Genomic DNA, 57,528 nt, shown 5'->3' with positions numbered 1-57,528 from the left:
AGGGCTCTCGCGGCCGGGACAGCGGCGCGCCGCGACACTGCCCGCCCGGCACCCCCGGCGTCGGCCCCGTTCCCCACGACCGGGCCATGGACGATTCCCCGGTGACACCCCGCCGAGCCGTGACGCGAACCGCGCACGGCGAGCACGGCCCGAGGCTCCCCGTCCGGGCACGGAACGGAAACGGCCGCGGGGCGGCCTCACCGTGTGGTGAGGCCGCCCCGCGGCATCGGATCTACGCGCTGTGTGCGCTCAGTGCTTCTCGGGTCCGACGTGGTACTCGAACACCAGGCCGGCCGCAGCAGCGAGGATCAGGATCACGGCGAGGACGATCAGCCACGGCTGGAAGAAGGCCAGCGCGATGGCGGCGAACGCAGCCGCCCCGGCCAGCAGGATCGGCCAGTAGCTACCCGCGCTGAAGAAGCCCAGGTCGCCTGCGCCGTCGCTGATCTCGGCCTCCTCGTAGTCCTCCGGGCGGGTGTCGAGGCGACGGGCCACGAACCGGAAGTAGGTGCCGACGATGAGCGTCAGGCCGGCGGAGAGCACGATCGCCGTCAGGCCGGCCCACTCGATGCCCGTGCGGGACAGGCCGGTGAACACTCCGTACACGATGGCGACGAGCACGAAGAACACCGTCACGACTTCGAAGAGCTTGGCTTCGATCTTCATATCAGCTTGTCCTTGGTCGGAGGTTTACCGGTCAGTTGCCCGCGGTGACGACACCACTGGCCGCGCGGTCGGTGCGGTCGGTCTTGAAGGGGGTGGTGGACGTCGCGACCGGGGACTCGCCGATGCGCTCGAGCGCCTGCGCGTTGGTCAGGCCCTCGCCACCGTCCTCGACGGGCTTGCGGAGCTCGATGTACTCCGCGAACCGCTCCGGGCTCACCGCGCGGACCTCGAAGTTCATCATGGCGTGGTAGGTGCCGCACATCTCGGCACAGCGGCCGACGAACGCGCCTTCCTCCTGGATCTCGGAGATCTGGAAGACCGGATCGGAGCTGTTGTTCAGCGGGTTCGGGTTGACGTCACGCTTGAACAGGAACTCCGGCACCCAGAAGGAGTGGATCACGTCGGACGAGGCGAGCACGAACTCGATCCGGCGATCGGTCGGCAGGACGAGGACCGGGATCTCGTTGCTGGTGCCGACCGTCTCGATCTTGTTGTAGTGCAGGTACGACAGGTCCTCGGCCTCCTGGCCGTGGATCGGGGCCGGGATCTCGTGCTCGCCGCCGGCATGCTCCTCGGTGTCGCCCTCGACCGCGGCCTGCGCGATCTCGTCCGTCCCCTCGTAGCGCGCCGTGCCCTCACCGAGGTCGACGGTGCGGTAGCCGAACTTCCAGTTCCACTGGAACGCCGTGACGTCGACGACGACGTTCGGGTTGTCCTCCTTCTCGAGGACGTAGTTCTGCACCACCACGGTGAAGTAGAACAGCACCGCGATGATGACGAACGGGACCGCCGTGTACAGCAGCTCGAGCGGCACGTTGTAGGCCGTCTGCCGCGGGAATTCCGGCGAGTCCTTCTTCTTGCGGTGGAAGATGACCACCCAGAAGGTCAGGCCCCACACCAGTACACCCATGACGAGGGCGGCGACGACCGACCACGTCCACAGCTCACGCATACGCTCGGCCTGCGGGGTAATCCCCTCCGGCCAGCCGAAACGCAGGACTTCCTCGCTGCTACATCCCGTCAGCAGCACGGCTGCAATACCGAGAGATGCTGCCAGCCCGAACCGCCGAAGGATCCGACCTTGCGCCACGTTCACGCCTTCCTGATCGCCGCAATTCCACTAGGGCACACCCGGAGGGCAGACCCAATTACTACGCAGCGTAGACCAAACCCGGCCGCGATCCATCCCCGGGGCGCACACAACGTGTCGCGTCGTCGCGTGCCCGCTGCTCACGGCCCGGGTCGACGCCGGCCACCGGCTGCCGCGACCCCCGGCCTGCGGCATACTGCCATGCAGACCGTCGGTCCCTGCTGCGGCAACATCCCGGGGGCCGAATCCATCCCAACCGGAATGAGGTATCGGACGCCGTGTGCGGACTGCTCGGGTTACTGACCACTGACGGCACCAGCGACGACGCCGTCGCCAGGGTCGACTCCGCGATGCACTGCCTGCGTCATCGCGGACCGGACGAGCACGGCACCTGGCACGACGGCGACCTGGTCTACGGGTTCAACCGGCTGTCGATCATCGACATCGCGCACTCGCACCAGCCGCTGCGGTGGGGCCCGCCGGAGTCCCCGGAGCGCTACGCCCTGACCTTCAACGGTGAGATCTACAACTACGTGGAGCTGCGGGCCGAGCTGGCGGAGAAGTACGGGGCGCAGTTCGCCACCGAGGGGGACAGCGAGACCATCGTCGCCGCGTACCACTACTGGGGCACCGAGGCGGTGCGACGGCTGCGGGGCATGTTCGCGTTCGCGATCTGGGACACCGAGACGCGCGAGCTGTTCCTCGCCCGCGACCCGTTCGGCATCAAGCCGCTGTTCCTCGCCACGGGCACCGGCGGCACCGCGTTCGGCAGCGAGAAGAAGAGCCTGCTCGAGCTGGCCGATCTGATCGGGATCGGCACCGAACTCGACCCCCGCGCCGTCGAGCACTACACGGTGCTGCAGTACGTTCCCGAGCCGGAGACCCTGCACAAGGAGATCCGGCGGCTCGAGTCCGGCTGCTACGCCCGGGTGCGCCCGGGGGGCCGGCCGGAGATCACGCGCTACTTCGAGCCGACGTTCCCGGTCCGGCCCTTTGCCGCAGGCCGCGAGCGCGACCGGTACCGGGAAATCGCCGAGGCGCTCGAGGATTCCGTCGCCAAGCACATGCGTGCCGACGTGACGGTCGGGTCGTTCCTGTCCGGCGGCATCGACTCCACGGCCGTCGCGGCGCTCGCGATGCGGCACAATCCGAACCTGATCACGTTCACCACCGGGTTCGAGCGCGAGGGCTACTCGGAGGTCGACGTGGCGGCCGAGTCCGCCGCCGCGATCGGCGCCCGCCACGTCGTCAAGGTCGTCTCCCCCGCCGAGTTCGCCGCGGCGATCCCCGAGATCGTGTGGTATCTGGACGACCCCGTCGCCGATCCCGCGCTGGTGCCCCTGTGGTTCGTCGCCAAGGAGGCCCGCAAGCACGTGAAGGTGGTGCTCTCCGGGGAAGGTGCCGACGAGCTGTTCGGCGGCTACACCATCTACCGCGAGCCGCTATCGCTGAAGCCGTTCGAGTACCTGCCGAAGCCGTTGCGGCGCGCGGCCGGGAAGCTGTCCGAGCGCATCCCCGAGGGCACCCGCGGCAAGAGCCTGCTGCATCGCGGGTCGATGACCCTCGAGGAGCGGTACTACGGGAACGCCCGCAGCTTCAACGACGCGCAGCTGCGGGCGGTGCTGCGCGACTTCCGTCCGGAATGGACGCATCAGGACGTCACCGCACCGATCTACGCCCGCTCCGCCGGCTGGGATCCCGTCGCGCGGATGCAGCACCTCGACCTGTTCACGTGGCTGCGCGGCGACATCCTCGTCAAGGCCGACAAGATGACGATGGCGAACTCGCTGGAGCTGCGGGTGCCGTTCCTGGATCCCGAGGTCTTCCGCGTCGCCTCGCAGGTGCCGCTGGATCAGAAGATCACGAAGAACACCACCAAGTACGCGCTGCGCCAGGCCCTCGAGGATATCGTCCCGCCGCACGTGCTGCACCGCGCGAAGCTCGGCTTCCCCGTGCCGCTGCGGCACTGGCTGCGCGGCCCGGAGCTGTTCGAGTGGGCCCGCGCCGTGATCGCCGAGTCGGGCACCGAGCACCTGCTGGACAAGGCGGCCGTCGGCCGGATGCTCGACGAGCACCGCGAGGGCCGCGTCGATCACAGCCGCCGGCTGTGGACGGTGCTGGTGTTCATGATCTGGCACGGCATCTTCGTCGAGCAGCGCATCGTGCCGGACATCCAGGAGCCGGCCTACCCCGTCGAGGTGTAGGGCCGCTACGCGGCCGGTGTGTCCTTCGGGCGGTGGGAACCGCCCGAAGGACACACCGGCCGATCACGGCAGGATCGCGGCGATCTCGTCCGCGGCCGTCTGCCCGTACGCGACCGCCAGCCGCTTGACCGCGTCGGGACGGTCGAAGGTCCATTCCTGGGTGCCGGTCGTCTCGAGCACGAGCACCGCGACGAGCGAGCCGAGCTGGGCGGCACGCTCGAGACTGAGGCCCGCGCGGTGTCCCAGCAGGAAGCCCGCCCGGAATGCGTCGCCGACGCCGGTGGGATCCACCTTGGCCCGCTCGGGCACGACGCCGACGTGAATCCGGTGGCCGTCCCGTTCGACGATCTCGACGCCGTGGCCGCCGAGCGTGGTGACGCGCAGACCGACCATTGCGCGGATCTGCTCCTCGGTCAGGCCGGTCTTCTGCTGCAGGAGCCCCCACTCGTACTCGTTGGTGAACAGGTAGGCGGCACCGTCGATCAGCCGGGCCGCCTCGTCGCCGCTCAGACGGGCGAGCTGCTGGGACGGGTCGGCCGCGAACGGCATGCCGAGCTGTCGGCACTCGTCGGTGTGCCGGGCCATCGCCTCCGGGTCGTTCGCGCCGATCAGGACCAGATCGACCCCGTGCGCCCCGGTCACGTCGGCGAGGGAGATGTCCCGGGCCTCGGACATCGCGCCGGGATAGAACGAGGCGATCTGTGCCATCGCCTCGTCGGTCGTGCACACGAAGCGCGCGGTGTGCGCGGTCTGCGACACGTGCACGGGGTCGCAGTTGACGCCGTTGCCCTCGAGCCACGCACGGTACTCGGCGAAGTCGGCGCCGACCGCCCCGACGAGCACCGGCGACCCGCCGAGCACACCCATCGCGTAGGCGATGTTGCCGCCCACGCCGCCGCGACGGACCACCAGGTCGTCGACCAGGAAGCTGAGCGAGATGTGGCTGAGCTGGTCTGCGACGAGCTGCTCGGCGAAGCGTCCGGGGAAACGCATGAGGTGGTCGGTGGCGATGGAACCGGTCACGGCGATGGTCACGTGGCTGGGCCTTTCAGCGAAGGACTGGGACCGATCTCACGCTACCCGCACCCACCCGCACAGCACTGCGGCCCCGACGCGAGTGCGCGTCGGGGCCGCAGTGCGGACCGCGTCCTTCGGACACGGGCGGACTTACGTCAGTTGAACGAATCGCCGCAGGCGCAGGAGCCGGTGGCGTTCGGGTTGTCGATCGTGAAGCCCTGCTTCTCGATCGTGTCGACGAAGTCGATCGACGCGCCTTCGACGTAGGGGGCGCTCATGCGGTCGACGGCGAGAATGACGCCGCCGAAGTCGCGGGTGAGGTCACCGTCGAGCGTCCGGTCGTCGAAGAACAGCTGGTAGCGAAGGCCCGCACACCCACCCGGCTGCACGGCGATGCGCAGCGAGAGGTCGTCGCGGCCCTCCTGGTCGAGCAGCGCCTTCGCCTTGGCGGAGGCGGCCTCGGTCATGGTGACGCCGTGAGTGGCGGTCTCTTCCTGCACAGTCATGGGCGCTCCCTAGTCTTTCGTGTTCCAACCCGGTTGCCTCAACGGTACCGCGCGCGCATCTATTCCTCATGCGCGCCTCGGACCGCACGCGGGCCTGACCGGGGGCGATTTTCCGGCCGGGACGGTTTTCCCATAGCCTGGAGGGGTGAAGTTGCTACGCCGCGGCGGTTCCGACGAATCCGACAACGGGGACCTCGGCGCGTCCGAGTCCGTCGCCGACCCGCAGTCCGAGGGCGGCAAGGGAACGACCGGCAAGGGCCGTCCGACCCCGAAGCGCCGAGAGGCCGAGGCCCGCCGGCGTGGTCCCGTCGCTCCGGCTCCGTTGACCGCCAAGGAAGCCCGGGCGCGCCGCAAGGCCGCCAAGCAGTCCCTCTCCAAGGAGGAGCGCAAGGCGCAGTCCGCGGAGCGCCGCGCCGCCGCCGGCGAGCGCCGCACCCGCATGCTCGCGGGCGAGGAGAAGTACCTGCTGCCGCGCGACAAGGGGCCCGTGCGGGCCTACGTGCGCGACCTGGTGGACAGCCGCCGCAACCTCGTGGGCCTGTTCATGCCCATGGCGCTGGTCCTGATCATGACGATGTTCCTCGGGCCGGTGGTCCAGCAGTACGTGACGCTCGCGATGTTCGCGATGATCGTGCTCATGGTGATCGAGGGGATCTACCTCGGCCGCCTCGTGAACAAGAAGGCCCGGGCCCGCTTCCCCGACACCACGGAGGGCGGCTTCGGCCTGGGGTGGTACGCGTTCGTGCGAGCCTCGCAGATCCGCAAGCTCCGGGCGCCGCTGCCACGGGTTTCCCCCGGCGACGCCGTCTGACCGCGCGGGCCTGCGCACCGGTCAGTGGTGCGGTGCTCGGCGCGCATCGATCGTGCTGCGCACCCAGCCGGCCGACGGGTCGCCGCACAGGGGCGACGACGGATCGTGCGGCCGGAAGTGGTTGTGGCGCCACCAGGCCCGCGTCACCCACCGCGGGGCGGGGCGGGAACGGGCCCGCGCGAGTTCGAGGCCGGCGACGAGCGCGGCCAACACGAGGACGATCACGACGACCTGGCTCATGACGGACAGTCTGTCGCCGGTGCAACGCCCGAGACAGTGGCAGCAAAGCCATCTACCGTCGATTTTCTGCCACGGCGCGGGTTGATAGCGTCCAGCGGTGGCTTCGACCTCCGCCACTTCGTGAAAGGTGCCCCGTGAGCAGCGAATCGGTCCACTCCGCCGACGTCGTCTTCCCGCCCGTCGTCGCCCCCGACCGGGAGGTCCGCCGGCGCGCCGACGCCCGGCAGCGCGATCTCACCAAGCCTGCCGGTTCCCTCGGCCGGCTGGAGGAGCTGGGGTGCTGGGTCGCGTCCTGCCAGGGGCAGGTACCGCCCCACCCGTTCACCCGTCCCCGGGTGGTGGTGTTCGCCGGCGATCACGGTGTGGCCCGCGGCGGTGTCTCGGCGTATCCCCCCGAGGTGACCGCTCAGATGGTCGCCAATTTCCTCGCCGGCGGCGCCGCGGTCAACGTTCTCGCCGCCACCGCCGGCGCCGGGGTCCGGGTGGTGGACATGGCCGTCGACGGGGACACGGATCCGGCGGTTTCCGCACACAAGGTGCGCCGGTCGAGCGGCTCCATCGACCGGGAGGACGCGCTCACCGAGGAAGAGACCCTCCAGGCGATCACCGCCGGGCGAGCCGTCGCCGACGAGGAGGTCGATGCGGGAGCCGACCTGCTCGTCGCGGGTGACATGGGGATCGGCAACACCACCCCCGCGACGGCGCTGATCGCCACGCTCACCGGCACCGAGCCCGTCGCGGCCGTGGGACGCGGCACCGGCATCGACGACGCCGCCTGGATGCGCAAGGTCGCCGCGATCCGCAACGCGATGCGCCGCGCACGGCCCCACGCCCGCAACCCGGTGGCGCTGCTGCGCACCGCGGGAGGCGCCGACCTCGCCGCGATGGCCGGGTACCTCGCGCAGGCGTCGGTACGCCGGACCCCGGTCGTGCTCGACGGGGTCGTCGTCACCGCCGCGGCGCTCGTCGCCGAGGAACTCGCCCCGGGAGCCCGGGACTGGTGGATCGCCGGGCACCGCTCCACCGAACCGGCCCACACGCTGGCCCTGCGGCACCTGAATCTGGATCCCCTCGTCGACCTGGGGATGCGTCTCGGCGAGGGCTCGGGGGCGGTCGCCGCGCTGCCGATCCTGCACGGCGCGGTGGCGGTCCTCACGAACATGGCGACGTTCGCCGAGGCCGGCGTGAGCACCCGCGACGAGGACGCCACGCCGGGCGCCGATCCGCGCGACGACTGATGCGTGGCATCGCCCTGCAGCGACTGATGCGTGGCATCGCCCTGCGGCGACCGATGCGTGGCATCGCCCTCGCCCTCTCCTGGCTCACCGTGCTGCCGGTTCAGGGACCGGGGCGCATCGATCGCGGCGCCGGGGGCGCGGCTATCGCCGCGGCGCCGGTCGCCGGCCTCGTGCTCGGTCTCGGGACCGCAGGCGTGCTGTGGGCGGCGGTCGCCGCCGGCTGCACTCCCCTGCTCGCGGGCCTGATCGGGGTGGGGTTCCTGGGCCTCGCGACGCGCGGCATGCACCTCGACGGCCTGTGCGACACGGCCGACGGGCTCGGCTGCTACGGACCGCCGGAGCGGGCTCGTGAGGTGATGAAGTCGGGCGGCGCCGGACCATTCGGGGTGGCCACCCTGGTGGTCGTGCTCGGTGCGCAGGCCGCCTCGTTCGGGGCGCTCGCCGACGCGCGATCCTGGCCCGCCGTGATCCTCGCCGTCACCGCCGGCCGGGTCGCGGTCGTCCTCGCCTGCCGACGCGGCGTGGCCGCAGCCCCGGGCAGCGGGTTCGGTGCCCTGGTGGCGGGGACACAGCCGCTCGGGGTGGGCGCGCTGTGGGCCGGCGTCGCGCTCGTCGCGGCGGCCTGGTGCGTGCCCGGCTCCTGGTGGGCCGGCCCGGTGACGGTGGCCGTGGCGCTCGGTGCTGCACTGCTACTGGTGCGGCACTGCGTCCGCCGGTTCGGCGGCCTCAACGGCGACGCGCTCGGGGCCGGCCTCGAGACGACGGTGACGATCGTGGCCGCGGCGCTGAGCGCGGCCGTCGCGTAGGCCCGGCCGAGCCGGGCTCAGCGCAGGGCCCGGCCGAGCCGGGCTCAGCGCAGGGCCCGGCCGAGCCGGGCTCAGTGCAGGGCCCGGCCGAGCCGGGCTCAGCGCAGGGTGGTGAGCCAGCCGTGGGTGTCGGCGAACGTCCCCCGCTGGATGCCGGTGAGGGTGTCACGCAGGGCCATGGTGACCTTGCCGGGCTCGCCGTCGGCCACGGTGAACTCGCCGTCCCGGCTCTTGACGGTGCCGACCGGGGTGATGACCGCCGCGGTGCCGCACGCGAAGACCTCGGTGATCTCGCCGGTGGCGACCTTCGACTCCCATTCCTCCACCGAGATCTTGCGCTCCTCCACCTCGAGGCCGGCGTCCCTGGCCAGGGTGAGCAGGGAGTCGCGGGTGATGCCGGGCAGCAGTGAGCCGGACAGCTCCGGCGTCACCAGCCTCGCGTCGGCGCCCGATCCGAAGATGAAGCACAGGTTCATGCCGCCCATCTCCTCGATGTAGCGGCGCTCGACGGCGTCGAGCCACACGACCTGGTCGCAGCCCTGCTCGGTGGCCTGCGCCTGCGCCAGCAGCGACGCGGCATAGTTCCCGGAGAACTTGGCGTCGCCCGTGCCGCCCGGCGCGGCCCGCACGTACTCCTGCGAGATCCACACGCTCACCGGCTTGACGCCGCGGGGGAAGTACGCGCCGGCCGGGGAAGCGATCAGCATGTACCGGTACTGGTTCGCGGGCCGCACGCCGAGACCGGCTTCGGTGGAGAACATGAACGGCCGCAGATACAGCGACTCCTCGCCACCGGCGGCGGGCACCCATTCGTGGTCGGCCTCGACCAGCTCCGCGATCGAACGGACGAACAACTCGTCCGGCAGCTCGGCCATGGCCAGGCGCCGTGAGGACCGGCGCATCCGTTCGGCGTTGGAGTACACGCGGAAGGCCGCGATGCTGCCGTCGGGCTGCCGGTAGACCTTCAGACCCTCGAAGATCGCCTGCCCGTAGTGCAGCACCATCGCGGCCGGGTCGAGCTGCATCGGGCCGTACGGCTGGACGGTGGCGTCGTGCCAGCCGCGGCCCTCGGTGTAGTCGATCGTGACCATGTGATCGGTGAAGTACCGGCCGAACCCCGGATCCGCCAATATCTCTCCACGCCGCTCCGCGGAGGCGGGCGAGGGGTGCGGAACGTGGGTGAATTCGAGGACACCGGTCATGACCGTTGATCCTATCGAACCGCCCGCGCCGCCCTACTTGGTGTGGTCGGGGACGAACGGTGGGACGACCAACCGGGCGCGCAGGGCGCGTCCCCGGACGTCGACCGCGACCTCGTCACCGGCGGCCAGGCCCGCCGCCGTATCGAGGAGCGCCAGCGCGATACCGACCTTGAGCGTCGGGGAGAACGTGCCGGACGTGGTCTCCCCCACCGCGTTTCCGTCGCGCAGCACCTTCAGGTCCGGCCGCAGCACGCCACGGTCGAGCGCCTGCAGCCCCCACAGCCGTCGCGCGGGACCGGACTCCTTCTCCGCGACGAGCGCCGCACGTCCCCGGAACGCCGGCTTGCTCCAGCCCACCGCCCAGCCGCAGCGGGCCTGCAGGGGCGAGATCGCCTCCGACAGCTCGTGCCCGTGCAGCGGGTAGCCCATCTCGGTGCGCAGAGTGTCGCGGGCCCCGAGCCCGGCAACCTGACCGCCGGCGGCACGCACGGCGTCGGCCAGCGCCCGGAACAGCGCCTCGGCGTCGGCCCAGCGCGGCACCAGTTCGAAGCCGCGCTCACCGGTGTAGCCGGTGCGGCACACGCGGACCGGCACGCCGTTCCACTGCGCGTCCACGAAGCTCATGTAGCCGAGGTCGGTGGGCAGCCCCAGCCCCTGCAGGACAGCTTCGGAGGTCGGTCCCTGCACGGCGAATACGCCGTGGTCGCGGTGCTGGTTCGTCACCGTCACGCCCTCGGGCGCGTTCGCGGCGAGGACGGCGACGACCGCGGCGGTGTTCGCGGCGTTCGGCACGAGGAACAGCTCCTCGTCGGAGACGTAGTAGACGATCAGGTCGTCGGTGACACCCCCGGACTCGGTACAGCAGAGGGTGTACTGGGCCTTGCCCGGGCCGATCTTGCGCAGGTCGTTGGTGAGCGTCGAATTGACGTAGTCGGCCGCGCCCGGACCGGCGACGAGGGCCTTGCCCAGATGGCTGACGTCGAACAGGCCCACGTTCTCGCGCACGGCGGTGTGCTCGGCGACGGTGCCGGCGTACGAGACCGGCATCTGCCAGCCACCGAAGGCCGCGAAGGTCGCACCGAGTTCGGTGTGGACGGCGTGGATCGGGCCCTGCAGCAGTGACTGGTCGCTCATGCGCCCCACGCTATCCCACCCCCCGGGATCATTAGCATCGGTGCCACGACCCCCTTCCCCCTAGGAGACGCCCGTGAGTGCCCTTTCGCCCACCCTGCCCGAACTCGTTCTCGCCGGAAGCGTTTCCAAGCGCGCGGACGTCCTCGTCATCGGCCTGACCGCAGGCGACGACGGTCCCGAGGCCCTGCTCGGCAACGGACTGGTCGACGAGGACGTCCTCGGCGGGCTGCTCGACGCCCTGCAGTCCGTCGGCGCCAAGGGCAAGGCCGAGGAGGTCACGCGGATCCCCGCGCCCGCCGCCCTGCCGGTCACCAGCGTGCTCGCCGTCGGGCTCGGCGCCGCCGGCAAGATCGACGCCGAACAGGTGCGCCGCTCCGCCGGCGCCGCGGCGCGCGCCCTCGCCGGCGCCTCCGTGGTCGCGACGACCCTGTCCGCCGTGGATCTCGGCGCCGCCGCGGAGGGCTTCGCGCTCGGCGCGTACACGTTCACCGAGTTCCGCACCGCGAAGTCGAACTCCGGCGACGTGCAGCCCCCCGCCCGGATCGAGCTGCTCGTCGCGTCGCCGCGCGCCCGCGAGGTCAAGGCCGCGCTGGCCCGGGCGACGGCCGTCGCCGAGGCGGTCGCCACCGCCCGCGAGTTCGTCAACACCCCGCCGAGCCACCTGTTCCCGGCCGAGTTCGCCGACCGCGCGCAGGCGCTCGGCGCCGCCGCCGGGCTGCGGGTCGAGGTGCTGGACGAGAAGGCGCTCGAGCAGCAGGGCTACGGCGGCATCGTCGGGGTCGGCAAGGGGTCGTCGCGCCCGCCGCGGCTCGTGCGGCTGAGCTACTCCGCCAAGAAGCGCAAGGCCCCGAAGGTGGCGCTCGTGGGCAAGGGCATCACGTTCGACACCGGCGGCATCTCCATCAAGCCGGCCGCCGGGATGGAGAACATGACGTCCGACATGGGCGGGGCCGCGGCGGTGGTCGCGACGGTCGTGCTCGCCGCGAAGCTCGGGGTGGCGGCAGACGTGACCGCGACGGTGCCGATGGCCGAGAACATGCCGTCCGCGACGGCACAGCGTCCCGGCGACGTGCTCACCCAGTACGGCGGCACCACCGTCGAGGTGATCAACACCGACGCCGAGGGTCGTCTCATCCTTGCCGACGCCATCGTCCGTGCCTGCGAGGACGAGCCCGACTACCTGATCGACACCGCGACGCTCACGGGCGCGCAGATGGTCGCCCTGGGGACGCGGACGCCGGGCGTCATGGGCACCGACGAGTTCCGGGACCGTGTCGCACGGCTCTCGCAGGAGGTGGGCGAGAACGGGTGGGCGATGCCGCTGCCGGCCGAGCTGCGCGCGGACCTGAACTCCCGGGTGGCCGATCTGGCCAACGTCACGCCGCACCGGTGGGGCGGGATGCTCGCCGCCGGCCTGTATCTGAAGGAGTTCGTGGCCGAGGGCGTGCAGTGGGCCCACATCGACGTGGCCGGGCCGGCTTTCAACACCGGAAGCCCGTTCGGCTATGTCGGCAAGGGCGGCACCGGTGTGCCGGTGCGCACGCTGTTCGCCGTCATCGAGGACATCGCGGCCAACGGCTGATCCGTCCGGCGCGTCCCTGCCGGGCGGCAGGGACGCGCGGGCGCGCGTGACCCAACCCTCGTCGAACGCCGCGATTGGATCAGTGCAAGGATGGTCGAGGTCATACCCGGCATCGGGTGTGGTCTCAATCGAACACCGCAAGACACCGCACGAGACCGTGGCCTCGAGCACAATGGTCTGCGACCACACAATGGTCCGCGACCATCGGTCGGCACAACTCAACACACCCGAACACAACCGTCGAGGAGTCAACAGACATGGCCTTCTCCGTCCAGATGCCAGCGCTTGGTGAGAGCGTCACCGAGGGAACTGTCACGCGATGGCTCAAGCAGGAAGGAGACACGGTCGAAGTCGACGAGCCGCTGCTCGAAGTTTCCACGGACAAGGTCGACACCGAGATCCCCTCGCCCGCGGCCGGTGTGCTGGTGAAGATCGTCGCCCAAGAGGACGAGACGGTCGAGATCGGCGGCGAGCTGGCGGTGATCGGTGACTCCGCCGACGACGCGGGATCGTCCACCACCCCTTCTGCCGCCCCGACCGAGGAGGCGGCACCCGAGGAGCAGCCCACCCCCGAGCCCGAGCCGGAACCCGAGCCCGCTCCGGCTCCGTCCGGTTCCGACGCCGGCGCCGCCGAGGGCACCCCGGTCACCATGCCGGCGCTCGGCGAGTCCGTGACCGAGGGCACCGTCACCCGGTGGCTGAAGTCCGTCGGTGACGAGGTCGCGGTCGACGAACCCCTGCTCGAGGTGTCCACCGACAAGGTCGACACGGAGATCCCGTCCCCGGTTGCCGGTGTGCTCCTCGAGGTCAACGCCCAGGAGGACGACACCGTCGAGGTCGGTGGGCAGCTCGCGGTGATCGGATCGGGAACCCCGGCCGCGGCACCGTCGAAGCCCGAGCCGAAGCCGGAACCGAAGCCCGAGCCGAAGGCGGAACCGAAGCCCGAGCCGGCGAAGCAGGCGGCCCCCGAGCCGGTGAAGCAGGCCGCTCCGGCCCCCGCTCCGGTCCCCGCGGCCGAGGAGACCTCGGGTGGAGCCACGCCGTACGTGACGCCCCTCGTCCGCAAGCTCGCCGCCGAGCACGGCGTCGACCTGTCGACGGTGTCCGGTACCGGTGTCGGCGGCCGCATCCGCAAGCAGGACGTGCTCGCCGCTGCCGAGGCCGCGAAGGCCCCCGCCGCCCAGGCGCCGGCGCCCGCCGCCAAGGCCCCGGCCGCCGCTCCGGCCGCGACCGCCGGTGTCCGTCCCGAGCTGGCCCACCTGCGTGGCACCACGCAGAAGGTCAACCGGATCCGCCAGATCACCGCGATCAAGACCCGCGAGTCCCTGCAGACCACCGCGCAGCTCACCCAGACCTTCGAGGTCGACGTCACCAAGATCGCGCACCTGCGGGCGCAGGCCAAGGCGACCTTCGCCGAGCGCGAGGGCGTCAACCTGACCTTCCTGCCTTTCTTCGCGAAGGCCGTCGTCGAGGCCCTCAAGGCGCACCCGAACATCAACGCCTCCTACGACGAGGACAAGAAGGAGATCACCTACCACGCGGCCGAGCACCTCGGCATCGCCGTGGACACGGAGCAGGGTCTGCTCTCCCCGGTGATCCACAACGCCGGTGACCTGTCGCTGGCCGGCCTGGCCCGCGCGATCGCGGACATCGCCAAGCGTGCCCGCAGCGGTGGCCTCAAACCCGACGAGCTGGCCGGGGGCACCTTCACGATCACGAACATCGGCAGCCAGGGCGCCCTGTTCGACACGCCGATCCTGGTGCCGCCGCAGGCGGCGATGCTCGGCACCGGTGCGATCGTCAAGCGACCGGTGGTCGTCACCGACGAGGTGGGCAACGAGTCGATCGGTGTCCGTTCGATGTGCTACCTGCCGCTGACCTACGATCACCGGCTGGTCGACGGCGCGGACGCAGGCCGGTTCCTCACCACGATCAAGCACCGCCTCGAGGAGGCGGCGTTCGAAGCCGACCTGGGTCTGTGACCCACGGGGTGTAGCCCGGCACTCACCGGACCCGCAGCGGGGGCATCGTCACACCGACGAGGCCCCCGCTTCCGCGTTCCGATCCCCGCAGATGCGGGAGAATCTCCGGCATGCGCATCCTCGTGGCCGGCTCGTCGGGGCTGATCGGAACTGCCTCGGTCGCGTGGCTGCGGGCGCACGGCCACGAGGTGCGCCGCCTGGTGCGGCGTCCGCCGGGGGCGCCGGACGAATGGTCCTGGGACCCGCGGACGGGGCGGGTCGATCCCGCGGCGCTCGACCGCGTCGACGCCGTGGTGAACCTGTGCGGGTCGAGCGTGGGTGCGCGGCGCTGGTCGGGCGCGGTGAAGCAGGAACTGCGCGACAGCCGGATCGTCCCCACCGACGTCCTCGCCGCCGCCGTCGCGGCCGCCGGGGTGCCGACGCTGGTCAACGCGGGCGCCGTCGGCTTCTACGGGGACACCGGCGAGACGGTGGTGGACGAACGCAGCCCTGCCGGGCAGGGGTTCGTGGCCGACCTGTGCCGCGACTGGGAGGCTGCCACGGCGCCGGCGCGTGAGGCCGGGGTCCGCACGATCGTTCTCCGCACCGGGATCGTGCTCGCGCCGCACGGGGGCATCCTGCGCCGGCTCGAGCCGCTGTTCCGGCTCGGGCTCGGTTCCCGGCTCGGCGACGGCCGGCAGTACATGTCGTGGGTGGCGCTCGAGGATGCGGTGGCGGCGGTGGGCTTCGTCCTCGGTCGCGGCGACATCGCCGGACCGGTCGATGTCACCGGGCCGGCCCCCGTGACGAATGCCCGGTTCACCGAGGCGCTGGCGCACTCGGTGCACCGGCCCGCGCCGTGGACGACCCCCGGTTTCGTGGTCGCCGCGGTCGCCGGGGAAATGGCGCGCGCACTGGTGCTCACCGGGCAGCGTGCCCTGCCGGCGGTGCTCGAGTCGACGGGCTTCGAGTTCCGGTACCCAACGATCGGTGCCGCCCTGGGAAACGCGCTCGCGTCCTGAAGTCACCTCTTCGCGAGGGCTCGCCGACGGCGTAGGGTCGTGGACTATGAGCAGCGCATCCTCCTCCGCCCGTTTCGATTCCGAACCCGTCGCGGTGGCGCACCTGGGGCTGATCGGTTACCTCGAGGCGTGGGAGCGGCAACGGGAGATCGCCGCCGACCGGGCCGAGGGCCGCGGTGTCGACACCCTGCTGTTGCTCGAGCATCCGCCCGTGTACACCGCCGGTAAGCGCACCGCCCCCGAGGATCGCCCCACCGACGGCACCCCGGTGATCGACGTCGACCGCGGGGGCAAGATCACCTGGCACGGTCCCGGCCAGCTGGTGGGCTACCCGATCATCCGGCTCGGCGAACCCATCGACGTCGTCGGCTACGTGCGGCGTCTCGAGCAGGCCCTGATCGAGGTCTGCACCGACCTCGGGCTCACGTGCGGCCGCGTGGACGGTCGCTCGGGCGTGTGGCTGCCGGCCGAGCTGCGCGACGGGCACTGGCTGCCCGAGCGCAAGATCGCCGCCATCGGGGTGCGGGTGCAGCGCGGGGTGACGATGCACGGGTTCTCCCTCAACTGCGACGCCACCCTCGACGCGTTCGACTCGATCGTCCCGTGCGGCATCCGCGACGCGGGTGTCACCTCGCTCACGGGTGAGCTCGGACGGGACGTGACCGTCGCCGAGGTGATGCCGGCGGTGACGGCGGCGGTGATCGACGCTCTCGACGGCCGCCTGCCGGTGACGGACCACGACATCGAGCGGGTGACGTTCGAACAGGCCGTCGGTGCCGAGCCGCCGCAGACCCCGCGGCCGGAGTTCACCACGGTGCGGTACGGCTGATCGCCGCCCGCCACGGCCGCGCCCCCAGGGTGGGTCCGGCCGGTACCGGCGGGCGTAGGATCGAGCCCGTGACTGTGGCCCCAGAAGGACGCAAACTGCTGCGGATCGAGACCCGAAACGCGCAGACGCCGATCGAACGCAAGCCGAACTGGATCAAGACCCGGGCGAAGATGGGCCCGGAGTACACCGAGCTGAAGGGACTGGTGCGGCGCGAGGGCCTGCACACGGTCTGCGAGGAAGCCGGTTGTCCCAACATCTACGAATGCTGGGAGGACCGGGAGGCGACGTTCCTCATCGGCGGCGAGCAGTGCACCCGTCGATGCGATTTCTGCCAGATCGACACCGGTAAGCCCGCCGAGCTCGACCGCGACGAGCCGCGCCGCGTCGCCGAGTCGGTGCAGGCGATGGGTCTGCGGTACTCGACGATCACCGGTGTCGCCCGCGACGATCTGCCCGACGGCGGCGCGTGGCTGTACGCCGAGACCGTGCGGCAGATCCACGAGCTCAACCCGGGCACCGGCGTCGAGAACCTCATCCCCGACTTCAACGGCAAGCCCGAACTGCTCACCGAGATCTTCGAGTCGCGTCCCGAGGTCCTCGCGCACAACGTCGAGACCGTCCCCCGGATCTTCAAGCGCATCCGCCCGGCGTTCCGCTACCAGCGGTCGCTGGACGTGATCACCGCGGCCCGCGAGTTCGGCCTGGTGACCAAGTCCAACCTGATCCTCGGCATGGGTGAGACACCGGAGGAGGTCACCGAGGCGCTGCACGACCTGCACGCCGCCGGCTGCGACATCGTCACCATCACCCAGTACCTGCGTCCGTCGCCGCGGCACCATCCCGTCGAGCGGTGGGTCAAGCCCGAGGAGTTCGTCGCGCACTCGGAGACCGCCGAGGAGATCGGCTTCGCGGGCGTGATGGCCGGGCCGCTGGTCCGGTCCTCGTACCGCGCGGGCCGCCTGTACGCGCAGGCCATGGCACACCACGGCCGCGAATTGCCCGCCGCCCAGGCGCACCTGGCCGAGGGGGGCACAGCGGCCCAGGAAGCCAGCTCCGTGCTCGCTCGCCTCACGCCGTAGCCGTACCGGACCCGCGGTGGTGAAGGGGCCACCGCGGGGAAAGTATCCTGGGTGCATGGCGAAAGGCAGCAAACCCGACAAGGAAGCGAAGGCCGCGGCGAAGGCCGCGCGCAAGCAGGCGTCGAAGGAGCGGCGAACCCAGCTCTGGCAGGCGTTCCAGCTGCAGCGCAAGGAAGACAAGCTGCTGCTGCCGTGGATGATCGGCGCGATCGTCGTCTCCACCCTGGTGTTCTTCCTGATCGGGCTGATCTTCGGTATCGAGTGGTTCCTCCTGCCGGTCGGCCTGCTCGTGGGGGTGCTGCTCGCGTTCGTCATCTTCGGTCGCCGGGTGCAGAAGACGGTCTACGGCAAGGCCGAGGGCCAGGCCGGCGCGGCGGCGTGGGCGCTGGACAACCTGCAGGGCTCCTGGCGCGTCACGCACGCGGTGGCCGGCACCGCGCAGCTCGACGCCGTGCACCGCGTCATCGGCCGCCCGGGCGTGATCCTGGTGGCCGAGGGATCGCCGCAGCGCGTGAAAGCGCTTCTCGCACAGGAGAAGAAGCGGGTGGCGCGCCTCGTCGGCGACACCCCGATCTACGACGTCGTGGTCGGCAACGACGAGGGCCAGGTCCCGCTGTCGCAGCTGCAGAAGCACCTGTCCAAGCTGCCCCGCAACATCGACACCAAGCGGATGGACGCGATCGAGGGCCGGCTGGCCGCCCTGAGCACCAAGAAGACCGGCGCCGCGCTCCCGAAGGGTCCGATGCCGGCCGGCGCGAAGATGCGCAGCGTCCAGCGCACCATGCGCCGCCGCTGAGCCCCGCTCCGACGACGGGAGCCTGCACCCGGATCGACCCGGTGCAGGCTCCCGTTCCGCGTTTCGGGGAGGGTGCGTCAGCGGGACCGTACGAGGGCCGTGCCGGTCGCCCGGTCCTGCAGGCCGCGGCCGTCGACGTCGGTGACGATCGCCGGCGCGATGAACACGAGCAGCAGCTGCCGCGCCAGGGCGCGAACCGGCCCCACTCGTACGGGCGCGTCGACCCGGGCGACCTGGAGGCCGACCAGATACTGCCCCGGGGTGAACGAGAACAACGTCACCGTGAGCACCCCCACCACGAACCACACCAGCAGGGTGTAGGTGGACAGCTGAGGGTTCTCGAAGGGACGTTCGCCGACGATCGCGGTGGCGATACCGACGGAGGTGAACCAGTCGATCGCCAGAGCGCTCGCCCGCCGGCCGGGGCCCGCGAGCGCGCCCGGCCCCTCCTGGGGCAGGCCGAGCAACTGCCCGCGGTAGTCCTGGGCCTTTTCCTGCCCCTTGGGGATCGCCGCAGCGGGTCCGGAGAGCCAGCTGCCGGTCATACGTGCCATGCTGTCCAGGATAGGGTGCAACGAGCGGACCGGCCCGACCCCACGTGCACGCCGGTGACTTCTACCACAAAAGTAGTCCTCACGACACCGGAAGACGAGCTGTAACATCGGTGAAACATGGGATTGATGGTCGGGCAACACCAGCTCAATACGGTCTGTATCCGACGCAGACGCCCCATCCCCATGGCGCGCATTGACTGAAGGAGTACAAGCGTGGCGTTCACCTCGGCCGAAGAGGTCATCAAGTACATCGAGGACGAAAACGTCGAGTACGTCGATATCCGATTCAGCGACCTCCCCGGCGTTCAGCAGCACTTCTCGATTCCCGCGAGCGCGTTCACCAAGGACGTGTTCGAGGACGGCTTGGCGTTCGACGGCTCGTCCGTTCGCGGCTTCCAGTCCATCCACGAGTCGGACATGATGCTGCTGCCCGACGTCACCACCGCGCGCATCGATCCCTTCCGGGCCGCCAAGACGCTGAACATCAACTTCTTCGTCCACGACCCGTTCACTCGCGAGTCCTACAGCCGGGACCCGCGCAATGTCGCCCGCAAGGCCGAGGAATACCTCGTCAGCACCGGCATCGCCGACACCGCATTCTTCGGTGCCGAGGCCGAGTTCTACATCTTCGACTCGATCCGCTACGACTCGCAGATGAACGGCGCGTTCTACGAGATCGACTCGGTCTCCGGTTCGTGGAACACCGGCGTCGAGCTCAACGCCGACGGCAGCCCCAACCTCGGCTACAAGGTCCGCCCGAAGGGCGGCTACTTCCCCGTCGCACCGTACGACCACTACGTGGACCTGCGCGACGAGATCTCCACCAACCTGCAGAACGCCGGCTTCGAGCTCGAGCGCGGCCACCACGAGGTCGGCACCGCCGGTCAGGCCGAGATCAACTACAAGTTCAACACGCTGCTCGGTGCGGCCGACGATCTGCAGCTGTTCAAGTACATCGTCAAGAACACCGCCTGGAAGCACGGCAAGTCCGTGACCTTCATGCCGAAGCCGCTGTTCGGTGACAACGGTTCGGGCATGCACGTGCACCAGTCGCTGTGGAAGGAAGGCAAGCCGCTCTTCCACGACGAGTCCGGCTACGCGGGCCTGTCCGACCTGGCGCGCTGGTACATCGGCGGCATCCTGCACCACGCGCCGTCGCTGCTCGCGTTCACCAACCCGACGATCAACTCGTACCACCGTCTGGTGCCGGGCTACGAGGCTCCGATCAACCTGGTCTACAGCCAGCGCAACCGCTCCGCCGCCGTGCGCATCCCGATCACCGGCAACAACCCGAAGGCCAAGCGCCTCGAGTTCCGCGCCCCGGACTCCTCGGGCAACCCGTACCTCTCGTTCGCCGCGCAGATGCTCGCGGGTCTCGACGGCATCAAGAACAAGATCGAGCCGATGGCCCCGGTCGACAAGGACCTCTACGAGCTCCCGCCGGAGGAGGCCAAGAACATCCCGCAGGCTCCCACCAGCCTCGAATCGGTCATCGACAACCTCGAGCGCGACCACGAGTACCTGACCGAGGGCGGCGTGTTCACCAGCGACCTGATCGAGACCTGGATCTCGATCAAGCGGGAGCAGGAGATCGCTCCGGTCAACCTGCGGCCGCACCCCTACGAGTTCCAGCTGTACTACGACTGCTGAGCCGGTTCCGCACGTAGTTCGTCACGAGTCCACCCGCCTTGCGATTCCGCAAGGCGGGTGGACTCGTGTGTGCGGCCTCGTCGGCCGGAGGGCGCAACTCCCCCACCGCCGGCCGCCCTCGGTGTGCGCCGAATCTGCTATCCGGCGTGCGTCGCGTCCCGCTCGTGCGCGGGCGATGTGTCGCCCGGTTCACCCCCTCCGCGGTGTGCGGTGAACGTGGCGGCGACGCACAGCAGTGCGACGACGAAACACGCCAGCGTGTACCACAGGTTTCCCACCGGATCTCCGGTGCTCGTCACGCCGTCGACGGCACGGAGGAAGTCGGGCAACGCGGCCGCCCAGAGGAACGCCATGACGCACAGGTACACCACGCTGTAGGCCTGGACGAAGCGGTTCGTGTAGGGAGGAACGTCCGGCTCGCCCCGCCACAGCCGCACCCATCGGCGCACGAGCACCACGCTCGCGACGAGTGTGACGACGACCAGTTCCACCGCGTACAGCACTCCCCGGACCGTCGTGCTTCCCATGCCCAGGACCGTCGCCGGGAGCGGGAGGACGAACGTGCCCAACGACGCCAGCAGGCCGATCACGACCGTGCGCCACACCAGCTCGAGACCGGAGAAGTGCCGGCCGCGGTCGACGTGGCGACCGACGAAGAACTGCACGCACAACGCGAGTGACATCGGCCAGAGCGCGGCGAACACCACCACACTCGGGAGCGGGACCGCATCGAACATGGGCTGGTTGACCGGATTCGTCACCGACCAGTGCCACCATCGCAACTGCGGTCCGAGGTGGTCGAAGATCTCGTAGAACGCGTGGTGAACGAAGCCCACGCAGACCGCACCGACGAGAACCCCGTAGCGCCGGAAAACGCCCAGCATTCTGACGATCTCGAAGGCCAGCGTGGCCATCAGCGGGTAGATCGCGACGATGTACAGCGGGAGCCGGCCCCACAGGAACTCCACCGTGAACACGTTGTGGGCGAACATCGTGTCCACGTACTCCTCGATGCCGAAGGCGGCGGGGAAGTACAGCGGTGGCTCGATGAGGAACAGGTAGGCGGTGGCGCCGAACCAGAGCACCAGGTTGGTGGGATCGCCGTGACGACGCAGGCGCACGACGGCGAGCACGAGCGCGAGCACGGCACCGAACACGACGGTGACCTCGAGAACCGGAAGGGTCCAGTTCTCCAGGGCCGACGGGTTGCGGACCTCGACGAGGCCACCGGCCTCCTCGCACGAGAAGCCCAGGGACGTGGCGAGTTCGGCGAAGGTGGGTGCGCACAGGTCGGTCATCGCTCCGGCCCCCTACGATGCGACCGCGTCGGCGGTGTACCAGCGCGTGACGTCGTAGCCGTCCTCATAGCGCCGGAACCACACGTCCGCGAGTGCCGGCAGCTTCTCGTGGGCCGGGTTGTGCTTCGGCAACTGGCTCCGGACGACTCCCGCCAGGGCGACGAGTTGCTCACCGAGCGGCAGATCGTCGAACGCGCGCGGCAGGGGGCCGTGGTCCTCCGCGTGCAGCAGCGGCAACCACGTGCGCAGGCGCTGCTTGCGCCGGTAGGACGCGAACATCGACAGAGCGTCGATCCTCCGGTCCGCCAAGGGAACATGCTCGTTGAAGCCCTCGCAGGCCAGCCGGATGACCTTCAGCACATGACGGAAGACCGAGGGGGCCACGCGCATCCGGTAGATGTCGGAGCCGACGACGGAGTCGAAGACGACGAGCGCCGAACTCCGGTGTTCGACCTCCTCGACGAAGTGCCAGATGAACAGCGACGCCACCCGGTCGTCTCCGGGCCGGAACAGGGCCGCCTCGTTGTCGAGCATCAGCTTGAACACCGGAGTGAAGGTCGCTTCGAGATCCGCGGTGTAGGCGAGCCGGTAGTTCAGCGAGGTCTCCGCGGTGAGCCGGTCGAACTCTCCGATGACGTCGTCGAGAGTCTCCCGGAGCCCCGGGTACCGCTTGATCAGGGCCTTGACGTGTTGGCGGTGCGCGGTCGAGTGCTGCCCCTCCTGACGCATGAACGCGTCCGCCTCCGCGGCGACCTCGGGGTCGGTGATCAGCGGCTTGGTCTGGAGAATCATCTTCACGATCATCTTCTCGAAGCCGATCGCCAGGAACGAGACCGCGTTGGCCATGCTCGAGAAGGCCGGATTCGCGTCGTTCCACAGGAAGGGCACGTCGTAGTCCTCGAACGCGAAGTTCATCTTTCGGATCTGCAGATCGGTCACGCGCTACCCCTCGTCGTCCGGAAATGGGCTGGGCCGGGGCCCCGCAGAGGCCCCGCGCCGCGGTGCCGTGATCATACATAGATCGACCCTAACGTATGATGAGAACGTGTTATCGAGACCGTGGACGGCCCCGCGGGCGGCGGGCCACCCCGTGCTACCGTCGGTCGTTCGAGCGGACGGCCGACAGGCCCCACCATGCGGAGGGCCCGTCGTTCCGGATGCGGTGCGATCCGAGGAAGCGGAGCAGTGGCACGGAGACGCGGGTGGGGCGGCAGCCCCCCGGAGAACGACGACGAAGCGTCCCGCCGGATCGTCTCCGCTGCAGTCGATCTGATCGGGCGTACGGGTTCCGTCATCAGCATCGCCGATGTCGCGGAGTCGCTGGGCGTCATCCGCCAGACGGTGTACCGCTACTTCCCCAGCGCGGATGCACTGATGCGGGCCGCGGCGATCGCATCGGTCGACGGATTCCTCGCTCGACTGACCCGGCACATCCGCGGCATCGAGGATCCCGTCGACGCGATGACCGAAGGCGTGGTCTACACCCTGGCCGAGGTACGCCGGACGCCACATCTGGGCATCCTGCTCACGGGCACGTACTCGAACGTCCATCCCGACGGCCTCACCTCCGAAGAGGCACGCGAGTTCGGGATGACGATGATCAAGCGTTTCGACGTCGACTGGGAGCGCTACGGGTACGACGACGCGGCACTCCACGAACTCGTCGAATACGTGCTGCGCACGATGCAGTCGTTCCTCGTCTCCCCCGGCAACCCCCCACGGAGCGACGACGAGCTGCGGCGCTATCTCCGACGCTGGATGGGCGCCGCGATCCTCGCCCAGCGCCCGACCGCGGCACGCGCCTCCTCCGGCGGCGTCCGAGACGACAGCGCGTGACGGGAACCGGCCCGGACCGGCGATCCCGGGTGCGCCCGCCGGTGCCGATCGCCCGCCGTCGCACGGCCGCGGCCCCGGAGCGGTCGCTCCGGGGCCGCGGACGATCGCCGCGCTATACCGGCTCGGGCTCGCGGACGACCTGCGGCGTCTCCGCCCGCTCGGCCGCCTCGGCCCGCAGCCGCTGCCCGAGCACCGACTTGCGCCGACCGTAGACGAAGTAGATCACCACGCCCAGGGCCATCCAGGCCACGAACCGCATCCACGTCTCGACGGACAGGTTGAGCATCAGCCAGCCGCACGCGAGGACCGCGAGGATCGGCACCAGCGGCACGAGCGGCACCCGGAACCCGCGCGGCAGGTCGGGGCGGGTCCGGCGGAGCACCATCACGCCGATGCACACCAGCACGAAGGCGAACAGCGTGCCGATGTTGACCATCTCCTCGAGCACACCCATCGGGAACACCGCGGCGAGGACGGCGACGATGCCGCCGACCAGCAGGGTGATGCGTACCGGGGTGCCCTTGCGGCCCGTCGTGGCCAGCTGCCGCGGCATCAGCCCGTCCCGGGACATCGCGAACAGCACGCGGGTCTGGCCGAGCATCATCACCATCACGACCGTGGTGAGGCCGGCGAGGCCGCCGACGTTGATCGCCATCTGCGCCCACGTGATGCCGTGCGCCTCGAACGCGGTGGCCAGCGTGGCGCTGCCGTCGCCGACGAGCGCGCTGCCCGTCCGCAGGTCGGTGTACTTCACCATGCCGGTCAGCACCAGCGTGACGCCCACGTAGAGGACCGTGACGATGGCGAGCGAGGCGAAGATGCCGCGCGGCAGCGCCTTCTGCGGGTTCTTCGTCTCCTCCGCGGTGGTGGCGACCACGTCGAATCCGATGAATGCGAAGAACACCAGGCTCGCGGCGGCGAGCAGGCCGTACCACCCGTAGCTGCTGCCGTCGGCTCCGGTGAGCGCCGAGAACAGCGACTGGTGCACGCCGCTCGCGGTGCTCTGCGCCCCCTCGGCCGGCGGGATGTAGGGCGAGTAGTTGCTCTTGTCGATGTAGAAGACGCCGACCACGATGACCAGCAGGACGACCGCAACCTTGATGGCGGTGACGACGGCCGACACCCGCGAGGACACCTTGGTGCCGACGACGAGCACGACCGTGATCGCGCCGACGATGAGCAGCGCCCCCCAGTCGACCGCAAGCGGCCCGAGATGCATCGTGGTGTGCCCGCTGCCGCCGAGCATGCCGCCGAGGTACAGCGACCAGCCCTTGGCGACGACGGCGGAGGCGAGCGCGAACTCGAGGATCAGGTCCCAGCCGATGATCCAGGCGACGAACTCACCGAAGGTGGCGTACGAGAAGGTGTAGGCGCTGCCGGCGACGGGGACGGTCGACGCGAATTCGGCGTAGCACAGGGCAGCGAGACCACACGTGATCGCGGCGAGCACGAATGCCAGCGAGATCGACGGGCCGGCGACGTTGCCCGCGGTGCGTGCGGTGAGGGTGAAGATGCCGGCGCCGATCACCACGGCGACGCCGAACACGGTCAGGTCTTTGGCGGTCAGCTCTCTTCGCAGCCGCGAACAGGGTTCGTCGGTGTCCGCGATCGACTGTTCGACGGATTTGGTGCGCCAGATGCCGACTCCGGGCATGATGTGCTCCTCAGGATGGGATTGTGGGCCCACCGGACCTCGTGGGCGACCGGGGGCGTGACACTCGCAGGCGACGCATTGTGGTGCCGCAGAGCGGGATTGCGTGAGCAATTCAGTGCAGCAATCATGGCACTGTCACAATTCGTGTCAATATCTTCCGCACCAGCTATTCACAATGCTCAAATGTGATGCGCATCACAACGGAAAGGGTGTCACCGTGCTCAGTTTCGATCGGCTCGACGCGGCTCTTCTCGCCGAGCTCACCCACAACCCGCGGGCCGGCATCGTCGATCTGGCAGCGAAGCTCGGCGTCGCGCGCAACACCGTCCAGTCGCGGATCCGGAAGCTCGAGGAGTCCGGCGCCGTGACGGGATACCGGCCGGTGGTGGATCTGCCGAAGCTCGGCCTGCCGCTGCAGGCGTTCATCGGCGCAGAACTGGTGCAGGCCCGGATGGGTCACGTCATCGCGGAGCTCGAGCGGTTCCCCGAGGTGCTCGAGGTGCACGCGACGACGGGCCGGGAGGACCTGCTGATCCGGATGGCGGCGCAGTCGCAGGAGGATCTGCTCCTGCAGCTCGAACGAATCCATGCGATCGAGGGCGTCGCGCACACCACGACCACGCTGGCGCTGACGACGCCGGTGCCGTACCGGACGCAGCCCCTGCTCGAACACCTCACCCGCGACTCCGGGCACGGGCGCTCCGCGCCGGTGAGCGACCGGCACTGAGGGACCGGCGTTGAGGGACCGGCGTTGAGGGACATCGGTCTCCGGGTACGCGAGAAGGGGGAGGCACCGCGGTGCCTCCCCCTCGCCGTACCGCCCGTCAGGCGGCGTCGATACGCCGCTCGGCGACCCGGTTCGCGGCCGCGCCGGGCCCGATGTCCAGGGTCCGCGACATCTCGAAGATCTCGGCCGTGCGGTCGAAGATCGCGTCCACCCGGGACCGGACGACGGTCGGGTCGGATCCGTCGACCTCCCCCGCGACCTGGATCAGGCCGCCGGCGTTGGCGACGTAGTCCGGCACCCACGTGATGCCGCGGTCGCGCAGGATGTCCTCGACCTCCGGGCGGGCCAGCTGGTTGTTCGCCGCACCGCACACCAGACGCGCACCGAGCACCCCGGCGGTCGACGGGGTCAGCGTTCCCCCCAGGGCACACGGTGCGTACACATCCAGCGGCGCCGCGACGACGCCGTCGGCGACCCGTGCCGCCGGGAACTCGGCGGCCACCCGGGCGAGAGCCACCGGGTTCACATCCGAGACCACCACGTCGGCGCCGTCCGCGGTGAGCAGCCCCACCAGTTCGTAGCCCACCTTCCCGAGCCCCTCGACACCCACGGTGCGGCCGGCGAGAGTCGTTGTTCCCCAGACATGCTCGGCTCCGGCGCGCATCGCCTGGAACACGCCGAGCGCGGTGAGCGGCGAGCTGTCCCCGGATCCGCCGGCCGCGGGAGTGCGTCCCACCGCGTGCGAGGTCTGGCGGCCGATCACGTCCAGGTCGCCGGCGTGGGTACCGACGTCGGCGGCGGTGATGTAGCGGCCACCGAGGGACTCGACGAACCGTCCGTACGCGGCGAGCAGCGCCTCGCTCTTGTCCGTGGCGGGGTCACCGAGGATGACGGCCTTGCCGCCGCCGAGGTTCACGCCCGCGACCGCGGCCTTGTAGGTCATGCCCCACGACAGCCGCAGCACGTCCTCGAGCGCCCGGGCCTCGTCGGCGTACGGGTAGAAGCGGGTGCCGCCGAGCGCGGGCCCGAGCGCGGTGGAGTGGATCGCGACGATCGCGCGCAAGCCGGTCGCAGCGTCCTGACAGAAGACGACCTGCTCGTGTGGGCGGTCGGACAGGCACCGGGATCGGCCGAAGACACCGGCGGGGGCGTCGGAGGTGGCCGAACGGGCGAGGGTCGAGGTGGTCACGTGATGGGTTCCTTTCCGGAAGAATGTATTCGGGATGTCGAGAATCGGTGGCGGCTCAGAAGTCGATCTCGACGCCGAGCTCGGCGAGCCGCGCGCGGTACTGCTCGACGGAGCGCAGCTTGACGTCCTCATAGCCGCGGACCGTGTCCGGCAGAGCCGCGACCTGCACCGCGCGGTCGTAGGTGGCGGCATCGAGGTCGGCGGCGAGGCGATCGACCGTGGCCGTGTAGTGCGCGAGCAGGGCGCGCTCGACCTTCCGGACGTGCGCGTAACCGAACGGATCGAGGCGGGTGCCGCGCAGGCGCCTGCCCTTGGCCAGGATCCGCAGCGCCGCGTGCGACTTCGGTCCGAACCCGATCTTCTTGGTGCGGCCGAGCGCCCGCAGGACCGGCGGGTGCAGCCGGTAGGTCAGCTGCTCACCGCCGGGCACCTGAGCGCGTACCTCGTCGAGGAACGTGGGGTCGACGAGCAGTCGCGCGACCTCGTACTCGTCCTTGTAGGCGGTGAACTTGAACAGCCCGCGCGCGACGGCCTCGCTGAGGTCGGTGCGGTCGGTGACACGGCGTTCGGCCGCCCACACGGACTGCACCCGGTCGATGTAGCGGGCGGCGAGGCGTTCGCCCTGGAAGTCGATGAGCGCGGCGGCACGCACCCGCACGAGCCGCAGCACCTCGCCGTCGAGGGTGGTGTCCGCGAACAGGGCGTCCGGGGCGACGGTGACCTTCGGCTGCGGGCGGGCCGGTTCGGTTGCGGCCGCGAACGCGCCGGGGTCGGCGATCGCCACGCGGCCCCACCGGAACGCCGCGATGTTCGCCGCCACCGCGACACCGTTGATCTCGATCGCCTCCTCGACGGACTCGGCGGGGATCTGCAGGCCGCCGAGTTGATGGGCGGCGCCGACGATCAGGAAGTTCGCGGCGGCGGTGTCGCCGAACAGTGCCTGTGCGGCGGCGAGAGCGTCGAACGAGGCCGACCGGCGGGTCGCCGCGTCCAGCCGGGACAGCAGCTCCTGTTCGTCGGGGTGGCGGATCGACCTGTCGTACACCATGTCCCCGGTGGGGGTGCGGCTCGTCGAGGCCACCGCGACGGTCGTGGCAGGATCGGCGTAGGCGAGGTTCTTCGCATCCGCCGCGGTGAGCAGGTCCAGCGCCAGCAGGCACGACGCCCCGCCGGTGGTCACCCGGTTGCCGGGTTCGAGACCGTCGGCGGCGAACCGTAGGTGCGAGACCACCGGGCCGGCCTTCTGGCTCATACCGATCTGGTCCAGGGATTCGACGTCGAAGCCGGCGCGCAGCGCGGCGGTCGCGAGCACCTGGTTGACGGTGACGATGCCGGTGCCACCGATGCCGGCGAGGAAGATGTTGCGGGTGCCCACCGCGGAGCCGGGATCGGGGTCGGGCACGGCCGGGGGCACCGGGACGGTGCGGCGCTGCGGCGTGCGTCCGGGCGCGACCTCGACCGTCACGAACGACGGGCACTCCCCGTCGAGGCAGGAGTAGTCGGTGTTGCACGACGTCTGGTCGATGCGAGTCTTGGACCCGAACTCGGTGTCGACCGGCTGCACCGACAGGCAGTTGCTCTTGACGCCGCAGTCGCCGCAGCCCTCGCACACCGCCTCGTTGATCACCACGCGCGTGGTGCGGGCGGGCAGGGTGCCGCGCTTGCGCTGCCGCCGCGCATCGGCCGCGCAGTGCTGGTCGTAGATGAGCACGGTGACGCCCGGGACCTCGCGCAGCAGCCGCTGCGCCTCGTCGAGCCGGTCGCGGTGCCAGACCGTCACGCCGCGGGCGAGGGAGCGCTTGCGGTGCCGCTTCGGTTCGTCGGAGCAGACGATGATCCGCCGCACCCCCTCGGTGGTGAGCTTGTGGGTGAGCGCGGGAATCGTCAACGCGCCCTCGGCGTCCTGCGCCCCGGTCATCGCGACGACGTCGTTGTAGAGCAGCTTGAAGGTGATGTTCACCCCGGCCGCGACGCACGCCTGCACGGCGAGCTGGCCGGAATGGAAATACGTTCCGTCGCCGAGGTTCTGGAACATGTGCGGGATGTCGGTGAACGGTGCCTGGCCGATCCACTGCGCGCCCTCGCCGCCCATCTGGGTCAGCCCGGTGACGGCGCTGTCGGCGCGGCCGGACATCGTGACGAGCGCGTGGCAGCCGATGCCGCCGCCGCCGATCGAGCCCTCCGGCAGGGCGGTGGAGCGGTTGTGCGGGCAGCCGCTGCAGAAGTACGGGGTGCGCTTGGCCGACAGCACCTCCAGGGGCAGCGACGGGAGCGGCGCGGGTCCGAGGTCCACGTGGCCGCGCAGTACCCGGCGCAGCGGCCCGCGGATCCGGCCGGCGGTCAGTTCGCCGTCGACGGGCATCAGCGGGCGGCCGTCGGCGTCCTTCTTGCCGACGATGCGCGGCGGGGCGTCGGTGCCGTAGAGGATCTCGCGGATCTGGGTTTCGACGAACGCGGTCTTGTCCTCGACGACGACGAGTTGGTCGAGGCCGGAAGCGAATTCGCGGACCAGGTCGGGGCCGATCGGGTACGGCATGCCGATGCGCAGCAGCCGGATCCCGGCGCGATGCAGGTCGGCGTCGGTCACCCCGAGGTCGAGCAGCGCCTGCCGCAGCGCGTCGAACGTGGTGCCGGTGGCGGCCAGCCCGATCCGGGCGTGCGGGGGGTCGACCTCCACGACGTCCAGCCCGTTGGCCTTCCCGTAGGCGTGGACCATCGCCCAGCGCGGCCCGTACAGGTCGGCCTCGGCGATCACGCTGTCGCTCGGCGCAGCCATCGGACGCTGACGGTAGACGAACGGCTTTCCCTCCCAATCGATCTCGGGAACCGTGATGCGCAGGTCCGCGACCGAGCCGTCGACGGACCACGCGCCGTCGGCGACGTCCGCGACGATCTTGAGCGCGACGAGGCAGCCCGAGGCGCGCGACAGCGCGACCCCGTGCAGGCCCATCGAGACGATCTCGGCGGCGTTGCGGGGGAAGAGCACCGGGATGCCGAGGGCCGCGAGGGACCGTTCGCTCACCGCGGGCACGGTCGACGACTTCGATGCCGGGTCGTCGCCGACCATCAGCAGCACGCCGCCGTTCGGGTCGACGCCGTACATGTTGGCGTGCCGCAGCGCGTCGGTGGCCCGGTCCAGACCGGGGCCCTTGCCGTACCAGACACCGACGACAGCATCGTGGGTGGGCGTGCCCGCCCCGAGCCGGCCCTGACTCCCCCACACGGACGTCGCGGCGAGTTCCTCGTTGAAGCCGGGCACGAAGGTGATGTCGTGCTCGGCGAGAACCTTCGGCATGCCGTGCAGCAGCTTGTCGAGGCCGCCGAGGGGGCTGCCGGGGTACCCGGAGACGAACGTGGCCACGCGACGTCCGTCGCGGATGTCGCGCACGTGCTGCTCGACGAGCTGCCGGGCGATCGCCTGGACGCCGGTGAGCAGCACCGTGCCCGAGCCGGAGCGGTACCGGTCGTCCAGGTCGTAGGGAAGACGCTCGATTTCGCGGACCGCGGTCTCGGTCATCGCACACCACCGTTCCTTTGCTGCGACATGTGTTGTGCAGCGTCGCTCAAGTCACATCAACTGGTGCAGCAATGATCGACATAGCTGATTGATTTCGTCAACACACAAGTTTTCAGCGAATCATAATGCTCAAATGTGACCCGCGACACACTCGACAAATGGTCACCGTGATCAGCGGGCGGGTGTCGCACCACCGGCGACGCGGACCCGGCCGGCTCGATGCGCCGTAGCGGACCGGCCCGTCCGCCCTCGCTCCGGGGTCCGACACCGGCTTCGTGCGCGGTTCCGTTCGATGGGCAGATCGGGGCCGTGGACACCGATGCCGGGGGCACCGATGCCGGGGGCACCGATGCCGAGGGCACGGCCACCGAAGCCGTTCCGCCGAGGCTGCCAGTTCTGCCGGATTTGTCAGGAGCCGGGAGTACCCTGAAGTGGCGCCGGCCGGTTCCGGGCCGGAGCGCCTGGGGAACTGCCGATGAAAGCTTGCGTACCCCGCCATGCCGGGGCACTGTCGTCCACGGCCGGACCGTCGTCCGTGCCGCGGGGCCGCGCGCCGCCGCCCGGTCCCGTCCTCCCGACCGCGCCGATAGACCACATCTGACGGACCCCGCTCACCGGCATGCCCGGGCGGAACGGGTGTCCCCCACCGGATTCACTCCATCGCGACATCGTTCCCGAAAGGACGTTGTCATGCGCACCACCCTCCCGGCCGCCCTGTGCGCGGCCGCCGCCACCCTCCTTCTCGGATCCGGCATCGCCGCAGCGCAACCCGCGCCCGATGTCGTCGGCCTCAGCGAACAACAGGCGATCGCCCTCCTGGACGCGGAAGGCATCCCGTACCGGATCACCAACCGCGCCGGCAATCTGTCCGGCGAGTGCCGCGTCACCGAACAACGGGATCGCGGCTATCGCACCGAAGTCGACTACGTGTACGACCACGACGACGACGAGTTCGATCGTGTCGAACGGCAGGTGTGGTTGGGCGTCGGCCTCGTCGTAGTCTGCCGCTGACCTCTCGCTTCGCGAACCACCGTGCGCCCCTCGCGACCCGGGGGGATGCACGGCGGTGCCGCATGCGCCCAACCGATCCGGCGGAATCGCCTCGCCGAACGCGTTCTCCCGCACCCTCACCGGGCACGCATCGAGCGCCTTGCCCGAATTATCCAGTCCCGCAGGGGAATCACCCCCTGGTGGCACCCGACGTCCGGGGGCGATCGGCCCTCACGCCTGCGCCGGGATGTCCAACGGCTCGACGCGGGCACGGAGCCGGAGGACGTCCGCGTTCACCGAGTACAGGGCGTCGAGGAACGCGACGGCGAAGGAGCCCGGGCCCGTGGCGTTCCCGTCGGCGATCTCCGCGGCCACCGCGACGTGGGCGTGCGCGGCGGCGAGTCCGATCAGCGCCGTGGGGGCGACGGCGAGGTATGCCGCAGCGAGGGCACCGAGCGCGCAGCCGGTGGAGGTCACGCGCGGGAGCAGGGCACTGCCGCCACCGATGCGCAGGCCGGTCGTCGCACCGGCGGCGTCGCGGCCGACGAGGTGGTCCACGGGACCGGAGGCGGACACCGCGTCGGCGTGGGCCAGCAGCGCCAGCGCGGCCCGCACCGCGGCGGCGGGGTCGTCGGAGCTGTCGACGCCGCGGGTGTCGCCACCCAGACCGGCCAGCGCGATGACCTCGGAGGCGTTGCCGCGGATCGCCGTCGGACGGAACGGGAGCAGATCCGCGGCCAGGCCGGTGCGCCACGGGAGGCCCCCCACGCCGACGGGATCGAGCACCCACGGGGTGCCCGCGTCACGGGCGGCCTCGGCGGCCAGGGTGAACGCCGCCGCCGTCCCGTCGTCGGGGGTGCCGAGGTTGATCAGCACGCCCCCGGCGATGCGGGCGAATCCGGCGGCCTCGTGGACGTTGTCGATGTGGGCGTTGCTCGCGCCGGCGGCGAGCAGGACGTTGGTCAGGAAGTTGGCGGAGACGACGTTGGTGAGCGACTGCACCAGCGGCACCCGGGCGCGGAGAGCGTCGAGGGCGGCGGCGAGATCGTCGACGGTCGGGGGAATCGGGGCAGTGGTCACGATGAAGTCCTGAGCTGGTTCCACGGGAGGTCGGGGCCTCACGTCCCGAACACCCGCTCCACGACCCCCCGGGCACGTCGAGTGACCCGCAGATAGTGGTCGAGGAACTCGGAGGCGTCACCACCCGACCAGCCGGCGACCTGGGCGACCGCCGACAGCAGCTTGCCCGGGCCCGGCAGCTGGTCGGTTCGCTTGCCGCGCACCAGCACGAGCGCGTTGCGGGCGCGGGTGGCGGTGAGCCACGCGTCGCGCAGCAGTGCGACGTCCGCGCTGCTGAGCAGTTCTGCGGCGCCGATCGCATCGAGCGTCTCGAGCGTCGAGGTGTTGTGCAGCGACTCGATGTGGTGCGCGTGCTGCAGCTGCAGCAGCTGCACGGTCCACTCGATGTCGGCCAGGCCACCGCGGCCCAGCTTGGTGTGGGTGGCGGGGTCGGCACCGCGCGGCAACCGCTCCGAGTCGACCCGGGCCTTGATCCGCCGGATCTCGCGCACCGCGTCGTCCGACACGCCGCCGGCCGGGTACCGGGTGGCGTCGATCATGTGCAGAAACTGCAGTCCGAGCTCCGCGTCGCCGGCGACGGCGTCGGCCCGCAGCAGCGCCTGCACCTCCCAGGTCTGCGCCCACTGGGCGTAGTACGCCTGATAGGACGCGAGGGTGCGCACCATGGGTCCGCTGCGCCCCTCGGGGCGCAGGCCGGTGTCGACCTCGAGCGGCGGATCCGTGCTCGGCGCGCCGAGCAGGGTGCGCACCCGCTCGGCGACCTGGTTCGCCCACTTCACCGCGGCGGTTTCGTCCGCCCCGGGGTTCGGCTCGCAGACGAACAGCACGTCGGCGTCGGACCCGTAGCCCAGTTCGCCACCGCCCAGACGCCCCATGCCGATCACCGCGAGCCGCGCCGGCGCCGGCCCGTCCTCCTGCTCGGACGCCTTGATCACCGCGGCCAGGGCAGCCTCGAGCACCGCCGCCCACACCGCGGACAGTGCGCGGCACACCTGCGGTACGTCCAGCATCCCGAGGATGTCGGCGCTCGCGACGCGGGCGAGTTCGGCCCGGCGCAGCGACCGGGCCGCGTTGATCGCCTTGTCGGGGGCGTCGTAGCGGGCCGAGGAGGTGACGATGGCCTTGGCGACCTCGTCGGGCCGCGGTTCGAGGAGCCGGGGCCCGCCGGCGCCGTCGGCGTAGAGCCGGATGACGTCCGGGGCCCGCAACAACAGGTTGGACACGTAGGCGGAGGACCCGAGCACGGTCATGAGCCGGTCCGCGACGGACGGCTCGTCGCGCAGCGTCCGCAGGAACCACACCCGGTCGACGAGCGCCTCGGACAGGCGGCGGTAGGCGAGCAGCCCGGCGTCGGGGTCGCTCGTCTCCCCCAGCGCCTCGAGCAGTTGCGGCAGCAGCAGCGCCTGGATGCGGGCCTTGCGGGAGGCACCGCCGGACAGTGCCGTCAGGTGGCCGAGCGCGTTCTCCGGTGCGCTGTAGCCGAGCGCGGCGAGCTGCCGGACCGCGGCGTCGGGCGACAGCCGCAGCGCCTCCTTGTCCACCCGGGCCACCGACTCGAGCAGAGGCCGGTAGAACAGCTTCGCGTGCAGCTTGCGCACCCGCGCCGAGTTGCGCTTGATCTCCGACTCGAGCACCCCGAGCGCGTCGTGCCGTCCGTCGGGGCGCATGTGCGCGGCGCGGGCGAGCCAGCGCATCGCCTCCCGGTCCTCCGGGGGCGGCAGCGTGTGGGTGCGTTTGAGCCGCTGCAGCTGCAGGCGGTGCTCGAGCAGCCGCAGGAACTCGTAGGAGGCCCGCAGGTTCGCGGCGTCGTCGCGCCCGACATAGCCCCCGTCGGCGAGGGCGGACAGCGCCTGCACGGTGTTCGGTACGCGCAGCGCCTCGTCGGCGCGGCCGTGCACCAGCTGCAGCAACTGCACCGCGAACTCCACGTCGCGCAGGCTGCCCCGGCCCAGCTTGAGTTCCCGCTCGCGCAGCTCGGCGGGCACGAGTTCCTCGACGCGCCGGCGCATCGCCTGCACCTCGGGCACGAACGCCTCCCGCTCGGAGGCCGTCCACACCATGGGGCTGAGCGCCTCGACGTAGCGGCGACCGAGGTCGAGGTCGCCGGTCATGGGCCGGGCCTTGAGCAGTGCCTGGAACTCCCACGTCTTGGCCCAGCGCTGGTAGTACGCGACGTGCGAGTCCAGGGTGCGGACCAGTGCGCCGCGCTTGCCCTCGGGACGCAGCGCGGCATCGACCTCGAAGAACGCCGAGGTGCCGATCCGCATCATCTCCCCGGCGATGCGGCCGGCGCGGGCGTCGGCCGGCTCGGCGACGAACACGACGTCGACGTCGCTGACGTAGTTGAGCTCGCGGGCCCCGCACTTGCCCATCGCGATGACGGCCAGGTCGACGGGGCAGGGACCGTCCGGGACGACGCTGGCGACGGCCACCGCCAGGGCCGCCGTCAGGGCCGCGTCGGCGAGGTCCGCGAGCCGCTGCCCCACCTCGAGGTACGGCAGGACCGGTTCGTTCTCGACGACGGCCGCGAGATCGGCGGCCGCGAGCAGCGCCAGCTGGTCGCGATAGCCGGTGCGCAGCGCAGCCACGGCCGCCGGACCGGTGATCGTCGCCCGGTAGATCAGACGGTTGTCTCCCGTCCCGGCCTCGGGTTCGGCCTCGACGTAGCCGAGCATCCGATCGGTGAGGGTCCGCCGGTCGGGCAGCTGCAGCGCCCCGGCGAGGCCCCGCCACCGATCCGGGTGGGCCACGATGTGGTCGCCCAGGGCGGACGACCCGCCGAACAGGCCGAACAACCGGCCGCGCAGCCCCTTGTCGGTGCGCAGCGCCGCGTCGAGTTCGGCCCAGCCGTCGCCGAGCGCGTCGTGCAGCCGGGCAAGGGTGCGCAGGGCGAGGTCCGCGTCGGGTGCGCGGGAGAGGGCCCACAGCAGTTCGGTGCTGTCAGTGTCGGTCCAGCCGAGCTGCCGGAGCTCGTCGGGTGCGGTCGGGGCGAGGAGGCCGAGCCGACCGGCGCTCGGTATCGCCGAACGCGCCGTCGGCGGTCTCACCATGCCGCCACCGTCGCTCCGGCGCGGGACACTACCGCCCGAGTGGGCACGGACCTCACCTCTTCGTCGTCGTCGACCGTCCGGTCCGCGGCGACGCCCTCGTGCGGCCGCGGCCGGCAGGGGTTACAAGCCCAGGTACTGATCCAGTTCGTACGGGGTGACCTGGCTGCGGTAGTTCTCCCACTCCGTCCACTTGTTGCGGAGGAAGAAGTTGAACACGTGCTCGCCGAGCGCCTCGGCCACCAGTTCCGACTTCTCCATCTCGCGCAGGGCGATGTCGAGGTCGGTCGGCAGCTCCCGGTACCCCATGGCGCGCCGCTCCGCGGAGGTCAGCGCCCACACGTCGTCCTCGGCCTCGGGGGCGAGCTCGTAGCCCTTCTCGATGCCGCGCAGGCCGGCGGCGAGGAGCACCGCGAACGTCAGGTACGGGTTGCAGGCCGAGTCGGGCGTGCGGATCTCCACCCGGCGCGAGGACGCCTTGCTCGGCGTGTACATCGGCACCCGCACCAGAGCGGAGCGGTTGGACGGGCCCCAGCAGGCCGCGGTGGGCGCCTCGCCGCCGTGCACGATGCGCTTGTAGGAGTTGACCCACTGGTTGGTCACGGCACTGATCTCGTTGGCGTGCTCGAGCACCCCGGCGATGAAGGCCTTGCCGGTGGCCGAGAGCTGCAGCGGATCGTCGGGATCGTGGAAGGCGTTGTTCTCCCCCTCGAACAGGCTCATGTGGGTGTGCATGGCCGACCCCGCGTGCTCGCGGAACGGCTTGGGCATGAACGTCGCGCGCACGCCCTCCGACATCGCGATCTCCTTGACCACGTAGCGGAAGGTCATCACGTTGTCGGCCATGGACAGCGCGTCGGCGTAGCGCAGGTCGATCTCCTGCTGACCAGGCGCGGTCTCGTGGTGGCTGAACTCGACGGAGATGCCCATCGACTCGAGCGCGTCGATGGCGTGGCGGCGGAAGTTCGGGGCCGAGCGGTGCACCGACTGGTCGAAGTAGCCGCCGTCGTCGGCCGGCACGGGCGGCGCGCCCGGTTCACCGTTCTCGACGAGGAAGAACTCGATCTCGGGGTGCACATAGCAGCTGAAGCCGAGGTCGGATGCCTTGTTGAGCTGGCGGCGCAGCACGTGCCGCGGATCGGCCCAGCTGGGGGTGCCGTCGGGCATCGTGATGTCGCAGAACATGCGGGCCGAGTACTGCTGACCCTTGCTGTCGGCCCACGGCAGCACCTGGAAGGTCGAGGCGTCCGGCCGGGCGACCATGTCGGCCTCGGAGATGCGGGAGAATCCCTCGATGGCCGAGCCGTCGAACCCGATGCCCTCCTCGAAGGCTCCTTCGAGTTCGGCCGGGGCGATCGCCACGGACTTGAGCGTTCCGACCACGTCGGTGAACCACAAGCGCACGAACCGAATGTCGCGCTCTTCGAGGGTGCGGAGCACGAACTCCTTCTGGCGATCCATACGGCCGAGACTAGGCACAGTGCGTTAAATCCGTGTTACATCCGCGGGTTGTGGCCCCGGCGTGTCGCTCACATCGTCGCGCCGTCAGCACCGCGGGTCCGCCGCCGGCGCCTGCCCGGTCACGAAATACCTGATCACCGGGTCGTCGACGCAGGCCTCGCCGTCGAGCACGACGGTGTGCTGGGTACCCGTGAAGGTGACGAGTGCGCCGCCGAGTTGCCGCGCGAGGTCCACCCCCGCCTGGTACGGCGTTGCGGGATCCTCGGTGGTGGAGACGACGAGCACGGTCGGCAGGCCCGGCACGTCCGGGGTGTGCGGCTCACCGGTGTGCGGCACCGGCCAGAAGGCGCACAGATCCCGCGGCGCGGCGCCGCTCGCGCGGCCGTCGTCGAGGAACGGCGCGGCCTGCCGGTACAGCCGGTCGGCCTCGGCCGCGACGGCCGCGTCCGTCACCGGCGGGTCGTCCACGCACCGGATCGCGTTGAAGGCGTCGGTGGAGTTGGTGTAGGTGCCGTCGTCGCCGCGTCCCTCGTACAGGTCGGCGAGCAGCAGCAACGTGTCGCCCCGGCCCTCGGTCAGCGCCGCGAGCCCCGCCCGCAGCGAGCCCCACAGCCGCGGCGAGTACAGACCCTGCTGCACCCCCGTGATCGCGTCCCGGTGGCTCAGGCCGCGCGGATCCGTGGTCTCCGCGGGCGCCGCGATCAGCGGGTCCACCAGGGCCCGGAACCGGCCCACCGCCGCGGCCGGGTCGGTGCCGAGGGCACAGTCGTCGTGGCGGGCGCAGTCCGCCGCAAACGCGTCGAACGCCGTCTGGAATCCGGCCGCCTGCAGCAGGACCTCGTCGAGGGGGTCCTGCTCGGGGTCGAGCGCACCGTCGAGCACCATCGTCCGCACCCGGTCGGGGAAGGTCTCCGCATAGAGCGTGCCGATCCGGGTGCCGTACGAGAACCCGAGGTAGTTCAGTTTCTCGTCGCCGAGGACGGAGCGGAGCACGTCGATGTCGCGCACGACCTCGCGGGTGCCCACGTGGGCGAGCAGGCCGGTCCCGGCGCGCTGCGCGCAGGCGTCGGCATAGTCGCGGTGCCGCTGTTCCGTCCGCGCGATGCCCTCGGGGCTCATGTCGCCGTCGTCGGACGCGCGGTCGGCGTCCGCCTCGGCGTCGGTGCGGCAGCGCACTGCGGGCTCGGAGGCCCCGACGCCGCGGGGATCGAATCCGATCATGTCGAAGCGGTCGGTCAACTCGGTGCCGTCGGCAACGGTGGCGAGCCCGATCCCGGCCGCACCCGGCCCGCCGGGATTGACGAGCAGCGAGCCGATCCGCTGCCCGGACGCGGGCGAGCGGGAGATCGCCACCGTGATCGTCTCCCCGTTCGGGTCGTCGTAGTCCAGCGGCACCGTGATCCGCGCGCACTGCACGCCGCGGGGCAGTTGCTCGGCGTCGGGGCCGTAGTCCCGGCAGGACCCCCACTGCACCTGCTGCGCGTAGAACTGCTCGAGGCCGGCCGGGGCGCCGATCGGCGACGTCCGCGGCGGCGCGGTCTCGGTCGTGGTGCTGCAGCCGGCGGCGAGCAGCACCGCGGCGGTCAGCGCGACGGCGCGCGCCGGGACGCGGAGAGAAGGGGACGACACCCAGCGATGGTGCCACGGGGCAGCATCCGCGCCGACGCGGCCGGTTCGGGTCCGGTCCGCCGCCGCATCCGGCGGATGTGACCAATCGCACCGCCGGCGCCGCTACTGCCCGAATGGAGCCGGTGGCAGACTGAGACCGTCATCACCCAACCCGGGGACCCGCACGGGCCTCGAGGCAGAAAGGGACCTCTGATGTCCGAATCCACCGCTGCCCTCTACGGCGGCTCCGCCCCGTCCGCCGCCCCTCGGCGCAAGACGCGGGTCCATCACCTGCAGGCCATGAAGGCCGAGGGTCGTCGCTGGGCCGAACTGACGGCGTACGACTACTCGAGCGCCCGCATCTTCGAGGAAGCCGGCATCCCGGTGCTGCTCGTGGGCGACTCCGCCGCCAACGTCGTCTACGGCTACGACACCACCGTGCCGGTCACGGTCGACGAAATGCTCCCCCTGGTGCGCGGCGTGGTGCGCGGCGCGCCGCACGCCCTGGTGATCGCCGACCTGCCGTTCGGCACCTACGAGGCGTCGCCCGAGCAGGCTCTCGCCACCGCCATCCGCTTCATGAAGGAGGGCGGCGCCCACGCCGTCAAGCTCGAGGGCGGCGAGCGGGTCGCCGCGCAGATCGCCGCGATCGCCGCCGCCGGCATCCCCGTCCAGGCCCACGTCGGGTTCACCCCGCAGTCGGTCAACAGCCTCGGCGGATTCCGCGTGCAGGGCCGCGGCGACGGCGCCGAACAGCTCATCGCCGACGCCATCGCCGTGCAGGAGGCCGGCGCCTTCTCCGTGGTCATGGAGATGGTGCCCGCCGACATCGCCGGCCAGGTCACCCGCAAGCTGACCATCCCCACGGTCGGGATCGGTGCCGGCAACGAGTGTGACGCCCAGGTCCTCGTGTGGCAGGACATGGCCGGCTACACCAGCGGCAAGACCGCGAAGTTCGTCAAGAAGTTCGGCAGCGTGGGCGACGAGCTGCGCCGCGCCGCGGCCGAATATGCTGCAGAGGTGGCGGCCGGGACGTTCCCCGGTCCCGAGCATTCCTTCTGATCCGGCAGGACGAGGGGAACCTGCGGCCGGTCCGGCCGGAGGTTCCGCTCACCCGTAGGCCCGGGCCTTACCGACCCGCGAGGTGCACCCCACATGATTCGTCCCCGTCGCACACTGCTCGCCGTTGCCGTCGCCGGTGCGACGATCGCCGCCCTGGGCGGGTGCGCGTCCGGCGGTCAGCCCGCCCCCACCGGCTCGACCACCGCGTCGACGCAGCCGACGACCGGCACCGGCGCGGCGGCCGAGCCGAGCGCGCTGCCCGGTGGGGTCACCGAGGCCCAGGCCGCCGAGCTGTGCTCGCAGATGGAGGCCCAGCTGCAGAGCTGGCGGACCTACACCCCGTCCATGAGCAAGCCCGGCTTGAACCTGCTGGTCGGCGAGTGGGCGGCCCGCAACGGGATCGACATGCTGGCGCTCGCCCAGGACCGTGACCGTGTCGACACGATCGCCTCGGCCCAGTGTCCGGAGGTGCGCAGCCAGGCGCTCGAGGCCCTGCAGATCCCGACCCTCGCCTCCGCGCTGGTCGGCTTCTGATGCCGTTGCGGCGGCCGTACCCGCCGATCGAGCCGTACGAGCAGGGCCTGCTCGACGTCGGCGACGGCCAGCGCATCTACTGGGAGGTCAGCGGGAATCCCGCCGGCAAGCCGGTGGTGTTCCTGCACGGCGGTCCGGGCGGCGGCACCATGCCCGCCCACCGGCAGTTCTTCGATCCGGAGGCGTACCGGATCGTGCTGTTCGATCAGCGCGGCTGCGGTCGGTCGGTGCCGCACGTCGCCGAGGGCGCGGATCTGTCCGCCAACACCACCGAGTATCTGCTCACCGACATCGAGACCCTGCGGCGACGTCTGGGGATCGGCCGCTGGCAGGTGTTCGGCGGCTCGTGGGGGTCGACGCTGGCCCTGGCCTATGCGCAGCGCCACCCGCACCGGGTCACCGAGCTGGTGCTGCGCGGCATCTTCCTGCTGCGCAGCAGCGAGATCGACTGGTATTACAACGGTGGCGCCGGACAACTGTTCCCCGAGCTGTGGGAGCGTTTCCTGGAGCCGCTGGCCGGGGCGCCGGACGGTGAGCATCCCGTCGACACGTACCACCGGCTGCTGCATTCGCCCGACCCCGACGTCGCGCTGCGGGCCGCCGTGGCGTGGTCGACGTGGGAGGGGGCGACCAGCGCCCTGCTGCCCACCCCGGAACGGGTCGTGGAGACGTCGGAACCGCGTTTCGCTCTGGCGTTCGCGCGCATCGAGAACCACTACTTCCGCAACCGTGGCTTCCTCGAGGAGGGGCAGCTGCTGCGCGACGCCGGACGGCTGCGCACCATCCCCGGCGTGATCGTGCAGGGTCGCTACGACGTGGTCTGCCCCGCGACGAGCGCGTGGGAACTGCACAAGGCGTGGTCCGGCTCGGAACTCGTCGTCGTCGACGACGCCGGGCACGCCGCGAACGAGCCCGGCATCACCCATCACCTGCTCGAGGCGACCGACCGCTTCCGCTGATCCTCACCCGAGGCGGCCGAACCCGACGACCGCCGAGTCGGACGTGACGTCGACGGTGTGGACGCGGATGCGGCCGAGTTCGTTGCCGCCGACCGTCGTCGCGGTGTCGCCGTCGACCGCGACGACGATGTTGGTGTGCTGGCCGACCCACAGCTCGTTCTCGTACAGCACCACGTCGCCCACCGCCGGCCGGTACCCGTCGCCGGCCGGTTCGAATCGTCCGACCGACTCGTAGTACTCCTGCAGGGTGTACACGCCGGGGATCCGCCAGTGCCCGGAATGCGGATTGGCCAGCGGCCGATCCGCTTCCCGCATGATCCAGCTGACGAAGTTCGCGCACCAGGGCTCCTCGGCGCCCTCGGAGTAGAACGTCCCGGGCCGCTGCGTCCGGTGTTCGTCCTCGAGCAACTCCACGATCCGCGCCTGCGGGAGCGTCAACGCCGACGTGTCCACGTCCGGGAAGTCGGCGGTGTCCCAGGGCAGATACCGGCTCGGTGCCACGCGGAACACCAGCACCGCCAGGACCACAAGCACCGTCGTGAGGACGGCGAGGCCGACGAGCAGGCCCCGCGGCCGGCGCGGCGGTCGGGACGCGTTCACGGCCGCCGCTCCCGCCCGGCAGCGACGTCACGCCGGGTACGCAAACCGCACCTTCCGGGCCCGCGGGTCGGCGTGCGTCAGCCGGATCCGGATCCGGCTGCCCTCCTTCGGCTCGCCGGCGCACGGGGCGATCACGGTGGCGTCGGGCACGAACACCTCGGCGTCCCGGCGGCCGTTCGCCGCACGCAGGACCGTCGCCTCGAACGACTCCCCCACGTGCGGGGCGAGGACCGTCGCCTCGGTGAGTTCGATGCACGCACGGGTCACCTTCCCGGCGAGCGCGTCGGAGCCGGACATCGTCTCGGGAAGCTCCGGGAGCACGGCGCGCACCGGGTCCGGCACGTCGGTGCCCGCGCAGAGCGCCAGGCACACCTCCGTCACGAACCGGTCGGCCAGCCGCCGCAGCGGCGCGGTGACGTGTGCGTACGGCGCACCGATCGCCCCGTGTCCCGGCTGCTCCGGAATCGCACCGTCGAACGCCACGTACGACGCGCCGCGCAGCAGCGCCGGGGCCTCGCTCATCAGCACCAGGGTGCCGGGCAGGTTCACGTCGAGGCCGGCCAGGAAGGTACCCACCGGCACCTGGTCCGGCCACGGCACTCCCAGGGCGGAGGCGGTGCGCCGCAGTTGCGCCACGGCCTCGGGAGCGGCCGGCGGCAGGGTCCGCAGCAGCCCGATCCGCGCGTCGAGCATCAGTCGCGCCGCACACATCCCGGTCAGCAGCGACACGTGGGAGTTCCAGTCGTCGACCTCGGTGCGCGGCTGGGTGGTCAGCCGCCAGCCGTTCCCGTCGGCGACCACGTCCTGCTCGGGCAGGCGCAGTTCGATCGCGCCGCGTGCGCGGGCCGCGGCCTCGCGGAGCCGGCCGAACTCGGATAGTGCCGCGATCGACGGGTGCACGACCCCGGCGTCGACGCCGGCCTGCACTCCGGCGTAATCGAACCGGGCGACGGACCGGACCAGTGCGCGCCGCACGCTCACGTCCACGGGCTCGGCGGCGTCGTCGAGAACGATGCGCCACAGCGCCGCCGGACGCACGCGGCCGGGGAGGAGGCTGGCCGAATCCTCGGACAACGGCCGGGGGTGCAGCGGGACCGACCCGTCGGGCAGATAGTAGGTCTGTCCGCGGCGCCGGCTCTCGCGGTCGAGCGCGCCGTCGGGTGCGACGACGGCCGCGACGTCGGCGATCGCGTAGTGCAGGACGAAGCCGTCGACGGTGCGCTCGAGGTGCAGCGCCTGGTCGAGATCCATCGAGCCCGGCGGATCGATGGTCACCAGGGGCAGATCCGTGCGGTCCACCCGCGCGGCGGACCAGCGGTCGACCGCGGCCTCGGCCTCGGCGACGGCGGCCAGGGGATAACTGTCGTCGAGCGCGAACTCGGCGCGGACGGCACCGAAGTCGATCGCGGGCGCGACGACGATGCGGGTGTTCGTCACCGTGCTGGGGAACCGCTCAGCGGTTCCACTCCTCGTCGGCCTCGTCCGCGGCCTTGTTGCGCTCGGCCGCGATCTCGAGTGCCCGTTCGGCGGTGGCGCGGTCCGGATACGGCCCCATGCGGTTCAGCGCACTGGGGTCCTTTCCCTGGCTGACCTTTCCGGTGTGGACGTCGTAGTACCAGCCCTCGTCGCTCATGACTCCCAGTCTGCCCCAACCGACGCCGAGTTTCGGGGTAACCCGCACGCGCGGCGCGGCTGGTACCGTCGGCCCCTGGTCCCCGCTCGACGACTCGAAAGGCACCGCATGTCGTACCTGCTCTACGACTTCCTGCTCCCCTACCTGGGGCACGAGGCCGCCTCCTACTGGGCGCACCTGCTGGTCGTCGCCCCGATCTGAGCCGGGTGGGCGGACGAGCCGGCCTGTAAGCCGGATCCTGTACCCCGCCGAGGCGGGGTGGCGACCATCCATCTGGGCACACCGTCGCCGGGTACCTCGAGCGGTTCACCCGCAGGCTCGGGCGAGCAGCCCTCGGACACCTGCGCAGCCGCACCGAACGAGTCGGTGCGGCCTTCAACCTTGCTCCGGGCGGGGTTTACCGAGCCGCCCCGGTCACCCGGGGCGCTGGTGCGCTCTTACCGCACCGTTTCACCCTTACCCACCCCGAGGGGTGGGCGGTCTGTTCTCTGTGGCACTGTCCCGCGAGTCACCTCGGGTTGCCGTTAGCAACCGCCCTGCTCTGTGGAGTCCGGACTTTCCTCGATCCAGGGCCTGGCACCGCCACGGTGCCGGTTCCCTGAGCCGCGGTCGCCCGGCCAACTCGTCCGCGTCGATCAGGGTACTGCCTCACCTGTCTCGAATGCGAACTACGGTACCGCCATGGCGAGATATGCGGCCCTGCTGCGGGGAATCAACGTCGGTGGCATCACCATCGCGATGGCGGATCTGAAGGACGTGTTCGCCGGGCTCGGTTTCGGCAACGTCCGCACCGTGCTCGCTTCGGGCAACGTGGTGTTCGATGCCGACACCGCCGACACCGCCGAAGCGAAGGCCCGGATCGAGGCGGCCCTGCGTGATCGATTCGGGTACGAGGCGTTCGTGTTCGTCCACGATCAGGCGGCCGTCGCGGCGATCGTCGACGCCTACCCGTTCGAGGAGCGTGACGGCCGGCACGCGTACGCGGTGTTCGTCGCCGATCCCGCGGTTCTGGACGAACTGGCGGCGACGGCGGAGGGTCTCGACCCGGCGGTCGAACGCGTCGCCCGGGGCAACGGCGTCCTCTACTGGGACGTCGAGCGCGGGCAGACGGTCAAGAGCGCCTTCGGCCGGAACACCGGCAATCCGCGCTACAAGGCGGTGACCACGACGCGGAACCTGCGCACGCTCCGAAAACTCCAGGTGTGAGCGGCCGGGACGCTGCCGGCGGTGTGTCCTTCGGGCGGTGGGCGCAGCCCGAAAGACACACCGGCGCCGACGGCGCCTACAGGTGCGACGTGTCGTTGACCAGCCGCACGGCCGCGCCGCCGTCGGGATAGAACTCGGCGATGCTCAGCGACGCGAGGTCCAGGTGCAGGCGGTACAGCAGCGACGGCCCCGCGTCGAGCGCCATCTGCAGCAGTGTCTTGATCGGCGTGACGTGGGAGACGACGAGCACGTTCGCCCCGCCGTACTCCGCGACCAGATCGTCGCGGACGGTGGCGAGACGGCCGCGGACCTCGTCGAAGCTCTCCCCACCCGGCGGGCGCACCGACGTGTCCCCCAGCCAGCGCCGGTGCAGATCGGGATCGCGCTGCGCCGCCTCGAGGAAGGTCAGCCCCTCCCACTTGCCGAAGTCGGTCTCGATGAGGCCCTCGTGCACCGTCACGGGCAGACCGAGCGCCGACGCCGCGGCATCGGCGGTCTCCCGGGCCCGCCCGAGCGGCGACGACACCACCGCGGCGACGTTGCCGCGCTCGCCGATGCGACGCGCGGCCGCGCGGGCCTGCGCACGGCCCAGTTCCGTCAGCGGCGGGTTGCCGCGGCCGGAGTAGCGGCGCTCCACCGACAGCGGGGTCTGCCCGTGCCGCAGCAGCAGCATCCGGGTGGGCGTGCCGACAGCGCCGGTCCAGCCGGGCGATTTCACCGGTGGGGCCGCCGATTCCGGTGTGGGAGAAGCAGATTCGGAACCCGAAGCAACCGACGCGGCGGCGTCCATCGCCTCGTTGGCGAGCCGGTCGGCGTAGGCGTTCTCCGCGCGTGGCACCCAGGTGAACTCGACCCGCGAGAATCCCCGGGCCAGCTCGCGGGCGCGGGCGGCGAGCGGAATCATGTCCGGGTGCTTGATCTTCCATCGGCCCGACATCTGCTCGACGACGAGCTTGGAATCCATCCGGACGTCGACCTCGTCGGCCCCGAGTTCGGCGGCGGCGGTCAATCCGGCGATCAGGCCCTGGTATTCGGCCACGTTGTTGGTGGCGCGGCCGATGCTCGCGCTGCGCTCGGCCAGCACCACCTCATGGTCGGCGCCGAAGACCACCGCACCGTAGCCGGCGGGGCCCGGGTTGCCGCGCGAGCCGCCGTCGGCCTCGACAACTACCCGGCTCAAATCCCGGATTCCTTGGTACGCACCAGGATCGCGTTGCACTCGGGGCAACGTACGAGGGTCTCGGGGGCGGCGGCGGCGATGCGAGCGATCTCGCCGCGGTCGAGCTCGAGGCGGCATGCGCCGCACCGGCGCGCCTGCAGCAGGGCCGCGCCGATGCCCGTCTTCGTCCGCTGCGCCTCGTACTGGTCGACCAGCTCGGCCGGGAAGGCCTCCACGAGTGCCGCGCGGTCGCTCAGGCACCGCTGCTCGGCGACCTCGATGTCGGCGAGCGTCTCGTCGCGCAGGCGGACCGCGTCGGCGAGTTCCTCGTCGACGCTCGACAACCGCGCGCCGGCGTGGTCGTGATCGGCCTTGGATGCCTCCCGGCGTTCCATGACCTCGAGCAGCTCGTCCTCGAGCAGGGCCTGCCGGCGTTCGAGGCTGGTCAGCTCGTGCTGGAGTTCGGACAGCTGCTTGGCGCCCACGCCGCCGGCGGCGAGGAGCTTGCGGTCGCGATCCTCCCGCTGGCGGACCGCCTCGACCTCCCCCTCGAGCTTGCGAATGTCGCGGTCGAGGTCGTCGAGGATGATCTCGACAGCGACGGCGGCGTCCCGGCGCGCGGTGCGTTCCGCCTCGAGCCGCTCGACCTCCTGCTGTTCGGGCAGGGTGCGGCGCCGGTGCGCCAGGCGGGTCACCTCGGTGTCCACAGCGGCGAGGGCCAGGAGCTTGGACTGCACGGCGGGTTCGACGTTCACTCGGCGGGTTCCTGCTTTCGGCGACGAGATCAAGGGGGGGTGGTAGCTGCCTACCGTACCGCGCGGCCGGTCACGGGGAACCCGGACCTACCGGGCTGCGGTGGTCCAGGGATCGGTGCGCAGCGCGCTGACGCGGGTCGACCAGCCGTCGCGGTCGGCGAACACGTCGTCGAGCACACCCTTCGCCTGGGCGCACCACGGGTACTCGCTGGCCCAGTGCGCGACGTCGACAAGCGCGGGGCCGCCGGCGCGCAGGTGCTCGTCGGCGGGATGGTGCCGCAGGTCCGCGGTGACGTAGGCATCGACGCCGAGCCGGCCGACGGTGCCGAGGAAGGAGTCGCCGGAGCCGCCGCACACCGCAACGGTGCGGATCATCCGGTCGGGGTCGCCGGCACCGCGCACCCCCCACTCGGTGGCCGGCAGTGCGGCCGCGACCCGCTCGGTGAACTCGCGCAGCGTCTGCGGCGCCGGGAGTTCTCCGACCCGGCCGAGACCTCGGGAGCCGGGCAGAGCGGCGAGTTCGAGCACGTCGAACGCGGGTTCCTCGTACGGGTGCGCCGCGCGCAGGGCAGCAAGCACCCGGCCGCGCACCGATCGCGGGGCCACGACCTCGATGCGGTCCTCGGCCAGGCGTTCGAGTTCGCCGACGGTGCCGACCGCCGGATCCGCCCCGGCCTCGGGACGGAACTGTCCGGTCCCGGAGGTGGTCCAGGAGCACTCGCGGTAGTTCCCGAGCCGGCCCGCACCGGCGTCGAACAGGGCGGCGCGCAGCGTCTCGGCCGAGTCGGCGGGCACGAGGACCACCCACTTGTCGACCGCCGGTTCGGGCTTGGGTTCGATCGGCCGCAGGCCGGTCAGGCCGAGCGCCTGTGCCAGCGCATCGGACACGCCCGGGTCGGCACGGTCGGCGTTGGTGTGGGCGGTGAACAGCGCGCAGCCGCCTCGGATGAGCCGGTGGATCAGGGCGCCCTTCGGGGTGTGCGCGCCGACGGTGTCGACGCCGCGCAGCAGCAGCGGGTGGTGCACGAGGAGCAACTGCGCACCCCAGGCCAGGGCTTCGTCGACGACGGCGGCGGTCGCGTCGACCGCGAGCAGGACCCTGCTCACGGGCTCGGAGGGATCACCGGCGACCAGCCCGACGGAGTCCCACGACTCGGCCAGCGACGGCGGATAGGCCGTCTCGAGCACGTCGATCACCTCGCGCAGCGTCACCGCCGTCACCGCTCCTCCTTCGTCGTCTCCCGGGTGCTGCCCGAGACCCTACGCGGCGGGCTTCGCCGGGAGCCGGGACAATGGGGACGTGACGACTCTCGCCGACCTGCATCCACTGCTGCTGCCCGCACCCGTCGTGCTGTTCGACCTCGACGGCACCCTCACGGACTCGGCGGCGGGCGTGCTCGACGGGTTCCGGCATGCGCTCGCCACGGTGGGCGTTCCGGAACCGGCGCACGACGAGCCACAGCGGGTCCTCGGTCCGCCGATGATCGACACACTGCGCGGGCTCGGTCTCGACGAACAGCAGGTGGATCGGGCGCTGACCGCGTACGTCGAGCGCTACGACGCGCGCGGCTGGGCGGAGAACTCCGTGTTCGACGGGGTGGCGGCGATGCTCGAGCGGGTGCGCGACGCCGGGAGCCGGCTCGCCGTCGCGACGTCGAAGAACCAGGGCTTCGCCGTCCGCATCCTCGAGCACTTCGGGCTGGCCGCCCACTTCGAGTTCATCGGCGGCGCGAGCGACGACGGGAGCCGGCGGGCGAAGTCGGACGTGATCGCGCACAGTCTGGCCTCGCTCGGGGTGGACCCGGTCGCCGCGGAGGACGGCGGCACCGCGGGCGTGGTCATGGTCGGCGACCGCGAGCACGACGTGACGGGCGCGGCGCGGTGGGGTATTCCGACGGTGTTCGTCGAGTGGGGGTACGGCGCCGACGACGAGGCGGCCGTCGCCCACCGGTCCACGGCGAGCGTCGACGAACTGACGAGGGTGCTGACCGGTGACCGCTGAGCGCCTGCACGTGACGTTCGTGTGCACCGGCAACATCTGCCGGTCGCCGATGGCCGAGAAGATCTTCGCCGAGCACCTCCGCCGGGCCGGTCTCGCCGAGCGCGTGCGGGTCACCAGCGCCGGCACCGGCGACTGGCACGCCGGCGAGGACGCGGATCCACGCACCACGGACCTGTTGCGGCGGCACGGCTACCCGACCGGGCACTGCGCCCGGCGCGTGACCGACGAGCAGCTCGCCGCCGATCTGGTGGTCGCACTGGACGCCGGCCACGACCGGGTGCTCGCGCAGCTCGGGGTGCCCGCCGAGCGCCGGGTGCTGCTGCGCAGCTTCGACCCGGACGCCGAGGGCGAGTCGGTACCGGATCCGTACTACGGCGACCGGCACGAGTTCGAACTGGTCCGGCGGCAGATCGAGGCGGCAATCCCGGGCCTGCTCGACTGGGTGCGACGGCAATGAGGCCCGCGTCACCGGTTACCGTGGTTACGTGCGACGACTGACGTTCCTGCTCCGCCCAAGCTGGCTGGTGCTGGCCCTGGTGGTGGGCGGCTTCGCCTACGCGTGCTTCACCGTGCTCGCGCCGTGGCAGCTCGGCAAGAACACCACCACCGAGGAGCGCAACGACCGGATCACCGCCTCGCTGGCCACGGACCCCGTGCCGGTGGAGGAGCTGCTGACCGGTCCCGCGCCGGCACCGGAGGACGAGTGGCGGCGCGTCGTCGCGACCGGCTCCTACCTCCCGGATTCGGACCTGCTGGTGCGGTTGCGCAGCGTCGAGTCCTCCCCCGCCTACGAGGTGCTCACGCCGTTCCGGCTCGCCGACGGCCGCACCGTCCTGGTGAACCGTGGATACGTGCGCCCGGAGCGGGGCACCGAGATCCCCGGGTTCGCCCCGGCACCGGCCGGTCCGGTGACCGTCGACGCCCGCCTGCGGATGTCCGAGGGGACCGCCGAGGGCAAGACCCCGTTCCGCGACGCCGGCCACACCCAGGTCTACTCGATCGACCCTGCGCAGATCGCGGCGTTCACCGGCCTGGAGCTGACGGGCGGATACCTGCAGCTGTCCGAGAACCAGGCCGGGGGGCTGGGCACGATCCCGTTGCCGCAGCTCGACGCCGGCCCCTACCTGTCGTACGGGCTGCAGTGGGTGGCGTTCGGGATCATGGCGCCGCTGGGCCTGGGGTACTTCGTATGGGCGGAGCTGCGCGAGCGCCGCAAGCGGAAGGACCCGGCGCCGGCCGCCGCCCCCGAGGCCGAACCGGTGCCCGCTCCGGTGGAGCGCAGCACCGAAGACAAGCTCGCCGACCGTTACGGCCGGTCCCGTTGAGCCACCCAGGCGAGGAGCCCGCGATGCACGCGACGATCGACGACTACCTGGCCGACAAGGATGCCGCCGCCGTCGACATGTTCTGCCGGCTCCGCACGCTCGTGCTGGGCCTCGGCGACGACGTCGAGGAGCAGGTCCGCACCGCCGAGGTGCGGTGGGGGCGCGGTCGCGTGTTCGCGGCGGCATTCGTCTATTCGTCGCGGCTCGAGATCGCGATCGACCTGCCGCGGCGGGTCCATCACCCGCAGCTGCGGGAGGCCTTTCCGACCACCGGAAAGGTGACGACCCACCGGTTGAGCATCGCCACCCCGGATCAGCTCGACGACGGCGTCGTCGCGTTGCTGGCGGAGGCGTACGCCACGGTCGGCGCAAGCACCCGATAGCAGGTTCCGCAGGGCGGTGAGCCGCGACGGGCGTCAGACGTAGAGCTGCTCGATCCGGTCGGCGAAATTGTCGACCACCAGCTTGCGGCGCAGCTTCATGCTGGGCGTCAGATCCCCCGCCTCGATGGACAGCTCCCGGTCGAGGACCGTGAACTTCTTGATCTGCTCCCAGCGGTTGAGCCGGTCGTTGAGCCGGTCGATGCAGCCGGCGATCAGCTCGCGGGTCCGCTCGTCCCGGGCGATCTCACCGAACTCCCTGCCGGCCATGCCGTTCTTGTCCGCCCACTCCGTGATCGCCTCGGCATCGAGACCGACGAGGGCGACGCAGTAGGGCCGGCTCTCGCCGTACACGACGATCTCGCTGGCATAGGGGCAGATGCCCTTGAAGGTGGCGGAGATCGCGGACGGCGCGACGTACTTGCCCTGGCTGGTCTTGAACAGATCCTTCTTGCGGTCCGTGATCCGCAGGAACCCGTCGGCGTCGAGTTCCCCGATGTCGCCGGTGTGGAACCAGCCGTCGGGTTCGAGGGCCTCTGCGGTGGCATCGGGCCGCTCGTGGTAGCCGTCCATGACGCCCGGCCCGCGCAGCAGTACCTCCCCGTCGCCGGCGATCCGCACCTCCGTGCCCGGGAAGGGCCAGCCGACGGTGCCGAGCCGGTACGCGTACGGGCGGTTGATGAACGACGCGGCGGACGTCTCGGTCAGGCCGTACCCCTCGAGGATGATGATGCCGGCGGCGTCGAACCACTGCGCCACGGCACGGTCGAGCGGGGCCGCCGCCGAGACGAAGAACCGCAGGCGACCGCCGAAACGCTCCTTGATGGTGGAGAACACGAGACGGTCGGCGAGCCGGTACCGGAGCCGGTCGAGGCGAGAGGGTGCGCGGTCCTCCTGCCGGGCCTGCGAGACACGCAGTCCGACGCCGAGGGCCCAGTCGAAGATCTTCTTCTTCGCCCCGCCCTCCTCGGCGATCATCGCTTCGATGCGGGCGTGTGCCTTCTCGAAGATGCGCGGCGCCGCGCCCATGAAGGTGGGATGCACGACGGCGAGGTTCTCGACGATCTTCTCCACGCGGCCGTCGATCACGGTGGTGAAACCGATCTGCAGGGGCAGCGCCAGCATGACCTTGCCGAAGGCGTGCGACAGCGGCAGCCAGAGGAAGTTCAGATCGTCGGGTCCCAGGATGTTCACCGCGTCGACGGCCGCAGCCGTGTACGTCCACCCCGAATGCGGCAGCAGCACGCCCTTCGGCTTCCCGGTGGTGCCGGAGGTGTACATGATGCTGGCCAACTGTTCGGGCCGGATCGCGTCGACCCGGTCGGCGACGACGCGGGGCGACTCGGCGAGCAGTTTCCGGCCCCTGTCCTCCAGGTCGGCGAGGCTGATGACCCAGTCCCCGTCGCCCTCGCCGTCGATGACCACCACGGTCCGCACCTTCGGCAGGTCGGCGCGGTGGGCGACGAGCTTGTCGACCTGGGTCCGGTCCTCCGCGATCACGACGCCGCTGCCCGAATTGGCGACGATGAAGGCGACGTCGGGGGCGTTGGTCGTGGGGTAGATCGTGGTGGTCGCGGCACCGGCGCACATCACCGCGAAGTCGGCGAGCACCCATTCGTACCGGGTCGACGACGCGACCGCGACCGGATCCTGAGGCTGGACCCCCAGGGCGATCAGGCCCGCGGCGAGCGTGTCGACCCGCTCGCCCACCTGCCTCCAGGTCACGCTCTCCCAGCCGTCACCCTTCGGATACCGGAAGGCCTCGGCCTCGGGAGTCGCCGCAACCCGGTCGACGAACAGCCGGGCCACCGACGGCGCCCGGTTGTCGAGCTTCGAAGAGTCCACCGGTTCGTCCGCCACCCGCAGCGCAGCCATGCGCCGAGTGTAGGACCGTCCCGGTCTCCGACGTGGGCGGTTGCGCAAACGAGGGCGCCCCCGGTCACCGACGCCGGGCAGGTACCCGCGGGAGTCGTAGCGCGACAACGTAGCCGACGGTCGACATGACCGCCATGGCGCCGACGGCGAAGGTCAGGGCCCGGTTCCTGGCGTCGGCGTTGATCCGCACGAGCTCGTCGGCAGCGGGACCCCCGACGCCCCGTGCCGCGAGGTTGGCACCGACCTGGTCGTCGCTCAGCGCGGTGACCTGGACCTGCTGGTCTACCGTCTGCTGGACGAGCTGCTTCTCCGCGGCGTTCAGCACGGCGCTGTCGTCCACCCCCGACTGGAACGAGGAGACCAGCGCCGTCGTCAGGAACGCACCGGCCAGTGCCACTCCGAGTGAGCTCCCGAGGTAGTTGATGCTCCGCGACAGGCCCGTCACGTCGCTCACCTCCTCCGCCGGCGGCGTCGACTGGATCAGGTCGGTCAGCGTCATCGTCATGCCCTGGCCGACACCGAGGAGGAAGAGCCCCGGCGCGAGCGCCAGGCCCGTCGCGGTCTGCCCCGTCTCGCGCGGGTCGAACATGGCGGCGACCGCGACGCAGCCCGCGATCATGAACAGGAACGACCACAGCTGGGCGGTCCGATGAGTCATTCGGCGGCCGGCGACGAGCCGGGCCGCCGCCGAGGCGGCGACGATCAGCCCCAGCGTCACGGGCAGCATGGCAAGGCCGCTCCACAGCGCGTCGAAACCCAGCGTCGTCTGCAGGAAGACCGGCACCAGGAACAGGACACCCGCGGTCACCAGCGCCTGCATCGCCAGGGTCTCCGAGCCGGCCCGCGTCGTCCGATTTCGCAGCACCGCGATCCGCACCAGCGGATCTCGACCGTTCGTGACGAGGTGGCGCTCCCACGCGGCGAACGCGACCAGGACCACCAGCCCGGCGCCGCCCAGTACGAGCACGGGCGACACCCCGCCCCGTTCGAGCACCGTGTACCCGAGCACCTCGAAGTCCTGCCGGGCCCGGACCAGGCCGTACCTGCCGGCCAGCAGCGTCCCGACGACGAGGAGCCCGAATCCGGTCGCGGACAGCACCGCTCCCAGGACGTCGAACCGGCGATCCTCCGCCGGAACGCTGCGTCGCCCCGGTTCGGCGACCCGGCGCATGAGGAGCAGCACGACAACCGTCACCACGGTTCCCATGAGGAACGACACCCGCCAGCTCAGGAAACTGGTGATCACGCCACCGACGATGGGGCCTGCCGCCGCGGCAACCCCGCCGACCGTCCCGATCGTCGACAACGCCCTCGTCCGCGTGGCGCCGGTCAGGGCGTCGGTGAGCAGGGCAAGCATGGCCGGGATCATGAGCGCCACGCCGATCCCCTGGAGCAGGGACCAGCCGACCAACATGAAGACGATACTCGGGCCGACGGCAGTGATGAGCGTGCCGAGCCCGAAGATCTGCGCGCCCAGGACGAAGGTTCGTCGGTAGCCGAGACGGCCTCCGAGCTTGCTGCTCGTGATCAGGAACGCGGCGATGACGAGGGAGTACAGCGAGATCGCCGACTGTACGGCGGTCAGAGTGGTCTGCAGATCCGCGACTATGGCCGACATGGCCACGTTCATGGCGGTCGAGTTGTAGACCATCAGGAAGTTCTGGACCGCAAGGGGGAGGAACAGGGCTCCGGCGACGCCCGGTCCCGGTGTGCCGGTCCTTCCGCCGCCGTTCACGTCGGCATGGGCGACGACCCTGATGCCGCCGCGCCCGCGCGGACACCGACTGCTGCCGCGGCCGCGGCGGACACAACGGAAAGGGCGATGCCCGGAAAAGCGGGTGCCACCCCGGCGGACGACGTTGCGGTACCACGAAGTCGCACGACGAGCCTCGATTCTGCCCGTGGCCGGTGGCATCACGACCGGCCCGTGAGTTCGACGGTACGACCTCCGGACGGCCCGACGGCGAGAATCGGCGACGTGCCTGGTTCCGCCGTTCGACGACGATCTCGCGACTCCGTTCAGTCTGGGCCACAACAGGTCCGAAGGGTCGAGCCGGGAGTGGTCGGTCAGGCGGTGTGCTGATCGGAGACACCCGGCCGGCGCTGCCGGCTCCCCGAGCGGCCATCGGCGGTACGTATCCGCGAAGGTGGAGGATAGAAGTCCCACAGACGCGTCACATCTCATCGATGCCCACTCCCGTCTGCGAAAGCGCAGACCTGTCTCAGGCAGATGGAACGTGATGGACGAGGTAAGCGGTGCGATCCGATTCCCGGCCGCGTTCACCGCGATCGAGAACCATTTCACATGGAAGCTCCAGACCGACGACGGCCGGACCGGCTTCGTCCGGATGGCCGAGGACTACGCGCGGCGACACCACACCCGGCTCGATCTGCCGGCGTTGCGCGCGTTCGCCGATCTGCGTAACGCCCGCAACGCCCACTCGCGTCTTTCGGATTCGACGATCCGCTCCGCTCGGTCCTCGAGGAGATCCGCCGGCACCACTACTCGCAGTTTCCCATCTGCGACGACCGCACCTACCGCGGTCTGCTGACCACCAACTGCATCGCACGCTGGCTCGCACACCGCCTGGCCACCGACGAGATCGTCGAAGGCGAGACCGTGGGCGCGGCACCGGAGTTCGTCGAGCCCCACGATCGAGCCATCCATCTGTCCCCCAAGACGACCGTGCCGCAGGCCCTCAAGAAGCTCTCCCCACCCGCCGACGGCGGACTCCCGCCGACCGCCTTGATCATCACGCACAGCGGCAAGCCCCACGAGAGCCCACTGTCCCTCGTCGTCGCGGACGACCTGCCGGTCCTGGTCGCCGCGATGAGCGCGGGAACATAACTGGGCACATTGCCGATACTCCTGTCGACGGCGGCAACTCGATTCCGACCGGGAGGTCCCCGTGAGACCCGGCGAAGTGCGGCTCGGCCAAGGAGTCTGGTGGGCCGAGGAATATTGGCGGGTGATGGGCGTCTACGACGACGGCAGACTGCTGCGCCTGGCGAGACCGACGCACTTCGAGGACGGCAGCTTCTCGTTCACCGAAAACGTGGTCAACGACGTACCCCGTCGAGTTCGTCTCGCCCCCCGACTCGCGTGGACCGGCTGGACATAGCAGGCGACGACAGCGCCACTCCGGGTCACGAAGAGGGAATCGTGAGATCACTCTGCCCAACGGCATCGTCATCGAGGACGACGACCCATCCGCTGCCGCGGCCGCTGCCCTCGCGGGCCTCGCACCCGTCGTTGACGATGCCGGCCCCGCCCCGAATGACGTCCCGGACGAAGAATCCGCCGGTTGCTCGGAGGACGCGGCACTCGAAGCCCTGCACATCGTGCGTGCTCGACCGAAGCCGGTGACCGCCACGTACCTCGCCAGGAGATTGGGCATCACCCCGGAGGACGCCCTGGAACGACTCGCGATGCTTGTCGTGATGGGCCGGGTCGAGCAACTGTCCGACGGCATCTACCGCCCGATCGACAACGTCAACGACGTCGACGAGAGCGAGCCTCGGGACACCGCGGCGATGAATGCCGGCACCCCGGCCGAGGAGTCCGAGACGGTGCCCTCCGCGGAACCCGACCCCTTCGATGCGATCATGACTTTCAGGCGTGAGGTGCAAGCCCTGCTACCGACCCGACGTGACCGCGAGACCTACGACCTGTTCGTCTCCCGACGCAAGCGTTTGTCGAGTGCACGTGCCGCTGCGCTGCTCGAGCTGTCCCATCGTCGGGCGATACAGGCTCGGCTCGACGACGACCGCGACCGGCAAACCTTCGAGTTGTTCGTCGAGAACGACGCCTTCCAGTCGGAGGGCACGGTCGCCGGTTCGCCCTTCATCACCCGCCGTGAGGCCGAGGACCGGCTGCAAAGACTGGTCGCGCGCGGAGTCATCGGACGCAAACCAACTGGCTACGGGACCTACAACCGCTACTACGCCATCGACTGACTTTCTCCGAGTAGGCGAACAGTGCTGGACTGCATCCTTCGGGCGCTCATAGACGGTCGGTAACAACGCCACCAGCAGCTTCTGCGACATCCCTGGTTGTCGAGGATCTGCGCCGACCGGTCCGCCGAGGAGCCCATAGCTCCCGATCACCGCGGCGAGGAATTCACTGTGCAGGTCCTGGCTCGCCGAGAACGGCTGCATGGTGCCGCCTGCGCCTGCTGCAGGGTCTCGGACTCTTCGAGCCGGTCCCGAATGTAGGTGACGACGTTGCGCACGGTCGAGTCGGGGTGGTCACCGGAGCAGGCACTGCGGGACCGGCGCATACCCGAGGGGGCGACGAACGAGCGGCACTCGTTACCCGCCGGAACGATTCGAGGATCGGGTCGGGCCGGTCGGCGCAGCGCCGGACGGCTGCCGGGCCGTGTAGTCCGTACGCTGTGCCGTCCATCCGGCCTCACTGCGGAGCGGCTGAGAGGGCGGGGAAGACCACGCGGTAGACCGACGGAACGGCACCTCCGGGCGTCAGTCGCCGGTCCCTCCGAACTCGGGAGGGGTGTCGCGGTAGGTAAAAGGTTCCAACGTCACCATTGCGCCGGTGCCTTCGTCACCGTCGACGAGTTGGGCCGCCGTGGCTCGGAATTCCACGCCGACGGTCCTCACGTACCCGTCCGCCTCCCACTGCCCGACCCTCCACCGCAAGTAGTCCCGCAGATCGTCCAAGCTCGCGAAGAACGTCACCGACTTGGGTGCGAGAACCACGCCGTCCTGCCGCCACGACTCTTCCAGGCCGTAGTAGCCGCGGGTGTGGCCGGCCCAGACCTCGTCGAGGGACACAATCAATTCACTGGGATCGCGTATCGGAACAGGACGCCATCCGTCCTTCGCGGGCTTGCCCTCGAGCACACGATCGGGTGCGCCACTGAGCGTCACGAGGGCCTGCATCTCGGCATCCGGCAGTTCGCGGAACGCCGCGGGGCCGTTGACTGCATTCGAGCTCTCCAGGGGCGTCCCCGCTTTTCGCTCGTGCACCGGGAACGCCGGCGTCAGCCAGTGGATGGGCTGCAAGTAGATTCTGCGAACGCCGGGCTCCCCAGTCAGCTTGGTGACCGTGCAGAACCCGACCACGGACTTCGAATCGGTCTGATAGGCCGCCACCACGTCCCCGGCCGTCACTTCTTCGGCGAGATGCTTGGACACCTCACCCGACAGCGTCGAGTAGTCCCCGCCCCACTCGACAGGTGCACCTCGACTGAACACGCCCCGTAGCCAGTCACCGTAATACCCGGA

The 57,528-nt window shown here is 70.8% G+C and carries 52 protein-coding genes and 1 other RNA gene (1 of these 53 only partly in view); 26 read left to right on the top strand and 27 right to left on the bottom strand.

Features of this window, described 5'->3' with window-relative positions; all coding sequences use genetic code 11:
* Positions 1 to 249: 249 nt before the first annotated feature.
* Both JYA75_RS16195 and JYA75_RS16190 read right to left on the bottom strand, forming a co-directional pair.
* Complete coding sequence (locus tag JYA75_RS16195) at positions 250 to 666, bottom strand: cytochrome c oxidase subunit 4 (RefSeq protein WP_006940002.1); 417 nt, start codon at positions 664 to 666, stop codon at positions 250 to 252.
* 31 nt (positions 667 to 697) lie between these two features.
* Entirely contained in the window at positions 698 to 1,762 is a 1,065-nt protein-coding gene (locus JYA75_RS16190) for a cytochrome c oxidase subunit II (RefSeq protein WP_144415028.1), read from the bottom strand.
* A gap of 272 nt (positions 1,763 to 2,034) precedes the next feature.
* On the opposite strand from JYA75_RS16190, the gene asnB reads away from it, so the two are divergent.
* Positions 2,035 to 3,960, top strand: coding sequence for an asparagine synthase (glutamine-hydrolyzing) (gene asnB / locus JYA75_RS16185; RefSeq protein ID WP_050035371.1), 1,926 nt, complete (start codon positions 2,035 to 2,037; stop codon positions 3,958 to 3,960).
* Positions 3,961 to 4,023: 63 nt separating this feature from the next.
* Here asnB and JYA75_RS16180 read toward each other — a convergent pair whose 3' ends face one another.
* Together JYA75_RS16180 and JYA75_RS16175 are read right to left on the bottom strand one after the other, a co-directional pair.
* Positions 4,024 to 4,995: a carbohydrate kinase family protein gene (locus tag JYA75_RS16180; RefSeq protein ID WP_006947778.1), complete on the bottom strand. Its 972-nt coding sequence runs from the start codon at positions 4,993 to 4,995 to the stop codon at positions 4,024 to 4,026.
* 137 nt (positions 4,996 to 5,132) lie between these two features.
* Positions 5,133 to 5,483 carry an iron-sulfur cluster assembly accessory protein gene (locus tag JYA75_RS16175; protein WP_029544238.1) on the bottom strand — a complete coding sequence of 117 codons (351 nt, stop codon included), beginning with the start codon at positions 5,481 to 5,483 and terminating at the stop codon, positions 5,133 to 5,135.
* 145 nt (positions 5,484 to 5,628) lie between these two features.
* Between JYA75_RS16175 and JYA75_RS16170 the strand changes: the two genes are divergently transcribed.
* The gene (locus JYA75_RS16170) at positions 5,629 to 6,294 is read left to right on the top strand and encodes a DUF3043 domain-containing protein (RefSeq protein WP_006947776.1); all 666 of its coding nucleotides are present in this window, start codon (positions 5,629 to 5,631) and stop codon (positions 6,292 to 6,294) included.
* A 21-nt stretch (positions 6,295 to 6,315) separates the two neighbouring features.
* Here the strand turns inward: JYA75_RS16170 and JYA75_RS16165 are convergent, their stop codons facing one another.
* Positions 6,316 to 6,534: a hypothetical protein gene (locus JYA75_RS16165; protein ID WP_006947775.1), complete on the bottom strand. Its 219-nt coding sequence runs from the start codon at positions 6,532 to 6,534 to the stop codon at positions 6,316 to 6,318.
* A 134-nt stretch (positions 6,535 to 6,668) separates the two neighbouring features.
* Here JYA75_RS16165 and cobT point away from each other — a divergent pair, with 134 nt between their 5' ends.
* Together cobT and JYA75_RS16155 are read left to right on the top strand one after the other, a co-directional pair.
* Positions 6,669 to 7,772, top strand: a complete 1,104-nt coding sequence (cobT, locus tag JYA75_RS16160) for a nicotinate-nucleotide--dimethylbenzimidazole phosphoribosyltransferase (protein WP_050035372.1) — start codon at positions 6,669 to 6,671, stop codon at positions 7,770 to 7,772.
* A 53-nt stretch (positions 7,773 to 7,825) separates the two neighbouring features.
* Positions 7,826 to 8,578, top strand: a complete 753-nt coding sequence (locus JYA75_RS16155) for an adenosylcobinamide-GDP ribazoletransferase (protein WP_006947773.1) — start codon at positions 7,826 to 7,828, stop codon at positions 8,576 to 8,578.
* A 98-nt stretch (positions 8,579 to 8,676) separates the two neighbouring features.
* Here the strand turns inward: JYA75_RS16155 and JYA75_RS16150 are convergent, their stop codons facing one another.
* Positions 8,677 to 9,780: a branched-chain amino acid aminotransferase gene (locus JYA75_RS16150; RefSeq protein ID WP_203329199.1), complete on the bottom strand. Its 1,104-nt coding sequence runs from the start codon at positions 9,778 to 9,780 to the stop codon at positions 8,677 to 8,679.
* A gap of 33 nt (positions 9,781 to 9,813) precedes the next feature.
* Positions 9,814 to 10,914 carry a glycine cleavage system aminomethyltransferase GcvT gene (gcvT, locus tag JYA75_RS16145; protein WP_168579755.1) on the bottom strand — a complete coding sequence of 367 codons (1,101 nt, stop codon included), beginning with the start codon at positions 10,912 to 10,914 and terminating at the stop codon, positions 9,814 to 9,816.
* A gap of 73 nt (positions 10,915 to 10,987) precedes the next feature.
* Here gcvT and JYA75_RS16140 point away from each other — a divergent pair, with 73 nt between their 5' ends.
* The 6 genes from JYA75_RS16140 to JYA75_RS16115 all read left to right on the top strand — a co-directional run bounded on the left by JYA75_RS16140 (position 10,988) and on the right by JYA75_RS16115 (position 18,183).
* A complete protein-coding gene (locus JYA75_RS16140) occupies positions 10,988 to 12,496 on the top strand; it encodes a leucyl aminopeptidase (protein WP_065922485.1) in 1,509 nt (502 codons plus the stop codon).
* A gap of 257 nt (positions 12,497 to 12,753) precedes the next feature.
* Positions 12,754 to 14,478: a 2-oxoglutarate dehydrogenase, E2 component, dihydrolipoamide succinyltransferase gene (gene sucB, locus JYA75_RS16135; RefSeq protein ID WP_185712802.1), complete on the top strand. Its 1,725-nt coding sequence runs from the start codon at positions 12,754 to 12,756 to the stop codon at positions 14,476 to 14,478.
* Between the two features lie 110 nt (positions 14,479 to 14,588).
* Positions 14,589 to 15,479: a TIGR01777 family oxidoreductase gene (locus JYA75_RS16130; RefSeq protein WP_161995714.1), complete on the top strand. Its 891-nt coding sequence runs from the start codon at positions 14,589 to 14,591 to the stop codon at positions 15,477 to 15,479.
* A 46-nt stretch (positions 15,480 to 15,525) separates the two neighbouring features.
* Complete coding sequence (gene lipB / locus JYA75_RS16125) at positions 15,526 to 16,308, top strand: lipoyl(octanoyl) transferase LipB (protein ID WP_006947767.1); 783 nt, start codon at positions 15,526 to 15,528, stop codon at positions 16,306 to 16,308.
* 68 nt (positions 16,309 to 16,376) lie between these two features.
* Complete coding sequence (lipA, locus tag JYA75_RS16120; protein ID WP_203329198.1) at positions 16,377 to 17,387, top strand: lipoyl synthase; 1,011 nt, start codon at positions 16,377 to 16,379, stop codon at positions 17,385 to 17,387.
* 55 nt (positions 17,388 to 17,442) lie between these two features.
* Positions 17,443 to 18,183 (top strand): DUF4191 domain-containing protein, encoded by a 741-nt coding sequence (locus tag JYA75_RS16115; protein ID WP_029544250.1) that lies wholly within the window; start codon positions 17,443 to 17,445, stop codon positions 18,181 to 18,183.
* Between the two features lie 77 nt (positions 18,184 to 18,260).
* Here JYA75_RS16115 and JYA75_RS16110 read toward each other — a convergent pair whose 3' ends face one another.
* Positions 18,261 to 18,737, bottom strand: a complete 477-nt coding sequence (locus JYA75_RS16110; protein ID WP_065922482.1) for an RDD family protein — start codon at positions 18,735 to 18,737, stop codon at positions 18,261 to 18,263.
* 213 nt (positions 18,738 to 18,950) lie between these two features.
* Between JYA75_RS16110 and glnA the strand changes: the two genes are divergently transcribed.
* Positions 18,951 to 20,387, top strand: a complete 1,437-nt coding sequence (gene glnA / locus JYA75_RS16105) for a type I glutamate--ammonia ligase (protein ID WP_006947761.1) — start codon at positions 18,951 to 18,953, stop codon at positions 20,385 to 20,387.
* A 137-nt stretch (positions 20,388 to 20,524) separates the two neighbouring features.
* Here the strand turns inward: glnA and JYA75_RS16100 are convergent, their stop codons facing one another.
* Entirely contained in the window at positions 20,525 to 21,685 is a 1,161-nt protein-coding gene (locus tag JYA75_RS16100) for a hypothetical protein (protein WP_065922481.1), read from the bottom strand.
* Between the two features lie 12 nt (positions 21,686 to 21,697).
* Positions 21,698 to 22,624: a metal-dependent hydrolase gene (locus JYA75_RS16095; RefSeq protein ID WP_065922480.1), complete on the bottom strand. Its 927-nt coding sequence runs from the start codon at positions 22,622 to 22,624 to the stop codon at positions 21,698 to 21,700.
* Positions 22,625 to 22,870: 246 nt separating this feature from the next.
* Between JYA75_RS16095 and JYA75_RS16090 the strand changes: the two genes are divergently transcribed.
* A complete protein-coding gene (locus JYA75_RS16090) occupies positions 22,871 to 23,521 on the top strand; it encodes a TetR/AcrR family transcriptional regulator (protein WP_065922479.1) in 651 nt (216 codons plus the stop codon).
* Between the two features lie 112 nt (positions 23,522 to 23,633).
* Here the strand turns inward: JYA75_RS16090 and JYA75_RS16085 are convergent, their stop codons facing one another.
* Positions 23,634 to 25,175 carry an amino acid permease gene (locus JYA75_RS16085; protein ID WP_006947747.1) on the bottom strand — a complete coding sequence of 514 codons (1,542 nt, stop codon included), beginning with the start codon at positions 25,173 to 25,175 and terminating at the stop codon, positions 23,634 to 23,636.
* A gap of 217 nt (positions 25,176 to 25,392) precedes the next feature.
* On the opposite strand from JYA75_RS16085, the gene JYA75_RS16080 reads away from it, so the two are divergent.
* A complete protein-coding gene (locus JYA75_RS16080) occupies positions 25,393 to 25,902 on the top strand; it encodes an Lrp/AsnC family transcriptional regulator (protein WP_006947744.1) in 510 nt (169 codons plus the stop codon).
* Between the two features lie 97 nt (positions 25,903 to 25,999).
* On the opposite strand, the gene JYA75_RS16075 is transcribed toward JYA75_RS16080, so the two are convergent.
* Entirely contained in the window at positions 26,000 to 27,091 is a 1,092-nt protein-coding gene (locus JYA75_RS16075) for a Glu/Leu/Phe/Val dehydrogenase dimerization domain-containing protein (RefSeq protein ID WP_029544260.1), read from the bottom strand.
* Between the two features lie 55 nt (positions 27,092 to 27,146).
* A complete protein-coding gene (locus JYA75_RS16070; protein ID WP_065922478.1) occupies positions 27,147 to 30,608 on the bottom strand; it encodes an indolepyruvate ferredoxin oxidoreductase family protein in 3,462 nt (1,153 codons plus the stop codon).
* Between the two features lie 690 nt (positions 30,609 to 31,298).
* On the opposite strand from JYA75_RS16070, the gene JYA75_RS16065 reads away from it, so the two are divergent.
* Positions 31,299 to 31,619, top strand: a complete 321-nt coding sequence (locus tag JYA75_RS16065) for a PASTA domain-containing protein (RefSeq protein WP_006947731.1) — start codon at positions 31,299 to 31,301, stop codon at positions 31,617 to 31,619.
* 210 nt (positions 31,620 to 31,829) lie between these two features.
* On the opposite strand, the gene thiM is transcribed toward JYA75_RS16065, so the two are convergent.
* From thiM to JYA75_RS16045, 4 genes are all read right to left on the bottom strand, one after another.
* On the bottom strand, positions 31,830 to 32,678 hold the full coding sequence (gene thiM, locus JYA75_RS16060; RefSeq protein WP_065923446.1) for a hydroxyethylthiazole kinase: 849 nt from the start codon (positions 32,676 to 32,678) through the stop codon (positions 31,830 to 31,832).
* 38 nt (positions 32,679 to 32,716) lie between these two features.
* On the bottom strand, positions 32,717 to 35,728 hold the full coding sequence (locus tag JYA75_RS16055; protein WP_029544264.1) for a bifunctional [glutamine synthetase] adenylyltransferase/[glutamine synthetase]-adenylyl-L-tyrosine phosphorylase: 3,012 nt from the start codon (positions 35,726 to 35,728) through the stop codon (positions 32,717 to 32,719).
* A gap of 120 nt (positions 35,729 to 35,848) precedes the next feature.
* The gene (locus JYA75_RS16050; protein WP_029544266.1) at positions 35,849 to 37,186 is read right to left on the bottom strand and encodes a glutamine synthetase family protein; all 1,338 of its coding nucleotides are present in this window, start codon (positions 37,184 to 37,186) and stop codon (positions 35,849 to 35,851) included.
* Positions 37,187 to 37,270: 84 nt separating this feature from the next.
* On the bottom strand, positions 37,271 to 38,815 hold the full coding sequence (locus JYA75_RS16045; protein WP_065922475.1) for an alpha/beta hydrolase: 1,545 nt from the start codon (positions 38,813 to 38,815) through the stop codon (positions 37,271 to 37,273).
* A gap of 192 nt (positions 38,816 to 39,007) precedes the next feature.
* Here JYA75_RS16045 and panB point away from each other — a divergent pair, with 192 nt between their 5' ends.
* The 3 genes from panB (at position 39,008) to pip (ending at position 41,349) form a co-directional block, all read left to right on the top strand.
* Entirely contained in the window at positions 39,008 to 39,856 is an 849-nt protein-coding gene (gene panB, locus JYA75_RS16040) for a 3-methyl-2-oxobutanoate hydroxymethyltransferase (RefSeq protein ID WP_006947723.1), read from the top strand.
* A gap of 93 nt (positions 39,857 to 39,949) precedes the next feature.
* Complete coding sequence (locus tag JYA75_RS16035) at positions 39,950 to 40,390, top strand: hypothetical protein (protein WP_006947721.1); 441 nt, start codon at positions 39,950 to 39,952, stop codon at positions 40,388 to 40,390.
* Positions 40,390 to 41,349 (top strand): prolyl aminopeptidase, encoded by a 960-nt coding sequence (gene pip / locus JYA75_RS16030; protein ID WP_065922474.1) that lies wholly within the window; start codon positions 40,390 to 40,392, stop codon positions 41,347 to 41,349. Before JYA75_RS16035 ends, pip begins: the two co-directional genes overlap by 1 nt.
* A gap of 3 nt (positions 41,350 to 41,352) precedes the next feature.
* Here pip and JYA75_RS16025 read toward each other — a convergent pair whose 3' ends face one another.
* The 4 genes from JYA75_RS16025 to rnpB form a co-directional block, all read right to left on the bottom strand.
* Positions 41,353 to 41,949: a CHAP domain-containing protein gene (locus JYA75_RS16025; RefSeq protein WP_006947713.1), complete on the bottom strand. Its 597-nt coding sequence runs from the start codon at positions 41,947 to 41,949 to the stop codon at positions 41,353 to 41,355.
* A 27-nt stretch (positions 41,950 to 41,976) separates the two neighbouring features.
* The gene (locus JYA75_RS16020; RefSeq protein ID WP_065922473.1) at positions 41,977 to 43,386 is read right to left on the bottom strand and encodes an RNB domain-containing ribonuclease; all 1,410 of its coding nucleotides are present in this window, start codon (positions 43,384 to 43,386) and stop codon (positions 41,977 to 41,979) included.
* A gap of 16 nt (positions 43,387 to 43,402) precedes the next feature.
* Positions 43,403 to 43,582: a hypothetical protein gene (locus JYA75_RS16015; RefSeq protein ID WP_006947711.1), complete on the bottom strand. Its 180-nt coding sequence runs from the start codon at positions 43,580 to 43,582 to the stop codon at positions 43,403 to 43,405.
* A gap of 211 nt (positions 43,583 to 43,793) precedes the next feature.
* Positions 43,794 to 44,207: RNase P RNA component class A (gene rnpB / locus JYA75_RS16010), an RNA gene on the bottom strand.
* A 56-nt stretch (positions 44,208 to 44,263) separates the two neighbouring features.
* Here rnpB and JYA75_RS16005 point away from each other — a divergent pair.
* Positions 44,264 to 44,788 (top strand): DUF1697 domain-containing protein, encoded by a 525-nt coding sequence (locus JYA75_RS16005; RefSeq protein WP_065922472.1) that lies wholly within the window; start codon positions 44,264 to 44,266, stop codon positions 44,786 to 44,788.
* A gap of 76 nt (positions 44,789 to 44,864) precedes the next feature.
* On the opposite strand, the gene JYA75_RS16000 is transcribed toward JYA75_RS16005, so the two are convergent.
* From JYA75_RS16000 to JYA75_RS15990, 3 genes are all read right to left on the bottom strand, one after another.
* A complete protein-coding gene (locus JYA75_RS16000; protein ID WP_203329197.1) occupies positions 44,865 to 45,968 on the bottom strand; it encodes a bifunctional RNase H/acid phosphatase in 1,104 nt (367 codons plus the stop codon).
* Positions 45,965 to 46,702, bottom strand: a complete 738-nt coding sequence (locus JYA75_RS15995; RefSeq protein WP_065922471.1) for a C4-type zinc ribbon domain-containing protein — start codon at positions 46,700 to 46,702, stop codon at positions 45,965 to 45,967. Before JYA75_RS15995 ends, JYA75_RS16000 begins: the two co-directional genes overlap by 4 nt.
* Positions 46,703 to 46,789: 87 nt before the next feature.
* Positions 46,790 to 47,923, bottom strand: coding sequence for a Nif3-like dinuclear metal center hexameric protein (locus JYA75_RS15990; protein ID WP_006947706.1), 1,134 nt, complete (start codon positions 47,921 to 47,923; stop codon positions 46,790 to 46,792).
* 79 nt (positions 47,924 to 48,002) lie between these two features.
* Between JYA75_RS15990 and JYA75_RS15985 the strand changes: the two genes are divergently transcribed.
* From JYA75_RS15985 to JYA75_RS15970, 4 genes are read left to right on the top strand one after another with little or no spacing between them, the layout of a single operon-like run.
* Positions 48,003 to 48,704: an HAD hydrolase-like protein gene (locus JYA75_RS15985; protein WP_006947703.1), complete on the top strand. Its 702-nt coding sequence runs from the start codon at positions 48,003 to 48,005 to the stop codon at positions 48,702 to 48,704.
* A complete protein-coding gene (locus JYA75_RS15980; protein WP_029544276.1) occupies positions 48,694 to 49,161 on the top strand; it encodes a low molecular weight protein-tyrosine-phosphatase in 468 nt (155 codons plus the stop codon). Before JYA75_RS15985 ends, JYA75_RS15980 begins: the two co-directional genes overlap by 11 nt.
* Positions 49,162 to 49,189: 28 nt before the next feature.
* Entirely contained in the window at positions 49,190 to 50,029 is an 840-nt protein-coding gene (locus tag JYA75_RS15975) for an SURF1 family protein (protein ID WP_185712803.1), read from the top strand.
* A gap of 23 nt (positions 50,030 to 50,052) precedes the next feature.
* Positions 50,053 to 50,412, top strand: a complete 360-nt coding sequence (locus JYA75_RS15970) for a DUF5655 domain-containing protein (protein ID WP_006947692.1) — start codon at positions 50,053 to 50,055, stop codon at positions 50,410 to 50,412.
* A 33-nt stretch (positions 50,413 to 50,445) separates the two neighbouring features.
* On the opposite strand, the gene JYA75_RS15965 is transcribed toward JYA75_RS15970, so the two are convergent.
* Together JYA75_RS15965 and JYA75_RS15960 are read right to left on the bottom strand one after the other, a co-directional pair.
* The gene (locus JYA75_RS15965; protein ID WP_006947691.1) at positions 50,446 to 52,284 is read right to left on the bottom strand and encodes a long-chain fatty acid--CoA ligase; all 1,839 of its coding nucleotides are present in this window, start codon (positions 52,282 to 52,284) and stop codon (positions 50,446 to 50,448) included.
* A gap of 64 nt (positions 52,285 to 52,348) precedes the next feature.
* On the bottom strand, positions 52,349 to 54,019 hold the full coding sequence (locus JYA75_RS15960; protein WP_006947690.1) for an MFS transporter: 1,671 nt from the start codon (positions 54,017 to 54,019) through the stop codon (positions 52,349 to 52,351).
* A 505-nt stretch (positions 54,020 to 54,524) separates the two neighbouring features.
* On the opposite strand from JYA75_RS15960, the gene JYA75_RS28835 reads away from it, so the two are divergent.
* The 4 genes from JYA75_RS28835 (at position 54,525) to JYA75_RS15945 (ending at position 56,241) form a co-directional block, all read left to right on the top strand.
* A complete protein-coding gene (locus JYA75_RS28835; RefSeq protein WP_006947688.1) occupies positions 54,525 to 54,836 on the top strand; it encodes a hypothetical protein in 312 nt (103 codons plus the stop codon).
* A complete protein-coding gene (locus JYA75_RS28830) occupies positions 54,773 to 55,132 on the top strand; it encodes a hypothetical protein (protein WP_232334195.1) in 360 nt (119 codons plus the stop codon). The genes JYA75_RS28835 and JYA75_RS28830 overlap by 64 nt, the downstream gene beginning before the upstream one ends.
* Positions 55,133 to 55,193: 61 nt before the next feature.
* A complete protein-coding gene (locus tag JYA75_RS15950) occupies positions 55,194 to 55,406 on the top strand; it encodes a hypothetical protein (protein ID WP_231772735.1) in 213 nt (70 codons plus the stop codon).
* A gap of 241 nt (positions 55,407 to 55,647) precedes the next feature.
* A complete protein-coding gene (locus tag JYA75_RS15945; RefSeq protein WP_185713552.1) occupies positions 55,648 to 56,241 on the top strand; it encodes a hypothetical protein in 594 nt (197 codons plus the stop codon).
* 522 nt (positions 56,242 to 56,763) lie between these two features.
* Here the strand turns inward: JYA75_RS15945 and JYA75_RS15940 are convergent.
* On the bottom strand, positions 56,764 to 57,528 hold the 3' portion of the coding sequence (locus JYA75_RS15940; RefSeq protein WP_006947676.1) for a hypothetical protein. The gene runs 45 nt beyond the window's last position; only the last 765 of its 810 coding nucleotides appear in the window; its start codon lies off the right edge, out of view; the stop codon is at positions 56,764 to 56,766.

The sequence above is a fragment of the Rhodococcus sp. PSBB066 genome (genome assembly GCF_017068255.1).
Taxonomy (GTDB): domain Bacteria; phylum Actinomycetota; class Actinomycetes; order Mycobacteriales; family Mycobacteriaceae; genus Rhodococcus; species Rhodococcus aetherivorans.
Note: the sequence above shows the minus strand (reverse complement) of the source record. Positions and strands in the feature narration are given on the sequence as shown.

Coding starts and splice junctions, on each gene's coding strand:
- gcvT (WP_168579755.1), bottom strand. CDS start 10,914: ATGAGCGACCAGTCACTGCTGCAGGGCCCGATCCACGCCGTCCACACC.
- JYA75_RS16050 (WP_029544266.1), bottom strand. CDS start 37,186: ATGGATCGCCAGAAGGAGTTCGTGCTCCGCACCCTCGAAGAGCGCGAC.
- JYA75_RS16165 (WP_006947775.1), bottom strand. CDS start 6,534: ATGAGCCAGGTCGTCGTGATCGTCCTCGTGTTGGCCGCGCTCGTCGCC.
- JYA75_RS16065 (WP_006947731.1), top strand. CDS start 31,299: ATGCGCACCACCCTCCCGGCCGCCCTGTGCGCGGCCGCCGCCACCCTC.
- JYA75_RS16115 (WP_029544250.1), top strand. CDS start 17,443: ATGGCGAAAGGCAGCAAACCCGACAAGGAAGCGAAGGCCGCGGCGAAG.
- JYA75_RS16055 (WP_029544264.1), bottom strand. CDS start 35,728: ATGGTGAGACCGCCGACGGCGCGTTCGGCGATACCGAGCGCCGGTCGG.
- JYA75_RS16155 (WP_006947773.1), top strand. CDS start 7,826: ATGCGTGGCATCGCCCTCGCCCTCTCCTGGCTCACCGTGCTGCCGGTT.
- JYA75_RS15970 (WP_006947692.1), top strand. CDS start 50,053: ATGCACGCGACGATCGACGACTACCTGGCCGACAAGGATGCCGCCGCC.
- JYA75_RS16100 (WP_065922481.1), bottom strand. CDS start 21,685: ATGACCGACCTGTGCGCACCCACCTTCGCCGAACTCGCCACGTCCCTG.
- pip (WP_065922474.1), top strand. CDS start 40,390: ATGCCGTTGCGGCGGCCGTACCCGCCGATCGAGCCGTACGAGCAGGGC.
- JYA75_RS16015 (WP_006947711.1), bottom strand. CDS start 43,582: ATGAGCGACGAGGGCTGGTACTACGACGTCCACACCGGAAAGGTCAGC.
- JYA75_RS16150 (WP_203329199.1), bottom strand. CDS start 9,780: ATGACCGGTGTCCTCGAATTCACCCACGTTCCGCACCCCTCGCCCGCC.
- JYA75_RS16005 (WP_065922472.1), top strand. CDS start 44,264: ATGGCGAGATATGCGGCCCTGCTGCGGGGAATCAACGTCGGTGGCATC.
- panB (WP_006947723.1), top strand. CDS start 39,008: ATGTCCGAATCCACCGCTGCCCTCTACGGCGGCTCCGCCCCGTCCGCC.
- JYA75_RS16195 (WP_006940002.1), bottom strand. CDS start 666: ATGAAGATCGAAGCCAAGCTCTTCGAAGTCGTGACGGTGTTCTTCGTG.
- lipB (WP_006947767.1), top strand. CDS start 15,526: ATGAGCAGCGCATCCTCCTCCGCCCGTTTCGATTCCGAACCCGTCGCG.
- sucB (WP_185712802.1), top strand. CDS start 12,754: ATGGCCTTCTCCGTCCAGATGCCAGCGCTTGGTGAGAGCGTCACCGAG.
- JYA75_RS16175 (WP_029544238.1), bottom strand. CDS start 5,483: ATGACTGTGCAGGAAGAGACCGCCACTCACGGCGTCACCATGACCGAG.
- JYA75_RS16070 (WP_065922478.1), bottom strand. CDS start 30,608: ATGACCGAGACCGCGGTCCGCGAAATCGAGCGTCTTCCCTACGACCTG.
- JYA75_RS16130 (WP_161995714.1), top strand. CDS start 14,589: ATGCGCATCCTCGTGGCCGGCTCGTCGGGGCTGATCGGAACTGCCTCG.
- JYA75_RS16085 (WP_006947747.1), bottom strand. CDS start 25,175: ATGCCCGGAGTCGGCATCTGGCGCACCAAATCCGTCGAACAGTCGATC.
- JYA75_RS16035 (WP_006947721.1), top strand. CDS start 39,950: ATGATTCGTCCCCGTCGCACACTGCTCGCCGTTGCCGTCGCCGGTGCG.
- JYA75_RS15965 (WP_006947691.1), bottom strand. CDS start 52,284: ATGGCTGCGCTGCGGGTGGCGGACGAACCGGTGGACTCTTCGAAGCTC.
- JYA75_RS28835 (WP_006947688.1), top strand. CDS start 54,525: ATGGACGAGGTAAGCGGTGCGATCCGATTCCCGGCCGCGTTCACCGCG.
- JYA75_RS16110 (WP_065922482.1), bottom strand. CDS start 18,737: ATGGCACGTATGACCGGCAGCTGGCTCTCCGGACCCGCTGCGGCGATC.